Annotated in this window: 35 protein-coding genes (1 of these 35 running past the window's edge); 18 read left to right on the forward strand and 17 right to left on the reverse strand. The window is 73.9% G+C overall.

Going from position 1 to position 57,671, the window contains the following annotated elements:
- Positions 1-3 precede the first annotated feature (3 nt).
- Positions 4-1,371: a phosphatase PAP2 family protein gene (locus tag AB0K17_RS15310; RefSeq protein ID WP_365983249.1), complete on the forward strand. Its 1,368-nt coding sequence runs from the start codon at positions 4-6 to the stop codon at positions 1,369-1,371.
- Positions 1,372-1,387: 16 nt separating this feature from the next.
- Here AB0K17_RS15310 and AB0K17_RS15315 read toward each other — a convergent pair whose 3' ends face one another.
- Positions 1,388-2,077: an HAD family hydrolase gene (locus tag AB0K17_RS15315; protein ID WP_365983250.1), complete on the reverse strand. Its 690-nt coding sequence runs from the start codon at positions 2,075-2,077 to the stop codon at positions 1,388-1,390.
- 28 nt (positions 2,078-2,105) lie between these two features.
- Positions 2,106-3,290, reverse strand: coding sequence for an alcohol dehydrogenase catalytic domain-containing protein (locus AB0K17_RS15320; protein WP_365983192.1), 1,185 nt, complete (start codon positions 3,288-3,290; stop codon positions 2,106-2,108).
- A gap of 443 nt (positions 3,291-3,733) precedes the next feature.
- Here AB0K17_RS15320 and AB0K17_RS15325 point away from each other — a divergent pair, with 443 nt between their 5' ends.
- The 3 genes from AB0K17_RS15325 (at position 3,734) to AB0K17_RS15335 (ending at position 6,892) form a co-directional block, all read left to right on the forward strand.
- On the forward strand, positions 3,734-4,693 hold the full coding sequence (locus tag AB0K17_RS15325; RefSeq protein ID WP_365983193.1) for a TIGR03557 family F420-dependent LLM class oxidoreductase: 960 nt from the start codon (positions 3,734-3,736) through the stop codon (positions 4,691-4,693).
- 85 nt (positions 4,694-4,778) lie between these two features.
- Positions 4,779-6,506: a cytochrome c oxidase subunit I gene (ctaD, locus tag AB0K17_RS15330; protein WP_365983194.1), complete on the forward strand. Its 1,728-nt coding sequence runs from the start codon at positions 4,779-4,781 to the stop codon at positions 6,504-6,506.
- On the forward strand, positions 6,503-6,892 hold the full coding sequence (locus AB0K17_RS15335) for a cytochrome c oxidase subunit 4 (protein ID WP_365983195.1): 390 nt from the start codon (positions 6,503-6,505) through the stop codon (positions 6,890-6,892). Before ctaD ends, AB0K17_RS15335 begins: the two co-directional genes overlap by 4 nt.
- Before the next feature lie 41 nt (positions 6,893-6,933).
- Here the strand turns inward: AB0K17_RS15335 and AB0K17_RS15340 are convergent, their stop codons facing one another.
- From AB0K17_RS15340 to AB0K17_RS15350, 3 genes are all read right to left on the reverse strand, one after another.
- The gene (locus AB0K17_RS15340) at positions 6,934-8,106 is read right to left on the reverse strand and encodes a GDSL-type esterase/lipase family protein (protein ID WP_365983196.1); all 1,173 of its coding nucleotides are present in this window, start codon (positions 8,104-8,106) and stop codon (positions 6,934-6,936) included.
- A gap of 55 nt (positions 8,107-8,161) precedes the next feature.
- Complete coding sequence (locus AB0K17_RS15345) at positions 8,162-9,808, reverse strand: ubiquinol-cytochrome c reductase cytochrome b subunit (protein WP_365983197.1); 1,647 nt, start codon at positions 9,806-9,808, stop codon at positions 8,162-8,164.
- Between the two features lie 131 nt (positions 9,809-9,939).
- A complete protein-coding gene (locus tag AB0K17_RS15350) occupies positions 9,940-10,476 on the reverse strand; it encodes a DUF1360 domain-containing protein (RefSeq protein ID WP_365983198.1) in 537 nt (178 codons plus the stop codon).
- Positions 10,477-10,640: 164 nt separating this feature from the next.
- Here AB0K17_RS15350 and AB0K17_RS15355 point away from each other — a divergent pair, with 164 nt between their 5' ends.
- Complete coding sequence (locus tag AB0K17_RS15355) at positions 10,641-12,116, forward strand: aminotransferase class I/II-fold pyridoxal phosphate-dependent enzyme (protein WP_365983199.1); 1,476 nt, start codon at positions 10,641-10,643, stop codon at positions 12,114-12,116.
- A gap of 15 nt (positions 12,117-12,131) precedes the next feature.
- On the opposite strand, the gene AB0K17_RS15360 is transcribed toward AB0K17_RS15355, so the two are convergent.
- Together AB0K17_RS15360 and AB0K17_RS15365 are read right to left on the reverse strand one after the other, a co-directional pair.
- Entirely contained in the window at positions 12,132-12,836 is a 705-nt protein-coding gene (locus AB0K17_RS15360) for a hypothetical protein (RefSeq protein ID WP_365969086.1), read from the reverse strand.
- On the reverse strand, positions 12,833-13,351 hold the full coding sequence (locus AB0K17_RS15365) for a sigma-70 family RNA polymerase sigma factor (protein WP_365969085.1): 519 nt from the start codon (positions 13,349-13,351) through the stop codon (positions 12,833-12,835). Before AB0K17_RS15365 ends, AB0K17_RS15360 begins: the two co-directional genes overlap by 4 nt.
- Positions 13,352-13,752: 401 nt before the next feature.
- On the opposite strand from AB0K17_RS15365, the gene AB0K17_RS15370 reads away from it, so the two are divergent.
- Complete coding sequence (locus AB0K17_RS15370; RefSeq protein WP_365983200.1) at positions 13,753-15,324, forward strand: trypsin-like peptidase domain-containing protein; 1,572 nt, start codon at positions 13,753-13,755, stop codon at positions 15,322-15,324.
- A gap of 66 nt (positions 15,325-15,390) precedes the next feature.
- Here AB0K17_RS15370 and AB0K17_RS15375 read toward each other — a convergent pair whose 3' ends face one another.
- The 3 genes from AB0K17_RS15375 to AB0K17_RS15385 all read right to left on the reverse strand — a co-directional run bounded on the left by AB0K17_RS15375 (position 15,391) and on the right by AB0K17_RS15385 (position 18,771).
- Positions 15,391-16,242 carry an isocitrate lyase/PEP mutase family protein gene (locus AB0K17_RS15375; protein ID WP_365983201.1) on the reverse strand — a complete coding sequence of 284 codons (852 nt, stop codon included), beginning with the start codon at positions 16,240-16,242 and terminating at the stop codon, positions 15,391-15,393.
- A gap of 376 nt (positions 16,243-16,618) precedes the next feature.
- The gene (locus AB0K17_RS15380) at positions 16,619-17,092 is read right to left on the reverse strand and encodes a VOC family protein (RefSeq protein WP_365969081.1); all 474 of its coding nucleotides are present in this window, start codon (positions 17,090-17,092) and stop codon (positions 16,619-16,621) included.
- Positions 17,093-17,265: 173 nt separating this feature from the next.
- Entirely contained in the window at positions 17,266-18,771 is a 1,506-nt protein-coding gene (locus AB0K17_RS15385; protein WP_365969080.1) for a M28 family metallopeptidase, read from the reverse strand.
- A gap of 219 nt (positions 18,772-18,990) precedes the next feature.
- Between AB0K17_RS15385 and AB0K17_RS15390 the strand changes: the two genes are divergently transcribed.
- Together AB0K17_RS15390 and AB0K17_RS15395 are read left to right on the forward strand one after the other, a co-directional pair.
- A complete protein-coding gene (locus AB0K17_RS15390) occupies positions 18,991-19,656 on the forward strand; it encodes a CBS domain-containing protein (RefSeq protein WP_365969098.1) in 666 nt (221 codons plus the stop codon).
- A 240-nt stretch (positions 19,657-19,896) separates the two neighbouring features.
- Positions 19,897-20,463: a cupin domain-containing protein gene (locus AB0K17_RS15395; protein WP_365969079.1), complete on the forward strand. Its 567-nt coding sequence runs from the start codon at positions 19,897-19,899 to the stop codon at positions 20,461-20,463.
- On the opposite strand, the gene AB0K17_RS15400 is transcribed toward AB0K17_RS15395, so the two are convergent.
- On the reverse strand, positions 20,464-21,882 hold the full coding sequence (locus tag AB0K17_RS15400) for an FAD-dependent oxidoreductase (RefSeq protein WP_365983202.1): 1,419 nt from the start codon (positions 21,880-21,882) through the stop codon (positions 20,464-20,466).
- A gap of 187 nt (positions 21,883-22,069) precedes the next feature.
- Between AB0K17_RS15400 and AB0K17_RS15405 the strand changes: the two genes are divergently transcribed.
- Positions 22,070-22,552 carry a hypothetical protein gene (locus tag AB0K17_RS15405; protein WP_365983203.1) on the forward strand — a complete coding sequence of 161 codons (483 nt, stop codon included), beginning with the start codon at positions 22,070-22,072 and terminating at the stop codon, positions 22,550-22,552.
- An 18-nt stretch (positions 22,553-22,570) separates the two neighbouring features.
- Here AB0K17_RS15405 and AB0K17_RS15410 read toward each other — a convergent pair whose 3' ends face one another.
- The 4 genes from AB0K17_RS15410 to AB0K17_RS15425 form a co-directional block, all read right to left on the reverse strand.
- Entirely contained in the window at positions 22,571-23,146 is a 576-nt protein-coding gene (locus tag AB0K17_RS15410; protein WP_365969097.1) for a LuxR C-terminal-related transcriptional regulator, read from the reverse strand.
- A gap of 557 nt (positions 23,147-23,703) precedes the next feature.
- Entirely contained in the window at positions 23,704-26,502 is a 2,799-nt protein-coding gene (locus AB0K17_RS15415; RefSeq protein WP_365983204.1) for an AAA family ATPase, read from the reverse strand.
- Positions 26,499-29,291 carry a LuxR C-terminal-related transcriptional regulator gene (locus AB0K17_RS15420; RefSeq protein ID WP_365983205.1) on the reverse strand — a complete coding sequence of 931 codons (2,793 nt, stop codon included), beginning with the start codon at positions 29,289-29,291 and terminating at the stop codon, positions 26,499-26,501. The genes AB0K17_RS15415 and AB0K17_RS15420 overlap by 4 nt, the downstream gene beginning before the upstream one ends.
- Entirely contained in the window at positions 29,278-32,145 is a 2,868-nt protein-coding gene (locus tag AB0K17_RS15425) for an AAA family ATPase (RefSeq protein WP_365983206.1), read from the reverse strand. Before AB0K17_RS15425 ends, AB0K17_RS15420 begins: the two co-directional genes overlap by 14 nt.
- 354 nt (positions 32,146-32,499) lie before the next feature.
- Between AB0K17_RS15425 and AB0K17_RS15430 the strand changes: the two genes are divergently transcribed.
- The 8 genes from AB0K17_RS15430 to AB0K17_RS15465 all read left to right on the forward strand — a co-directional run bounded on the left by AB0K17_RS15430 (position 32,500) and on the right by AB0K17_RS15465 (position 45,209).
- Positions 32,500-33,876 carry a glycosyltransferase gene (locus AB0K17_RS15430; RefSeq protein ID WP_365969072.1) on the forward strand — a complete coding sequence of 459 codons (1,377 nt, stop codon included), beginning with the start codon at positions 32,500-32,502 and terminating at the stop codon, positions 33,874-33,876.
- A 17-nt stretch (positions 33,877-33,893) separates the two neighbouring features.
- Positions 33,894-34,982: a DegT/DnrJ/EryC1/StrS family aminotransferase gene (locus tag AB0K17_RS15435; RefSeq protein WP_365969071.1), complete on the forward strand. Its 1,089-nt coding sequence runs from the start codon at positions 33,894-33,896 to the stop codon at positions 34,980-34,982.
- Between the two features lie 8 nt (positions 34,983-34,990).
- Complete coding sequence (locus tag AB0K17_RS15440) at positions 34,991-36,169, forward strand: cytochrome P450 (RefSeq protein WP_365983207.1); 1,179 nt, start codon at positions 34,991-34,993, stop codon at positions 36,167-36,169.
- Between the two features lie 62 nt (positions 36,170-36,231).
- Positions 36,232-36,426, forward strand: a complete 195-nt coding sequence (locus AB0K17_RS15445; RefSeq protein ID WP_365969069.1) for a ferredoxin — start codon at positions 36,232-36,234, stop codon at positions 36,424-36,426.
- A gap of 36 nt (positions 36,427-36,462) precedes the next feature.
- Positions 36,463-37,221 (forward strand): alpha/beta fold hydrolase, encoded by a 759-nt coding sequence (locus AB0K17_RS15450; protein WP_365969068.1) that lies wholly within the window; start codon positions 36,463-36,465, stop codon positions 37,219-37,221.
- Positions 37,221-39,323 carry an aminodeoxychorismate synthase component I gene (gene pabB, locus AB0K17_RS15455; protein WP_365983208.1) on the forward strand — a complete coding sequence of 701 codons (2,103 nt, stop codon included), beginning with the start codon at positions 37,221-37,223 and terminating at the stop codon, positions 39,321-39,323. The genes AB0K17_RS15450 and pabB overlap by 1 nt, the downstream gene beginning before the upstream one ends.
- Positions 39,324-39,350: 27 nt before the next feature.
- Positions 39,351-44,552 carry a beta-ketoacyl synthase N-terminal-like domain-containing protein gene (locus AB0K17_RS15460; protein ID WP_365983209.1) on the forward strand — a complete coding sequence of 1,734 codons (5,202 nt, stop codon included), beginning with the start codon at positions 39,351-39,353 and terminating at the stop codon, positions 44,550-44,552.
- A 249-nt stretch (positions 44,553-44,801) separates the two neighbouring features.
- The gene (locus AB0K17_RS15465; protein WP_365983210.1) at positions 44,802-45,209 is read left to right on the forward strand and encodes a VOC family protein; all 408 of its coding nucleotides are present in this window, start codon (positions 44,802-44,804) and stop codon (positions 45,207-45,209) included.
- A gap of 13 nt (positions 45,210-45,222) precedes the next feature.
- On the opposite strand, the gene AB0K17_RS15470 is transcribed toward AB0K17_RS15465, so the two are convergent.
- Positions 45,223-45,816, reverse strand: coding sequence for a TetR/AcrR family transcriptional regulator (locus AB0K17_RS15470; protein ID WP_365969063.1), 594 nt, complete (start codon positions 45,814-45,816; stop codon positions 45,223-45,225).
- A gap of 92 nt (positions 45,817-45,908) precedes the next feature.
- Between AB0K17_RS15470 and AB0K17_RS15475 the strand changes: the two genes are divergently transcribed.
- The gene (locus tag AB0K17_RS15475) at positions 45,909-46,472 is read left to right on the forward strand and encodes a GNAT family protein (protein WP_365969062.1); all 564 of its coding nucleotides are present in this window, start codon (positions 45,909-45,911) and stop codon (positions 46,470-46,472) included.
- 63 nt (positions 46,473-46,535) lie between these two features.
- Here the strand turns inward: AB0K17_RS15475 and AB0K17_RS15480 are convergent, their stop codons facing one another.
- On the reverse strand, positions 46,536-57,671 hold the final stretch of the coding sequence (locus AB0K17_RS15480) for an SDR family NAD(P)-dependent oxidoreductase (RefSeq protein WP_365983211.1). 20,412 nt of this gene lie beyond the right edge of the window; 11,136 of the gene's 31,548 nt are visible here — the last part of the coding sequence; its start codon lies beyond the right edge, outside the window; the stop codon is at positions 46,536-46,538.

Here is a 57,671-nt window from a genome sequence, read left to right on the forward strand (position 1 = left end):
GCGCTGGCGCATCCGTGCGGCCACCGCGGCCTGCTCGTCGTCGAGGGTGCCGAGGAAGGCCACGAGCAGGCCCGCCCCGCCGCCCGTGCGCAGGGGCGGGGCGTGGCGTCGCTGGCGGTGGCCTCGGCGACGGTCAACACCCTCGGCAAGCGTTCGGTGCGGCGGGTGCGGCCGGGGCTGGACGCGGTGCCGGTGATACGGCAGCTGACGCGGCAGCCGTTCACCACGTCCTTCCCCTCGGGGCACTCGGCCTCGGCGGCGGCCTTCGTCACCGGGGTCGCCCTGGAGCGGCCGGTGTGGGGGCTGGCCCTGGCGCCGCTGGCCGCGTCCGTGTGCTTCTCCCGGGTGTACACGGGCGTGCACTATCCGGGCGACGTGGTGGCGGGGGCGCTGCTGGGTGCGGGTGCGGCGTTCGCGGTACGCGGGGTGGTACCCACGCGCGGGCAGCTGGCGCCGCCGGCCCGGCCGCGGGCCGAGGCGCCGGCGCTGCGGGGCGGGCGGGGGCTGGTGGTGGTCGCCAACAACGGTTCGGGGCAGCGGCTGCAGGGGCGGGCGGACCCGGTGCCGGAGATCCGCGCGGTGCTGCCGGACAGCGAGATCGTCGAGTGCGCTCCGGACGAGTCGCCGGAGAAGGTGCTGGAGGCGGCGGCCGTACGGGCCACCGAGCTGGGTGGGGCGCTGGGCGTCTTCGGCGGTGACGGCACCGTGAACGCGGCCGCCGCCGTCGCCGCGCGGCACGGCCTGGCCCTGGCGGTGCTGCCCGGCGGCACGTACAACCACTTCGCGCACGACCTGGGCATCGAGTCGTCCGCCGACACCGCGCTGGCGGTGGAGGCCGGCGAGGGTGTGGCGGTGGACATGGTGCGCTTCGACGGGCACCGCTTCCTCAACACCTTCAGCATCGGCGCCTATCCGGAGCTGGTGCGCGTGCGCGAGCGGTGGGCGCCGCGGGTGGGTGCCTGGCCGGCCGGGATCGCGGCCGCGGTGCATGTGCTGCGCACCAGTGAGCCGGTGGAGTTGCGGGTGGAGGGCCGGCGCCGCCGGGTGTGGCTGCTGTTCGCGGGCAACTGCACCTACCGCGGGGTGGGCGCGGCCCCGGTGCGCCGGTACGACCTGGCGGACGGGGTGCTGGACGTGCGCATGGTCCTCGGTGGCCGGCTGGCCCGCACCCGGCTGCTGCTGGCCGCGCTGTCGGGGGCTCTGCGGCATTCGCCGGTGCTGCGCTCGGACCGGGTGCGGCGCCTGACGGTGGAGGAGGTGCCGCCGGGCACTCCTTTGGCGTACGACGGTGAGGTGTGCCCGGCGCCGCGGTCGCTGACGCTGGAGAAGGAGAACGAGGCGCTGGTCGTCTACCGGTTGCCGGGGCGTTGACACGGCGCCGGGGTCCTCAGTCCATGCGACCGAAGGGGCTGTCGTCGAGGGCGGCCAGCAGGGCGGCGGGGTTGCGGTAGACGGCGATCGCGCCGGCGCGTTCGAGGTCGTCGCGGCCGATGCCGCCGGAGAGCAGGGCGATGCAGTCCACGCCGGCGGCGCGGGCCGCCTCGACGTCCCAGACGGTGTCGCCGACGAACAGGGCGCGCTGCGGCGGCACATCCGCCTCCTCCAACGCCACGCGCACCGGTTCGGCCGCGGGTTTGCTCTCCTCGACGTCGTCGGCGCTGGTGGCGGCGCGGATGGCATCGTCCGCGCCGAGGGCGCGGCGCAGTGCCGCGAGCTCCGCGCCCTTGGCGGAGGTGGCCAGGACGACCCGCCAGTCGCGGTCGGACAGGGCGCGCAACAGCTCGGGGGCGCCGTCGAGGACGGCCAGGCGCTCGAACCAGGTGGCGTACAGGGTGCTGTGCGCGGCGCTGATCGCGGCGTCGCCGTCGCGGTCGCGGTCCTCGCCGAGCAGGCGGTCCATCAGCCGGTCGGAGCCCATGCCGACGGTGTGGTGGATGTCGGTCATGGCCACCCGGTGGCCGGCCTGGCGGAACGCCTCGAACCAGGTGACGGCGTGCAGGTAGTTGGTGTCGACGAGCGTGCCGTCGACGTCGAAGACGGCCGCGCGGGGGTGGGCCTCGCTCGCGGCGGTGGTCATGTCGTCGTACGCGGTCACGGCGGCCGCCTCAGGGGGTGAGGAGTGTCTTGATCATGCCGTCCTCCTTGGCCTGGAAGGTCTTGTAGGCCCCGGGGCCCTCCTCCAGGGGCAGGACGTGGGTGGCGAAGTCCTCGACGCCGAGCGGGTCGGCGTCGCTCAGCAGCGGCAGGATGGCGTCGGTCCAGCGGCGCACGTTGGCCTGGCCCATGCGCAGCTGGATCTGTTTGTCGAACATCGTCATCATCGGCATGGGGTCGGTCATGCCGCCGTAGACGCCGACGACGGAGATGGTGCCGCCGCGGCGCACCACCTCGATCGCGGTGTGCAGGGCGGTGAGGCAGTCGACGCCGACGCGGTCCATCAGGCGCTGGGAGACGGCGTCCGGCAGCAGGCCGGTCAGCTGCTGGGCGGCCCTGCTCGCCGGGGCGCCGTGCGCCTCCATGCCGACGGCGTCGACGACCGCGTCGGTGCCCCGGCCGTCGGTGAGCTCGCGGACGGCCGGGGCGAGGTCCTTGCCGTGTTCGCGCAGGTCGAGGGTGGCCACGCCGCGCGAGCGGGCCCGCTCCAGGCGTTCGGGCACCAGGTCGACGCCGATGACCTGCCCGGCCCCGCGGTGCAGGGCGATGCGGGCGGTCATGTCGCCGATGGGGCCCAGGCCCAGCACGGTGAGGCTGCCGCCCGGGGGGAGCGCCGCGTACTCGACGGCCTGCCAGGCGGTGGGCAGGACGTCGGAGAGGTAGACGAAGCGCTGGTCGGGCGGGCCGTGGGGCACCTTGACCGGCAGGGTGTCGCCGAAGGGCACCCGCAGGAACTCGGCCTGCCCGCCGGGCACCTGCCCGTAGAGCTTGGTGTAGCCGAAGAGGGAGCCGCCCTTGCCGCGGTCGCGGACCTGGGTGGTCTCGCACTGCGACTGCAGGCCCCGCTCGCACATCCAGCAGGTGCCGCAGGAGAGGTTGAACGGCACGACGACGCGGTCGCCGACGGCGAGGGTGGCGACGTCGGGCCCGGCCTCCTCGATCACCCCCATCGGCTCGTGGCCGAGGATGTCGCCGGGCTCCAGGAAGGGGCCGAGGAGCTCGTAGAGGTGCAGGTCGGAGCCGCAGATGCCGGTGGAGGTGATGCGTACGATCACGTCGGTCGGCTCCTGCAGCACCGGGTCCGGGACCGTCTCGACGCGTACGTCCCGTTTGCCGTGCCAGGTCAGGGCCCGCATGTCGCTGCCTTCCGCTCGCCGTCGGATCGCCCTGCCGGGTTCCCTTCCGCGAGCGGCCGAAACGCCGTCGCTCAGGGGCTGGTGGCCGGCTCGGGCCGGGGGCCCGGTCCGGGCAGCGGGCCCGGGGGCGGCAGGGGGTCGGGCCCGGGTGGCGGGGGCGGCGGGGGCCGGTCGGGGCCGGGCTGCGGGGGCGCGGGCGGTACGGGGTCGGGGCCGCCGGGCCCGGGGCGGGGCCCCGGTGCCGGTCCCGGCCGGGGACCGCCGGGTCCGGGCGCCGGGGTGGGCTCGGGCGGTACGGGATCCGGTGGACGCGTCAGTTCGAACATTGCTGCCGGGTACCCGCCCGGCAGGCGGCGAACCCTCGCTGTTTGAGGTGGCGGGCCGCGGCTACCCGTAGCACCCGTGGTGCCGCGCACGGCCGTCGACGAGGGGTGTTCCCTGCCATGACCGACTACGGCTACTTCCTGTCCTGCGAGGAGCACACGCCGCAGGGCCTCGTCGAGCAGGCCCGGATGGCCGAGGATGCGGGCTTCACCTCGCTGTGGATCTCCGACCACTTCCATCCCTGGACCGGTGAGCAGGGCCAGAGCCCCTTCGTGTGGTCGGTGATCGGCGCCCTGTCGCAGGCGACCTCGCTGCCGGTGCAGACCGCGGTGACCTGTCCGACCGTGCGCATGCATCCGGTGGTCACGGCGCAGGCGGCGGCGACGAGCGCGGTGCTGCTGGGTCCCGGCCGCTTCCGGCTGGGCGTGGGCAGCGGCGAGGCGCTCAACGAGCACGTCCTGGGCGGCCGCTGGCCCGAGGCGCCGATCCGGCTGGAGATGCTCACCGAGGCGGTGGAGGTGATGCGCCGGCTGTTCACCGGCGAGGAGGTCAGCCACCGCGGCCGCCACTACACGGTGGAGAACGCCCGCCTGTACACCGTCCCCGACGAGCCCGTGCCCGTCGACGTCTCCGCCTTCGGCCCGGCGGCGCTGAAGGTGGCGGCGCAGATCGGGGACGGCCTGGTGACGATGGCGCCCGAGAAGCAGGCCGTGGAGCGCTTCCGCTCCCTCGCCGGCGCGGACAAGCCGGCGATCGGCGGGATCAAGGTGTGCTGGGGCACCGACCGGGACGCCGCGGTGGACACCGCCCACCGCCTGTGGGCGGTGGAGCAGCTGCCCGGCGAGCTGAACCAGGTGCTGCCCACGCCCGGCCACTTCGAGCAGGCGGCGACGATGGTGCCGCGCGGGAAGGTGGCCGAGTCCGTGGTGTGCGGTGACGACGCCGACGCGCACGTCGCCGCGCTGCGGGCGTACGCCGATGCGGGCTTCGCGCGCGTGCACGTCGGTCAGATGGGGCGCGAGCAGCGCGGCTTCTTCGACTTCTACGCGACGAAGGTGCTGCCCAGGCTGGCCGGCTGACGGTGCGCCGATCGGCGCAAGGACGGTTTGCCCCGCGGCGATCCCGGCTACAGACGAAGGCGCCCGCCTGAGGGATGGAGAGCCGATGCCGCAGCTGGACCACGACACGAGCGTCCAGGGCGCGGCCGCCGGCGAACCGGAGAGCCGGCCGGTGAGGCTGGGGGTGCGGATCCTGGGCTACCTCACCACCACGGACCACAAGGTCATCGGCAACATGTACCTGGTGACCGCCTTCGGCTTCTTCCTGCTGGGCGGGGTGCTGGCCATGCTGATGCGGGCCGAGCTGGCCCGGCCGGGGCTGCAGATCGTCACCGCCGAGCAGTACAACCAGCTGGTGACGATCCACGGCACCGTCATGATGCTGCTGTTCGCCACCCCCATGTTCGCCGGCTTCGCCAACGCCGTGATGCCGCTGCAGATCGGCGCCCCGGACGTGGCCTTCCCGCGGCTGAACGCGATGACGTACTGGCTGTTCCTCTTCGGCGGCCTGATCGTGGTCTCCGGTTTCCTCACCCCGCAGGGTGCCGCCTCCTTCGGCTGGTTCGCCTACGCCCCGCTCAACAGCGCGGTGCGCACGCCGGGGGCCGGCGGGGATCTGTGGGCGATGGGGCTGGTGGTCGCCGGGCTGAGCACCACGCTCGGGTCGGTGAACTTCATCGCCACCATCGTCACGCTGCGGGCGCCGGGCATGACGATGTTCCGGATGCCGATCTTCACCTGGAACATCCTGTTCACCTCCATCCTGGCGCTGCTGGCCTTCCCCGTGCTCACGGCGGCGCTGCTGGCGCTGGAGGCGGACCGCAAGTTCGGCGGGCACGTCTTCGACGCGGCCAACGGCGGGGCGCTTTTGTGGCAGCACCTGTTCTGGTTCTTCGGCCACCCGGAGGTCTACATCGTGGCCCTGCCGTTCTTCGGCGTCATCACGGAGATCGTCCCGGTCTTCAGTCGCAAGCCGCTGTTCGGCTACTTCGGCATGGTGGGGGCGACGATCGCCATCACCATGCTCTCGGCCACCGTCTGGGCGCACCACATGTTCGCCACCGGTGCGGTGCTGCTGCCGTTCTTCTCCCTGCTGTCCTTCCTGATCGCGGTGCCGACGGGGGTGAAGTTCTTCAACTGGATCGGCACGATGTGGCGCGGCAGCCTCTCCTTCGAGACCCCGATGCTGTGGGCGATCGGCTTCCTGGTGACCTTCCTGCTGGGCGGGCTGAGCGGGGTGCTCATCGCCTCCCCGCCGCTGGACTTCCACGTCACCGACAGCTACTTCATCGTCGCCCACCTGCACTACGTGCTCTTCGGCACGGTGGTCTTCGCGATGTTCGGCGGCTTCTACTTCTGGTGGCCGAAGTGGACGGGGCGCATGCTCGACGAACGGCTCGGCCGGATCCACTTCTTCACCCTCTTCGCCGGCTTCCAGATCACCTTCCTGGTGCAGCACTGGCTGGGCTCCGAGGGCATGCCGCGCCGCTACGCCGACTATCTGGCGGCCGACGGCTTCACCGTGCTGAACACGCTCTCGTCGATCGGCGCGTTTTTGCTGGGGCTGTCGACGCTGCCGTTCCTGTACAACGTCTGGAGGACCGCCGTGTACGGGCAGAAGGTCGTGGTCGACGACCCGTGGGGGTTCGGGCGCTCCCTGGAGTGGGCGACCTCCTGCCCGCCGCCGCGGCACAACTTCGTGGCGCTGCCCCAGGTGCGCTCGGACTCCCCCGCCTTCGACCTGCACCATCCGGAGGCCGGTGACCGGCCGGTGCCCGTGGGCGCCCCGGAGGCCCGGCCGAGTCTGGAGGGCGAGGAGGGGGAGCTCGAATGAAGGCGGAGGCCCTGCTGTTCGCCGGCGTGGCCGGCTTCTTCCTCGTCACCGACGCCTTCTACACCTCCTGGGCGCGGGAGCCGGCCGGCACGGCGGCGTTGACGGTGTCGTTCGCGATGGCCTCCGTCGTCTCCTTCTTCTGCCTGGTCAACTACCGGCGCCGGGGCGCCCGGCCGGAGGACCGCACCGACGGCAAGGTGGCCGACCGGGCCGGTCCGCTGGACTTCTTCCCGCCGCACAGCGCCTATCCGGTGCTCACCGCGGCCGGCGCCGGGCTCACGGCCCTGGGCATCGTCTTCGGCCTGTGGCTGTTCCTGCCGGCCGTCGGTGTGCTGCTGGCCGGCGTGCTGGGCATGACGTTCCAGTTCAACCGGCGGCCGGGCTGAGCCGGTGGGCCGCCGCCCGGCGCGGGCGGCGGCCCACCGGTTCAGGGGGCGAACACTCCGCCGTCGGCGAAGGCCAGGGCGGCGAAGTTCTCGCCGATGCGGCGGTGGCCGGCGGCGTCCGGGTGGAGCGCGTCGGGCAGCGGCAGTTCGGCGAAGTCCGCCTCGCCGTACAGCGAGCGGCCGTCGAGGTAGTGCAGGTGGGGGTCCTCGGCCGCGCGCCGCTCGACGACGTCGGCGAGCTGTTGCCGGATGAGCGTGAGGGTGAGCCGTCCGGGCTCCGCGGGGTCGCCCAGGGCCCGGAAGCCGACCTTCGGGCCGTCGATGTCGGCGGTGAGGGGGCCGGGGGTGTCCTCCTGGATGGGGCACAGCAGCGGCGAGACGACCAGCAGGGGCGTGGTGGGGTGGCCCTCGCGGATGGTGTCGAGGAAGCCGTGCACCGCCGGTGCGAACGCCCGCAGGCGCATCAGGTCCAGGTTGGTGATGTTGATGCCGATCTTGACGCTGAGCAGGTCCGCGGGGGTGTCCCGCATCGCCTGGGCGGTGAACGGGTCGAGCAGGGCGTTGCCGCTGAGCCCCAGGTTGATCAGCTCCACTCCGCCGAGGGCTGCGGCCACCGCCGGCCAGGTGCCCGTGGGGGCCAGCGCGCTGGATCCCTGGCTGATCGAGCTGCCGTGGTGCAGCCACACCCGGCGGCCGCGCCCGGACAGCGGCTCGACCGGGGCGTCGGTGCGCAGCGCGATCAGCTCGGTGATCTCCGTGTGCGGCAGCCAGATCTCGACGTCCTTCTCGGTGCCGGGCAGGCCGTCGAAGCGGGCGGTGCCGGGCGGGCCGGGCCGGGTGGTCACGGTCTGCGTGGCCCAGTCGAGGGTGTCGAGGTTGCCGCCGGGGACGGTGGTGCGCCCGGCGGGGCGGCCGTCCACCGTCAGTTCGTAGATCCCGTCCTCGGCGCCACGCAGGCCCGCGTAGGCGGTCTTCGTCGGCAGGACGTCGAGTTCGACCGCCGTGGCCCGGGTGCGGAAGGCCAGGCGCACGCCGGAGGGCCGGGCCGAGGCCCGGGCGAGGTGGTCGTCGGGAAAGAGCCTGCGGGCCCGGGCGGGCAGCCGGTGCGGCAGCACGCCGTGCTCGGTGCGCTCCAGGTCGAGGGCGCCGCGCACGATGCGGGCGTCGATGGGGGTGGTGGTCCAGCCGGGGGCGGGGTGGGACTGCGCGTTCATGCCCCCAGCCTGCCAAGGGCGGGGCGCGGGCGCACCCGCCTTTTCGAACGCCTGCTCAGCTCTTGTCGTGCTCCTGCCCCGGCTCCGTCTCCGGTTCGGCCAGCCGGCCCGCGATCTGTGCGCGCTGGGCCTCGGTGACGGGCATCTCGATGCGGTCGCGGTAGTACCAGGAGCTCAGCGCCGTGCGCAGCCGTACGCGGCGCGGGGCGGGCCCTTCCTGCACGGTCAGCGGCCTGGGCATCTCACGGACCATCAGGGGGTAGGCCTCGGCGGCGGGAAGCGGCTCGCTGCCCTCGTCGAGGGCGCCGAAGACGCTCTGGGCGACCTCGCCGTTCTCCTCGCCCTCCGTGAGGCGGCCGCGGTCGCGTTCCTGCAGGGCCAGGCACAGGCGCTTGGTGAGGGCGAAGGCCAGGACGGGGCCGGCGACGACGAGCACGCGCAGCACCCAGGTCAGGTCGTTGACCGAGATGCGGAAGGTGTAGGCGATGACGTCGTTGCCGCCGGCGATGAGCAGCAGGGCGTAGGCGACGGTGGCGGCGACGCCGAGGCCCGTGCGGGTGGGGCGGTCGCGGGGGCGGTCGCACAGGTGGTGCTCGCTCCGGTCGCCGGTGACCCACTTCTCGAACCAGGGATAGGCGTACAGCACGGCGAACAGGGCCGCCGGCAGCACGACCGCGGGCAGCAGGACGTTCCACATCAGCGTGTGGCCGGCCACGTTGTTCTCCCACGGCGGCATCAGCCGCAGGGCGCCTTCGAGGAAGCCGACGTACCAGTCGGGCTGGGCGTCGGTGGCGACCTGGTCGGCGCGGAAGGGGCCGTAGTTCCACACGGGGTTGATCTGGGCGAGGGCGCCGAGGACGAACAGGAACCCGCAGACCATGAGCATGAGCCCGGTGGACTTGGCCGTGAACTGCGGGAACATCGGCTGTCCGACGACGTTGCGGTTGGTCCTGCCCGGCCGGCTCCACTGCGTGTGCTTGAGGTACACCACGAGGAACAGGTGCAGGCCGACGAGCGCCAGCAGGACGCCGGGGACGAACATCACGTGCACGACGTACAGCCGCGGGATGAGCAACTCGCCCGGGAACGGGCCGCGCCAGATGAAGAAGGCGAGGTAGGTGCCGACGAGGGGGATGGAGGTGACGATGGTGTACGCGGTGCGCAGCCCGGTGCCCGACAGCAGGTCGTCGGGCAGGGAGTAGCCGCAGAAGCCCTCCAGGAGGGCGAGGACGAAGAGGGTGACCCCCACCGTCCAGTTCAGCTCCCGCGGCCGGCGGAAGGCGCCGGTGAAGAAGATCCGCAGCATGTGCACGCCGGCGGCGGCGATGAAGACCAGGGCCGCCCAGTGGTGCACCTGACGGATCAGCAGGCCGCCGCGCACGTCGAAGCTGAGGGCGATCGCCGAGGCGTACGCCTGGGTCATGCGCTGCCCCTGCAGGGGCGCGTAGGAGCCGTGGTAGACGGTCTCCGTCATGCTCGGGTCGAAGAACAGCACGAGGAACGAGCCGGTGACCACCAGCAGCAGGAGGCTGTAGAGCGCGAGCTCGCCCAGGAAGTAGGACCAGTGGTCGGGGAAGGCCTTGCGCAGCAGCAGCCGGCCGGTCTCGCTGGCGGGGAACCTGCGGTCCAGTGCCGTGAAGCCGGCCTGTGCGGCCATCCGGGCCCGTTCCTCGACGCGCTCCTTCCGCCGCCCGAACAGCATGGGCCCACGCTCCCGTCCGCATCCGCGCGGGCGGCCGCACCGCCGCACCGCGGCTGATGGGTAACCGGTGCGCCGGCGGGTCAATCCCCCGGGCGGGGCGGATTAGGCGGTTCAGGGGGCTGCGGCAGGGCTCATCCGGCGGCTTGCTGGAGTTTGGCGTAGGCCAGTTGCAGGACGTCCGCCGCGGAGACCACGGTCATGCCGCCGGCCAGCCAGCGGGTGGCGGTCGGTGCCACGAGCAGGCCGGCGACGCCGGCCGTGGCCACCCACTGCGTCAGGCAGAAGGGGCAGATGAGCAGTTCGCCGACGGCGTGGCGCACCGGGCCGGGCCGGGGTGCCTCGGTCACCTCGCCGGGCCCGGCCGGCTCCTGGTAGGTGGTGAAGGGGGCGCGCAGCGGGGAGGTGACCGCGTCCTTGGCGAGCAGGCGGCTGGTGCGGAAGGTGGCGACGGCCAGCAGGGCGAGGTCGGCGGGGGCGGGGCGCCGCGGCAGGGGCCGGCGGCGGGTGAGCGCCACGGCGCCCGCCGCGGTGGCGGCCAGGGCCGCGTAGCCGCCGAGCAGGGCGACGTAGCCCACCAAGGGGCGCTCGCCGCCGGCCTCGTCGGCGCCCTGCTCGTAGCTGCGCCGGATGCGGCCGAGGCGGCCGCCGTCGCGCCGTGTGTGTCCCACGCGTCCTCCCGCTGCTGGTGTGCCGGTGGTCCGGGCGTACGCGTACCCGCTGCCGTCGACGCTATGACCGGGCGGCGGCGCGCGCGAGCGAGGGCACCCCGGCCGGAGGTGCGCTGCGCGCCGGGGGGTGTTTCCCCGGCGGGGATCAGGGGAGCCGAGGGGGCATGGACCACTCACAGGCGCCTGTGCTGGAGGCCCTCGCCGCGTACGCGGAGACCGGCCGGACGCCGTTCACCCCGCCCGGCCACAAGCAGGGGCGCGGGGCGGATCCCCGGGTGCGCTCGGTGCTGGGCGAGGCGGTGTTCGCGCACGACGTGCTGGCCATCAGCGGCCTGGACGACCGGGCAGGGCGGCACGAGGTGCTGCAGCGCGCCGAGCGGCTGATGGCGGACGCGGTGGGGGCGGAGCACACCTTCTTCTCCACCTGCGGCAGTTCGTTGTCCGTCAAGGCGGCGATGCTCTCGGTGGCCGGGCCGCACGAGGAGCTGCTGATCGGACGGGACGCGCACAAGTCGGTGGTCTCGGGGCTCATCCTGTCCGGCGTGCGGCCGGTGTGGGTGGAGCCGAGCTGGGACGCGGACCGGCACCTGGCCCATCCGCCGTCGCCCGAGGCGTTCGAGCGGGCCTTCGAGCGGCACCCGGACGCCAAGGGCGCTCTGGTGACCAGCCCCACCCCGTACGGGACGTGCGCGGACCTGGCGGGCATCGCCGAGGTGTGCCACCGGCGGGACCGGCCGGTGGTGGTCGACGAGGCGTGGGGGGCGCACCTGCCGTTCCATCCGGACCTGCCGACCTGGGCCATGGACGCGGGGGCGGACGTGTGCGTCACGTCCGTGCACAAGATGGGCTCGGGCCTGGAGCAGAGCTCGGTCTTCCACCTGCAGGGCGAGCGCGTGGACCTGCACCATCTGGCCGCGTGCGCGGACCTGCTGGGCACCACCTCGCCGTCGGTGCTGGTGTACGCGGCGCTGGACGGGTGGCGCCGGCAGATGGTCGAGCAGGGGCGCGAGCTGTACGAGCGGGCCCTGGCCCTGGCCCGCTCGGTGCGCTCGCGCGTGGAGGGGATCGAGGGGATGCACGTCCACGACCGGGCCGACTTCTGCGGGCCGGGGCGCGCGGCCGACCTCGACCCGCTGCAGCTGATCGTCGACATCGCCGCGCTGGGCACCACCGGCTACCGGGCCGCCGACTGGCTGCGCGAGCACCACCACATCAACCTGCACGTGTCCGACCACCGCCGGATCAGCGCCCAGCTGACCCACGCCGACGACGAGGGGACGGCCGCGGTGCTGCTCGCGGCGCTGAGCGACCTGTCGCGGAACGCCGGGGAGCTGCGCACGTCCACCGTGGTGGAGGTGCCCTCCCCCGCGGACCTGCGCCTGGAGCAGGTGCTCCTGCCCCGGGACGCGTTCTTCGGCCGTACCGAAATGGTGCCCGGCAACAAGGCCGAGGGCCGCGTGGCCGCGGAGATGCTCACCCCCTATCCGCCCGGCATCCCCGTGGCCCTGCCCGGCGAGCGCCTGACGGCACCGGTCCTGCGCTACCTGGACAGCGGGGTACGGGCCGGCATGCTGGTCCCGGACGCCGCCGACCCGGAGCTGGGCAGCGTGAAGGTGGTCGTGGAGTCCGCCGCGTCGTGACCGGCGGGCCCTTGGTCAGGCCGTGGCCGTGAGCTCCTCGATGCGCTCGGGGAAGTCCGGCTGCGGCAGGGGCAGGTCGACCTCCTCGACGAAGCCGAGGGCGTCGGGCACGTAGGCGATGACGGCGGAGGCCGCCGGGGAGAAGCGTTTGCCGCCGCGCAGGCTGTCGAGCATCTGCAGGGCCGCGTTGAGGTCGCAGCGGTCGATGTCCTCGGGCGTCTGCGGGATGAGGGCCTCCAGGCCCGCCTGCCGCCGCCACAGCTCGGCCTCCCGGCGCTCGCCGAAGGCCATGTGGTGCAGGTACAGGCAGCAGGCGGCGCCGGCGGCGTCCGCGCCGGCGGCGAACTGCCACCAGAAGCGGGCGCTGTCCTCCCGGTCGGCCAGTTGCAGCACGCACCCCAGGACCAGGGCGCCGTCGGGCTCCAGGAGCCGGTGCGCGAGGAAGGCGCCGAGCTTGTGCAGGTCCTGGGCGACGACCGTCTCGCACAGGCTGCGCAGGCGCCTGCGGAAGGCGCGGTGCGGCAGGGAGTTGCGCTCGGCGGCTCGCACGGCGGCGGTGCGCGCGGGCTCCATCTCGTCGTCGAAGTACAGCGCGCCGTGCCACATGCGCTCGGCGAGGCGGGCCCGCAGGCGGGCCTCGGCCTGATCGGTGTCGGCGACCGTGTAGGGCCGTGGTTCGAGGCGGGCTTTGGCCAGGGCGTGGTCCAGGGAGCCGATCACCGGTGCTCCTCTTCTCTCTCCAGTCCGAGCGCGTCGTGGAGACGGTGTCTTGCGAATCGGGCGGTGGAGCGGACACCGCCTTGGGTGATGCCCATGATGTCGGCGGTCTCCCGGATGGTGTAGCCGAGGCAGTAGTGCAGGACGATGACATCGTGCTGGCGTTCGGGCAGGGCGCAGATGGCCTTGTAGATGGACAGGCTCTCCTCGAGCTCCCCGATCGGGTCGACGGCGTGGCGCAGGGCGGTGGTCTCGAAGGCGGCGGTGTCCATGACGGTGGGCCGCCGGCCCCGGGCGCGGGCGCAGTCGATGGTGCGGTGGCGGACGACGGACCAGGCGTAGGCGTTGGGGGACTCGGTGGCCAGCACGTCGCTCCAGCCGAAGCAGAGGTCCTCGAAGGCCTGGTCCACGGCCTCTTCGGCGTCGTGGCGGTTGCCGAGGTAGAGCTCGGCCCACTGCATGTATCGGGGGCGGTAGAGCTGATGGAAGGCGCGGTAGTCGGCAGGCAGTTCGGTCATGGGAAACGTACCCGCGTTGCGGGCGGGCATCACCGTTTGCCTCCCCGCCGCCGCTGCGGAGTCCGGTGATCGGCGCCGAGGACGCAACGGAACGGCGCCGCGCTCCGCACCTCGCCTGCATCGTGTGGGATCACGGAAGTACTGGTCCCTCCGGTCGTGGATGGTCGTGGGCCGGTCAGGGCGTGCCAGGCCCGCGTCACCGCACCCCGGAGGCGACGCCTTGCTCTCCCCTCCGCCTTTAATGGCGTTTCTGGAGGGGCGTTTGTGCATGAGCAGATCGTAAAGTCTTACGGAAGGTTGTCGTCCGGTTACGTTCGGACACATGTGCGGTCGCTGGAGGGGAACGGGGCCGCTCTGCCACAGTTCGCTCCGACGCATCGGAAACGATCAAGGAGCTTGCCGTGCGAATAGGCGCAGCATCGCGCTTCCGGACGACACTGCACTTACAGAGAACACTGCGCACGCTGGCCGTCGGGGCGGCCGCGGTGGTGACGGCCTCGGGGCTGCTCGGTGCCCCGGCCGCCCGGGCCGCCGACCGGCCCGAGGCACCGCTGATCGCGGCGGACTCGGCCGCCGGCGCGAAGTTCCGCTCCTCCGGCCGCCTCATCGGGGGCGGCGGCACCACCTGCACCGCGACGGTCGTGCACGCGACGGGCCGGCCGGACCCCGCACAGAAGGCGCTGGTCCTCAGCAACGGGCACTGCGCCGACGACGGTCTGCGCACCAACGAGGTCGTCGTCGACCGGCCCGCGCCGCAGGACTGGAGCTTCACCCCCGCCTACTTCCACGACAACACCGCCGAGCAGAAGACCTTCCGCGTCGAGCGCATCGTCTACGCCACGATGAAGGACATCGACGTCTCGGTGCTGCAACTCTCGGCCACTTACGGCAAACTGGCCCGGCTGCGGGTGACACCGCGTACGCCGGCCCCCGCGCTGCCGCCCACCGGCACCCGGCTGCAGGCCGCCCACGCCCCCAGCGACGGCGTCGAGGACGGCAAGCGGTTCCTGCGCCTGTCGACGTGCAAGGTCACCGGCTCGTCGGTGGCCCTGCACGAGCACACCTGGCTGTGGCGGGGCTCCGGGCGCACCGACTGCCTCGGCATCAGCGGCGGTTCCTCGGGCGGCCCGGTGACCACCGCCGACGGCGAGCGGATCGTGGGCATGCTCAACACGCTGGTCACGCCCGGCTACCTCGGCTGCGGGCTCGGCCGCCCGTGCGAGGGCTCGTCCTCGGGGCTCGTGGTGCCGAAGGACGACACCGTCTACGCCACGCCCGTCGGCGCCGTCGCCTCCTGCCTGGAGGAGCGCGGTCTGCGCCTGTCGCGGCCCGGCTGCCGGCTCGACCGCGGCGAGCAGGTGGGCGTCGAGTTCTCCGGCCGCCAGACGCGCTCGGTCACCGAGCAGGGCCCCGCCCGCTGGGACGCGCACGTGACCCCGGCCGACGCCGCACGCCACGCCTATGTCGCCTTCAAGAGCGGGCCGTTCGGCACGGTGGACTGCACCAGGCCGGAGGGGTACGCACGGCCCCGGGCACTGCCCGCCGCCGGCGTGGACCACACCGACGTCCTGCCCTCGCGCGACAACCTGTACGTGCTGTGCGTGGCCGGCGGGCCGGACGCCACCCTGCACGGCGCCGCCTGGTCCACCTCCCTCGCCCACGCCGCGTACGCCTACGTCCGCGTGGACAACACCCCGCCGACGGTGGCCCCTACGGTGGACGTGCAGCGCTTCGACGGCGAGGACGGCGCCTTCTTCTGGGTGCGTCCCGTCTACGCGCCCTGGGAGATCACCATGTACAAGGTGAAGTACGGGCCCCGGGCGAGCACCGACTGCGCCGATCCCGCGGGCTACCGGCCGTTCCTGGGCATCCCGGCGAGCCTGAAGGCCTCCGAGGGGCCGTGGCGGTACTGCGCGATCGGCTACGACAACGCCGAGAACCCCACTCCCCCGCTGGCGAAGGACGTCTCCTGACGCACCGGGCGGGTCCGGCTCCGGAACGTCCCCGGACCCGGACCCGCCCGGCGGGATGACGCCCGATCAGTCGGCGGCCGGGGCGTGGTGGCGGCTGATGTTGCGCTCCAGCAGCCCCAGGCACTCGGCCACGCCGACGGACCCGGGGACGACCTCGGGCAGCCGGCCGTCCTCGCCCTTGAGCCGGCGCAGGGCCTCGTCCATCGCCGTCTGGGCGGCGAAGAGGCAGGGGGTGCTGTAGATGGCCACGTCCACGCCGAGGTCGCCGAGTTCGGTCAGGCTCAGGCGTGGCGACTTGCCGCCGGCGATCTGGTTGAACAGCAGGGGCTTGTCGCCGATGACGCCGCGGATCTTGCGGATCCACTCGACGCTGCGCACGCCGTCGACGAGGACGACATCGGCCTCGGTGGCGGCCAGGGCCTCGGCACGGCGCAGGATCTCGTCCTCCTCGGTGGCGTCCGTGCGCGCCACGACGAGCAGGTCCCGCCGGCTGGCGAGGACGAGTTCGAGCTTTTCGAGGTACTCCTCCAGCGGCAGGATCTGCTTGCCGCTCACGTGCCCGCAGCGACGGGGCCGCTTCTGGTCCTCCAGGATCACGCCCGAGGCGCCGATGGCCTCCAGGTGCTGCACGGTGTGGCAGGCGGTCTCGGGGTCGACGTAGCCGTCGTCGATGTCGACGAGCAGGTGCTGGCGGGGGAAGGCCAGGCGCAGGCGCTGGACGAAGGCGACGATGTCGGGCCAGGCGATGAAGCCGATGTCCGGCAGCCCGTAGTGCGAGGCGGCGAAGCCGAATCCGGAGATGAACATGCCGTCGTAGTGCTGGGCTGCGACGGAGGCGGAGAACATGTCGAAGATGCCGATGAGCGGGGTGGTGCCGGGCGTGGCTATGGCATCGCGTAGCCGGTTCGGGTGATTCACGGTACCCTCCGGGAGAGGTTGCGCCGACGCGTGGTACCGACCGCTGCCCACTACAGCTCGCGGTCGGTCCGGCCGGCGTCGCGGACCGTTCGGGAAGCCCCGGGGCACGGCTGTCGCACCGTCACGTGCGATGCCGTCCCCGGGTCTTTGTCGTGCCTGCCGACGGGCAGGGTCCGGACATTAGTCAAGCTTTGGTCATGGAGCAATATTGGCGAGGTAAAACCGACCGTCAGGGGCACCACTTCCCGCCGCGCACTGCACTGGCATATGGCGCGCTCCCGACCCGGGAGCGCGAGGGCTCCTGCGGCGCGCCGGGGTGCACCATGGCCGAGAACGCCTCGTTCCGCAGGGGCCCGGCGCCCCTGGAACCGACCGCTCAGCCCCGCTGGGCGTCGAGCAGGCCCTGGATGTCGATCTTCTTCATGCCCATCATCGCCTGCATGACGCGCTGGGAGGTCACCGGGTCGGGGTCGGCCAGCAACTCCGGCAGCGCCCTGGGCACGATCTGCCAGGACACACCGAAGCGGTCCTTCAGCCAGCCGCAGGGGCCCTCCTCGCCGCCGCCCTCCGTCAGCCGCGCCCACAGCTCGTCCACCTCGGCCTGGTCCGCGCAGTCGACACTGAGCGAGAGGGCCTCGGTGAAGGTGAATTCGGGGCCGCCGTTGAGGGCCATGAACCGCTGCCCCGCCAGTTCGAAGTCGATGACCATGACCATGCCGGGCTCCCGCGGGCCCGCCTCGCCGTACCGCTTGACCTCGAGAATGCGGGAGCCGGGGAAGACGGAGAGGTAGAAGTCGACCGCCTCCTCGGCCTCGGTGTCGAACCACAGGCAGGGCGTGATCTTCTGCATGGCGGCATCCTCCTGACGGGTGGCGAGCCGTGCCGGCCGGTACCGAGTAGACCCGATGCCCGGCCGGAACGCACTCACCCGCGGCTGCGCGTCAGCCTTCGAGCGCCGCAATTCCCACTCCGGTGGCGTCCGGCCCGCCGCAGTGGTACACCGCGCGGACCGGGCGCCTGCGCCTACTTGGTGGCCGGCTCGTGCAGCGAGCTCAGGTCGTGGGCGTAGATGCCGACGGCGTGCGCGATGACGTCGATGTTGGTGTCGAAGGACTTCAGGTCGATGTTCGACAGGTTGTCACCGGCGCCGTGGTAGTTGCGGTCGTAGGCGACGCCGGCCGTGCCGCCGTAGCGGGCCGCCTGCTCGGGGGTCTTGATGCCCTCGGCACCGGTGAAGGTGCCGCCCGCCGGGATACCGACCTCGATGAACGGGCCGTAGTCGGAGCGGCCGTCGAAGTCCGTGCCCTCGTGCGGCGTACGGCCGCGGTCGAGGAAGCCGTTGATGAGGCGCTCGATCTGCGCGGAGCCCTCGGGACCGGGCCCCGAGCCCTTGTGGTCGGAGTCGTCGCCGTCGTAGACGAACTCGACCGGGTTCGGGGAGGCGATCATGTCGAAGTTGAGGTACAGCGCGATGTCCTTGCGCTGCTTCTCGTTCAGCTGGGCGACGTAGTGCTCGGAGCCGAGCAGGCCCAGCTCCTCACCCGACCACCAGGCGAAGCGCACCTTGTTGGCGGGCTTGTGGCCGGGCCTGCGGATCTCGTCGGCGAGGTTGAGCGCGACCTCGATCAGGCCGGCCGAGCCGGAGCCGTTGTCGTTGATGCCCGGGCCCGCGGGCACGGAGTCCAGGTGGCTGCCGAGCGTCACCACGTGCCCGGCATCGCCGCTCCTGGTCTCGGCGATCACGTTGCGGGTCTGCCGCTTGATCGCCTCGGTGGCCACGTTCAGGGTGACGCGCACCTCGCCCTTGGCGACGGCCGCGGCCAGCGCCTCGCCGTCGGCGAGCGAGATGCCGCCGGCGGGGATGTGGGCGTTGGCGGGGGCCTCGACGCCGCCGTGCACGGGGGCGGTGCCGGAGTGGTTGTACAGGATGAGGCCGGCGGCGCCCGCCTTGGCGGCCACCTCCTCCTTCTGCTTGAACGTGCAGGAGCCGCGCTTGACGAGGGCGATCTTCCCGACGAAGGAGCCGGAGGCGTAGTCGTCCAGGTCGCAGCCGGGGGTGTCGTCGACGCGCGCGGCGGCCAGCGGGGCGGTCAGGCCGCCCTCGGGCGAGGCCTTGCTGAAGTCGTAGGCCCTGACGGTGATCTCGCGCTGCTCGGGGGAGAGCACGGTGAGCTTCTCGCGCAGCGTCTTGGACTCGTAGAAGTCGAAGTTCTGGTACGAGACGTCGTAACCGGCCTTCTTCAGCAGGCGGTAGACGTACTCGGAGGAGGCCTGGTGGCCGGGGGTGCCGGCGGCGCGGTTGCCGCCGTTGGCGTCGGCGATCTGCTGAAACGCCTTCAGGTGGCGGTAGGCGCTCTTCGCGGTGGAGGCCTTGACCAGCTTCTTGGCGAGCCGTTCGGCCTGTCTGTTGTGCTGCGAGGAGGGCGCGGGGCTCGCTTGCGCGGGCGCCGCGGCGGCGAGCAGGAAGGGGGTGGCGACGACGGTCGCCGCCAGAGCCGATATCGCGCGCCGGCGTGAAGGTATGCGCACGGAAGGTCCTTTCGGGTCCGGCCGACCGGGTCGGATCGACCCGGCGCGGGGCCGGTCGGCGGTCGTGGGTCGACCGCGGCTGGAGGGACCCTAACCGAGCACGGCGGTGTGGCGGCAGGGTTTTCCCGGGCGGCGACACAAGATCGACACGGCGTGGCCATGTGGGCCGTTGTGCGAGGCTGGAGGGGTTTTGCGGGAGCGGAAAGGACTTCGAAGATGCTGCAGCACAGAACCGTCGGCGACCTGATGACCCACTCGGTCGTACGGGTCCAGCGCGGCACCCTCTTCACGGAGATCGTGCACGTGCTGCAGGAGCACGACATCACGGCCGTGCCGGTGGTCGACGAGGAGGACCGCCCGGTGGGCGTGGTCTCCGAGGCCGACCTGCTGACCAAGGCGTCCGGCCGCCCGGACCCCTCCGGACTGCTCGCGCCGGAGCACGCCGACGAGCAGGTGCGCGTCAAGTACGAGGCGACGACGGCCGAGGGGCTGATGACCAGCCCCGCCGTGTGCGCCCGGCCCGGCTGGAGCGTCGTGGAGGCTGCGCGCACCATGGAGGAGCAGCGCGTCAAGCGGCTGCCGGTGATCGACGATTCCGGCCGGCTGGTGGGGCTGGTCAGCCGGGGCGACCTGCTGCGCGTCTTCCTGCGCACCGACCGGGCGATCAGGGAGGAGATCATCGAGGACGTCCTGGTGCGCACCCTGGGCGAGCCGCCGTCGGCCGTGGGCGTCGAGGTCAACCACGGCCAGGTGCGCCTGAGCGGCTCGGTGCGGCGCAGCGGCCTGGTGCCGGTGCTCGTGCAGTTGTGCCGCAGTGTGGACGGCGTGGTGAGCGTCGAGCACCACCTGAGCGCGCAGGTCGAGGACGACGCGACCGCGCCCTGACCGCTCCCTACGCCCTTCGGGTGAACCCGGGGCGGCGGGACCGGGCCCGCGCCGGCCGGCCGTGGCGCAAAAGCCCCGGCCGGAAATGCTCTGGTGGCCGAATGCATACGGCGGCGATCCTTGCTCCGCGCCAGGCGTACTGGTCGGTCGGGTGCCCGCACTCGCCGGTGCCCGGCTTCCCGCCCCAACGCCTGGCTGCTGGTCCGCACGGCCTGAACCACCCCGAGGAGTACGTTTCCCGTGTCCTTCCTGTCCCCCGACTACCCCGAGATCCTCTACCCCGCCGACGAGGGGGAGATCTCCGCGTCCTTCCGGCCGGCCGACAGCGCGCCGGACTACACCGCGCCCAACGGCAACACCTACCACTACCTGTCCACCCGGCTGACCACGGACGGGCTCTTCGGTCTCTACCAGAACCGCATGGGTCCGGCCGTCGGCGGGACCAGCCCGCACTTCCACAAGACCATGTCCGAGGCCTTCTACGTGCTCTCGGGCGAGATCCATGTCTTCGACGGCGAGCGCTGGTTCGACGCCTCCAAGGGCGACTACCTCTACATCCCGCCGGGCGGGGTGCACTCGTTCGGCAACATCTCCGGCGAGCCGGCGGAGTTCTTGATGCTCTTCGCCCCCGGCGGCGCCCGGGAGGGCTACTTCGAGGGCCTGGAGCACGTGGCGGGGATGACGGACGCGGAGCGCGCCGACTTCTTCCTGCGGCACGACAGCTTCTTCGCCGACATGGCCAAGGGGCCGGGGGCCGACTCCTGGGAGGACCGGGCCGCGCTCCGCAAGTCTTTCAAGACGCGCTGATCAGCCGGCCTCCGGCAGCAGTTGGGGCGTCCTGGGGCCCGGAGTGGCCGGCCCCAGGACGGCGCGCAGGACCCGCGGCGCGAAGAGCGAGGTCGCCGGGGCCGTCAGGTGCAGCACCGCGCGGAAGGCGTCGCCCACCACCGGGTTGCCCGTGGCCCGCTCCTGCACCCGCTTGAGGTACCAGTCGGCGGGCCGGTCCGCCGGCCGCGGGCGCAGGGCGTTGCCGGTGGCGCCGGGTACGTTCTTGTCGGCGCCCGCCGAGATGTCCCACGCCTGCCGGGTGGCGGCGAGCAGCGCCTGCTGGACGCGCCGGGTGGTGGGAGTGCGCCGGGCGTCGGTCAGGGCCTCGCGCAGGGCGACGGCGCAGAGCGCGGCCACCGACATTCCCTGTCCGTAGACGGGGTTGAAGGCGCACAGGGCCTCGCCGGTGGCGAGGAAGCCGGCGGGACGGCGACCGGGCAGGTCGTAGCGGCGGCGCAGGTTCCCGGTGGCCCGGTAGCCGTGAACGGGCGAGACGGGCTCGGCCTCGAGCAGCCATTCGTGGGCGACGGGGTGCGGCAGCCGGGCCGCGTACTCGATGAACTCGGCGGCGTCGGTGGGCGGTTCGTAGCCCCGCAGACCCGAGAGGATGACCGACCAGCGGTCGTCCTCCAGCGGCAGGATCACGCAGCCGTACGGCTGGGCGGGGTTGGGGATGATGTAGACGCCCCGGTAGCCGGGCGACGGCTGCCCCGCAGCGGTGCGGAACTGGCGCGTCGCATAGGCCAGCCCGGTCTCCAGCCGTTCCTCGCGCGGCGGTTCGGCGCCGAGCGCGGTCAGCCATGAGGGGGCGCGCGAGGACCGGCCGGAGGCGTCGACGACGAGGTCGGCCGGCACGTCCCGCAGGGCCGTGGGCCGGCCGCGCTCGCGCAGACGGACGCCCCGCACGCGCGTCGCGTCGCCCAGCAGGCCGGTCACCTCGGCGCCCTCGACCACGGTGATGCGCGATCCGGCCAGGACGCGCCGCCGCACCACCCAGTCGGTCAGCGGGCGGGAGCCCGTGAGGATGTGACTGGTGGCGTCGGTGCGCCGGTACCAGTGTCCGGCCTGCCACTGCACGATCTCGGTCGGCATGGCCACGCGCGGGGAGCCGTGGGCGATGAGGTCGTCGACGACGCCGGGCAGCAGCGATTCCAGCGCCCTTTGGCCGCTGCCCAGCATGACGTGGGTGTGGCGGTCCTGCGGTACGCCGGGCCGGGAGGCGGGCTCGCCGGGGAAGCGGTCGCGCTCGACGAGGGTGACCTCGTCGGCGTGTGCGGCCAGGACGTGCGCGGCGAGGAGGCCGGCGAGGCCGCCGCCGATGACGACGGCGTGCCGGGCGGCGCCGCGCGGCTCGTCCCGTCCGTCCGCCGTGTCCTTGGTCTCTGCCGTGCTCACCATGTCCCACCCCATCCGGTCGTGCTCCGGGTCCGCCCGGTCGGCCCGGGCGGAGTGCGATCACCGTATCGGTGACTTGTGTTGGCGCCGGTCACCGGGCGGCGTGCGGCGTGCAGCCGAGGGTGACCCCGATGACTTTTGTTCGTTTTCGGGGTGAACACCAGCTTCGCCCCGAATCAGGAGGGTCCCCATGCGCATGCGCCACACCGTCGCCCCGCTGCTCGCCGCCCTGTCCCTCGCCGCGGTCGCGCCGGCCGAGGCGGCGGCCGCCCCGCCGGTGGCGCCCCCGCCGCCGGCGGGCGGCCTGCCGCGGACCGTGTCCTTCCAGGCGGCGGCCGACCTGCCGGGCCCGGCGGCGCTGGCCCCCGGCCCGGACGGGTACGGGGAGGACGGTGTCGAGGGGCCGACCATGCTGCTGGGTCAGGCCGTCGACACCGTCGGCCGCCCCGTGCGTTCCCTGGTCTCGCCGGTGCTGCGGCCCACGGGGCTCGACCGGCAGCTGAGCAGAGTGCCGGTGCTGGGCGGGCTCTTCGGCGACCACGGCGAGGGACAGGGCGCCGAGAGTCAGGGCAGTGAGGGAGGGGGCGGCGAGCAGCAGGGGGACGGTGCGGCGCAGGGCCCGGCGGCCGGGACGCCGGCCGGCCGCCCGGCCATGGGCCGGGACCATGGGTGAGGCCCGGCCCGGCGGCACCTACTTGACGAAGTCCTGCACCACCTTGGGCGGCCAGGTGCCGACCTTGAGCACCCCCATCGAGTAGGCCCGTGAGACCAGTGCGGCGCGGTTGGGCACCTTGAGCTTCCGCAGCAGGCAGGTCACGTGGTACTCGACGCCCTGCCGGCTGAGGTACAGGCGCGAGGCGAGCGGGATGGTCGAGATGCCGGCGGCTATGCCCTCCAGGATGCGCGCGTCCATCTCGGAGAGGATCTTCTTGCGGTTGGTGACGACCCGCGCGTCCTCGCTCTCCTCGGTGGAGGGCATCATCACCAGGATCGCGGTGGTGTCGGGCAGTCCGCCGCGCACGGAGACGGCGGTGAGCGGGACGGTGAAGGCCGCCTCACCGGGGCCGACGGCGATGACGGGGGTGACGAACCGCTGCCGGCGGCCTTCGAGGAGCTGCGAGAACTGACGCATCAGCGGCTGCTGGACGCTGGGGTGGACCACGTCGTTGAAGCTGCGGCCGCACAGCGCTCCGGAGGAGTCCTCGAACTGCCGGTAGAACTCCTGGTTCGCCTGCCGGATGGTCAGCGAGGTGTCGAGGCTCGCCATGCACAGCCCCGCACGGTCAGGCTGCGGGGCGGCGGCCCGGAGGTCACCGGGGCGGGTGTCGTGGGGGGTTGCGACCCCTGCCGGATCGACAAGAGCCGGGGCGGAATTCATCAAGAGATGGGACCCTTTCATGGCACTTCACATGTGCGGAATCGCTGGGAAATCGCGCTGCAACCGCGAATCCTGATCTTCGTCCCGTGGCCGAACGGCCGAACTGAGTGAAAGCCTAGATAGGCCCGACTCGCCGGGTCAACGACCGCCCTGACCCTTGTCCTAATCCTGCGGTCCGCCGGTACGGAGGTACGGTCCCCCCTTCGGTGCTTCGGTGGTCCACCCCCCTCGACGGCGGGGAAGCACACCGAATCCCCTTGCCTGACCTGCACTTTCGCTCCCGGGACGACCGCAGGCCAACCCCTGCGGCAGGGTGGGGTCCGTACCACGGCGGCGTACCCGTGGTACGGCACCGAAGAAAGAACGGGGGTGTCCGCCGGTTACCCCTGCGGACACCCCATGGAAAGGTTGAGAGCGGTACTTGATGCCGCGTATAGCAGCCGCGTTCAGCCCACCCGGCCCAATTGCGATCCGGAATACCTGGCGATCATCTCGGTCCGCCCCCGGACACCGAGTTTTCGATAGGAATTCGTGAGGTGTTTCTCGACTGCACGGGCGCTCACGCCCAGTTCACGGGCGATGGACTGGTTGGTCAGCCCCCGCCCGGCGAGGTCGGCAACCCGGCGCTCGGCCGGGGTGAGCACCGAGGCGGGGGCCGGGCCGCCCGCCGTGTCGAGTTCCTCGTGCCCGCTGCGTCTGGCCAGGCGGGGCACCCCGCACGCCACCGCCAGCTCCCCGGCCTCGTGCAGGGCGGCGTCGGCCTCCGCCCCGCCGCCCAGCGCCCGGCCCAGGGCCTGCAGGCCGCGGGCGAGTTCGAGCTGGTGGGCGGAGGAGCGCAGGACGGCGACGGCCTCGCGCAGCAGTGCCGCGCCCCGGGGGCCCTCGTACAGCCGGCCCTTCAGGCGCAGGGCGCGGCCGAGCACGGCTGGCGCCCCCCAGCGTGCGGCCCGCTCGTGCTCCTCGTCGGCGAGGGCGCGCGCGGCGGGCAGGTCGCCGAGCCGGTGGTGCAGGCTGATGGCCCAGGGACGCCAGGGGAAGAGGGCGGAGTTGTGCCAGCCGGCGGCCGCCAGCTGCCGGCCCGAGGACAGGACGGTCTCCAGGGCCGCGTCCCACGCGCCGCGCGCGGCCTCCGCCGCCGCTTCCAGAAGCTGCAGCATCGACGTGGTGGCCAGGCCGGGGGCGGGTCCCGCGCCCAGGCTCAGGACGCGGGCGCCGAAGTCCGGGTCGCGCACCTCCAGGGCGACGGCGGCGAGCACCACGGCGAAGGAGGCGCCCGCCGGGCCCCGCCGGGCCTGGGCGAGGTCGACCACGCGTTCGGCGTGCTCACGGGCGTGGGTCAGGCGGCCGCGGGCGAGCAGGACCAGGGCCTGTTCCATGTGGTCGACCGCGTCCGCCGGCACGTTCTCGGCGGCGCGTACGCGCTGCCCGGCGGCGAGCCAGGAGACGGCCGGTTCGACCGTGTCGGCGGCGCACAGGGCGAGCACCACCAGCGGCAGCGCGGAGTGCTCGCGCCGGGGTGCGGCCGGTTCCCGCTCCAGGACGTAGCGGCCCAGCCGGGCCACCTCGCCCGCCGGCAGGGCGCCGGCCACGGCGGCGGAGTTGAGCAGGACGGCGGTCAGTTCGCGGCCGGCCGGGGAGTCCGGCAGCAGCGGACCCGGCACCGGAGCGCGCAGCCGTTCGACGGCGGCTGCGAGTGCCGCGGGGTCCTCGCGGCGGGCGTGCCGCAGCCGGGCCTCCAGGCGCAGGGCGGCCTCGCGCGGTACGCCCTTGAGCAGGGCGGCCGGGCCGAGTTCGGCCGCGATGCGCTGCAGCGTCGCGGCCGCGTCCTGCGGCAGGGTGCCCAGGAACGCCGGCGGGATCTGCAGCACGGCCAGGGCCCGGTCGGCGGGGGTGACCGGCAGCAGGGCCGCCTGGGCGGCGTGCCGGGCACCGGCCGGTGCGTCGGTGTCGCGTACGGCGGCGGCGAGTTCGGTCAGCAGGCCGGCGCGCCGCCGCCCCGCCTCGGGGTGGTCCTGCAGGGCGCGGCGCAGGTAGCCGGCGGCCTGCTGCGGTGCGCCGGCGGTGCGGGCGGCACGGGCGGCGGCGCGCAGCACGGCCGTCGACCAGGGGCGGTGGCCGCCGCCGGCGGCCATGATCTGGTCGGCGACGTGCGTGTCGGGCGCCCCCTGCTCGTACAGCAGGTCCGCCGCGCTCTCGTGCAGTCGGCGGCACGCGTCCGGGGAGGTGCCGGCGGCGGCCGCCTCGCGCACGGCGTCGTGGACGAAGCGCGGCGGCCCGGCGGGGGTCAGCAGGCCGAGCTCGCGCAGGGACCGCAGGGCGCGGGTGCCGGCGTGCTCGTCGAGGTGGGCGAGCCGGGCGGCGAGGGGGAGGCCGGTGTGCTCGCCGAGGACGCACAGGGCCGCGGCCAGGTCGCGTTCGGCGGTGGGCAGGCCGCGCAGGCACGCCCGTACGCGCTCGGTGAGCCGCGGCGGGTGCGGGGCCGCGGGCCCCGCGGGACCGCCCCCCGCCGCATGCTGCAGCAGGCAGGTCAGCACCAGCGGGTTGCCGGCCGACGCGGCGTGGAAGGCGTGGGTGGACTCCTCGGTGCCCGCGGCCCCGAGGTGCTCGCGCACCAGCATGGCGGTGGCCGCCGGGGTCAGGGCGGCGGGGCGCAGGACGCGGCAGGGCGCGGCCGTCAGCTCGCGCAGCGCGGCGCGGCGGGTGCCGGGTTCGCCGGAGCGCACGGTGCCGACGACGACGGCGCGCAGGCGCCCGGGGCGGACGGCCAGGCGGGCGAGCCAGCGCAGCGAGGGGGTGTCGGCCCAGTGGAGGTCGTCCAGGAGCAGCAGCAGGGGCGGTCCGCCGTCGTCGCCGGTGCGGGCCAGGAGCGCGTCGATCTCCTGCAGAACGGCGTGCTCGTCGGGCTCGCCGTGTGCGTCGTGTGCGACGTGCTCGCCGCCGGCGGCGTCGAGCGCGTCCAGCCCGTCCAGCGCGTCGAGCACGGGGTCGGCGCCGGGCAGGCCGTCGAGGAGCTGGCGCACGACCCCGAAGGGGAAGTCCTGCTCCATCGGGGCGGCGGCGGCCCGCAGCACGCGGGTCGCACCGGCCCCGGCCAGCTCGGGCAGCCGGTCGAGCAGGGCGGTTCTGCCGATGCCCAACGGGCCCGTCAGCAGCAGGCACGACCCCGTTCCGCCGGCCGCGGCGCGCAGCGCGGCCTCCACCGCGGCCTGCTCGGCCCCTCGTTCGAGCAGCATGCGTTCCGTCACTCTCCCATCCCTCGGACAAGAGCGCACAGCTCCGTGCGGCCGGTGATGCCGAGTTTTCGGTAGACGCTGCTCAGGCGCAGCTCCACGGTGCGCCGGGAGACCGCGAGCAGTTCGGCGATGTGCCGGTTGCCGTGGCCGCGGCCGGCGAGGGTGGCCGTGTGCAGTTCGGCCTGGGTGAGGGAGGTCCATTCGCGCAGCCGTGCGGTGGCCCGCGGGGCCGGGGTGCGCTGGGCCTCGGTGAGTTCGCGCACGGTGGCGGCCAGCCGGCTGCAGGGGTGGGCGGTGATGAGCGCGGAGAGCTCGCTCGCCCAGGGGGCGGTGGTGTGCCAGTCCTCGCCGGGCCCACGCAGTTCGAGGGCAGCCAGGTCGGCCAGGGCCCAGGCGTGGGCCAGCCCGGCGGGGCTCTCGCGCAGGGCGGCGACGGCCTGCCGCATGCGGGCGGTGCGGTCGGTCTTGGCCAGCCGGCCGGTGTGCAGTTCCGCCCAGGCCACGGCGGTCGGCGCGCCCCACTTCCGGGCCAGCTGCAGCTCCTCGGTGACCAGGGCGCGGGCCCGGGCCGGGTCGCCGAGGGTCTGGTGGGCGCGGGCGGCCAGCGAACGCCAGGGCAGCAGCGCGGGGTTGCCGGCCCGCCGGCGTACGAGGTGCCGGCCGGTCTCCTCGAACAGTTCGGCGGCCTCGGGGATACGGGCGTCGGCGGCCGCCTCCAGGGCCCGGGCGAAGAGCAGGTACGCCCACGGGGTGCCGGTGCGCGGGCCCGGCGGGGCCGGGGCGGCGGCCAGGGCTCGGGCCCGGGAGCGGTGTCCGTTCTCCAGGTCGACGAGGATGCGCAGGGCCATGGGATGGGCGGCCGCGCCGGCGTGCCGGCTGCCGGGCGGCAGGGCGCGTTCGCACTCGGCGATGTCACCCTCGGCGTCGGCCAACCGGCCGCGGCGCAGGTGCAGTTCGGCGCGGGCGGCGAGGACGCGGGCGGTGCCGGCGGGCAGGTGATGGCGCCGGGTGCGGGCGAGCAGCGCGTCCAGCGCGCTCTCGGCCTCGTCGAGTTCGTCGGCCAGGACCAGGGCCCGGCAGGCGGCGAGGCGGGGCAGCAGGAGCGCTCCGGTGTCGTCGGCGGGGGCCGGTCGCGTGCGGGCCAGGCGCAGGGCGGTGGCCCGGTCGGTGCCGTCGGCGGCCAGGTGCCAGGCGCGGACGGCTGCCTGGGCGGCGCCGCGGGGCTGCGGGGGCAGTGGCTCGCCGCCCGCCGCGTCGTCGCCGTCGCCGGCCGCCTCGGCCCACAGCAGGGCGAGCAGGCCGTCGCGGCGGGCGCCGCGGGCGGTGGCCCGGGCGTCGGCCACGGCTTCGCGGACGAGGTCGGTGCCGCCACGGGCGAGGGCGAGGTCGGCGGCACGCAGCGGAAGGGGGGCACCCGTTTCCTCTGCGCTCGTTTCTTCTGTGCCCGTGCCCTGCGTGCCCGCGTCCTGCGTGTCCGCGTCCTGCGTGCCCGTCTCGTGCGTGCCCGTGCCGTGCGTGCCCGCGTCCTGCGTACCCGTGCCCTGGGTGCCCGTGCCGTGCGTGTCCGTGTCGTGCAGGAGGCGGGCCAGGCGGCGGTCGCCGGCGGTGGGGGCGGTGACGGCTTCGACGGCGGCCAGGTGCAGGGTGACTTCGCCGTGCTCGGCGGGCGGCAGGGGCTCGGCCAGCATGCGGGCGAGGAGGGCGGCGGTGCGCGGGTGGTCGCCGGCGCGCCGGGCGGCGGCGAGTCCGCCGCGCAGGGCGGGCAGCACCCAGGGGTGGGCCAGGGGCGGGGTGTCGAGCAGCAGGGCGGCGACGGTCTCGGCGCCCGCGCCGGTGGTGTGGGCGAGTTCGGCGGCGCGGACGTGCAGGGCGGTGCGTTCGGCGGCGGGGGTGCAGGCGAGGACGTGGGTGCGCACGGCGGCGTCGAGGCCGGGCGGTTGCAGGGCGGGTGTGGTCAGACCGGTGCCCTCCAGCACGGCGCGTACGGCCGTCTCGTCGTCGGCCGGCAGGCCGGCGAGCCGGCAGACGGCGGGCAGGCCGAGGGCGCCGGCGGCGGCCAGGGCGCGCAGGGCGGCGGCGTGGCCCGCAGGCAGCCGGTCCAGGACGCGGGCGACGTGGTCGGCCAGGGCGGCCTCGGCGGCGGCGGTGAACTCGGGCAGGGCGGTGGCGTGCGGGGCCCGGCCCCCTTGGACGAGGCGGCGCAGGGCCTCCTCCAGGACGGCTGGGTTGCCGCGGGTGAGGCGGGTGGCGGCGGTGACGAACGGCTCGTCGCCGGGCGTGCCGCAGACCTGTTCGACGAGGGCGGCGGCCGCGGGTGCGTCCAGCGGGGGCAGGACGACGTCGGTGCGCAGGGGGGCGGCCGGGCCGGCGAGGGCGGTGGCGAGGACCGGTGGCAGGGCCGCCGGGGATCCGTCGAAGCTCATCATCAAGGCGACGGGCAGGGCGTGGACTTCCTCGGCGAGCTCGGCGAGCCGCCGGGCCGTGTCCTGGTCGGTGGCCCGGACGTTCTCGGCGACGTACAGCACCGGGCCGTCCTGGGTGGCCGTCGGCATGCGTCCGGGCTCGGCGGTGTCGTCCGGCGGCATCGTTGTCGACGCCGCGCCGGGGCCGAGGGTGCGCACCGGGATGCCGCGGTGCAGGGCGCTCGCGGCCGCCCACCGCAGCAGGGCGTGCTGTCCGGATCCGGGCGGTCCGCCGACGGTGACGACGGCCGGGCGGCCGCTCGCGAGGCAGGTCAGGATGGCCGAGAGCCGGGCGCGGGCCCGGGCCGGCCGGGGCGGCAGCGGGTCAGCGAGCCGCACGGAGCGCGTCTCTCGCCGGGGACGGGGTGGCTCCGCCCGGGAGGGCGGGCCACAGGACGGCGGCGAGCCCGGCCCGGTCGCCGACGGCCAGCTTGCGGTAGGCGCTGGTCAGGTGCATCTCCACGGTGCGGACGGTCACGAAGAGGGCCTCGGCTATCTCCCGGTTGCTCGCGCCCAGTCCGGCAAGGCCTGCGACCTTGCGCTCGGTGCGGGTGAGCATGTCGGTGCGGGATCCGGTGATCTTGCCCATGCGACCGCCGGCGGCAAGCAGCCGGCTGCGGGCGGCCCGGGCCAGGGCGAGGGCCCCGCACTGCCGGGCGAGGGCGACGGCGGTGCGCAGGTGTTCGCGGGCGCCGCGCTGGTCGCCGGCGGCCAGCAGGGCCTTGCCGAGCAGATGGGTGGCCCGGGCGTGGTCGGCGCGGGCGGGTGAGCCGGCGAGCGTGGTGACCGCCTCGGTGAGCAGGGCCAGGCCCTCCTCGCCGGGGGTGGTGGCGCCGCGGGCGAGGCCGGCCAGGCCGAGGGCGCGGGCGGTGCCCCAGGCCCGGGCGGGTTCCTGGGCGGCCTCGGCGATGCGGCGGGCCTCGTCGGTGCGGTCCATGCCGGACAGCAGGCAGACGGCGTGCAGCCACCAGGGGTGGAGCACGGGGTTGCCGACGCCGCTGCCGGCCAGGAAGTCGCCGCAGGCCAGCAGCAGGTCCAGGGCGCCTTCGTGGTCGCCGAGGCCGCGCCGGGCCTGGGCGCGGGCCATGAGGTGCAGGGGGTGTTCCATGACCGAGCGCTTCAGGCTCCGTGCGTCGAGGCCGGCGAGCAGCTGCTCGGCCCGGTCGGCCTCGCCGCGGTCGGCGAGCACGGTGGCGAGCGCGATCACCGGTTCGCTCATGCGGGCGCAGCGCGGTTCCTCGGCCACGAGGCCGGTCGCGGTGCGGGCGTCGGTCATGGCGTCGGGCAGGGCGCCGGTGCGGTGCAGGATCAGCGCGCGGGCGGTCAGCACCTGGGCGTACACGCGGGGTTCGCCGCATTCCTGCGCGTAGGAGAGCACCTTCTCCAGGGCGTCGAGGGCGTCGTCGGTCTCGTCGGCGAGGGCGAGGGGCAGGGCGGCGGCCAGGGGTGCCCAGCCGCCGGGCGCGCCGCCGGGGGTGCGCAGGGCGCGGCGGGCCTGGTCGACGGCGCGGTCGGCGTGCCGGCCGTCGAGGGCGGTCAGGGTGGCGAGCATGGCGAGCTGCTGGCGCTGGGCGGGGGTGTCGCCGTGGGGGGCGGGTGTGGTGGCGGCGTGCCGGCGGGCGGTGGCGAGGGTGGTGCGTTCGGCGGTGGCGGCCAGCAGCAGGACGGATTCGAGGTGTGCGGTCAGTTCGCGGTCGGCGGGGCCGGCCTGGGGGCCGAGGTGCTCGCGCAGCGCGTGGAGGGTGCCGGTGAGCACGGTGGTGGCGGCGGGGCCGCGGCGGACGGCCAGGCAGGTCAGCCCGTACTGGGCGGCGATGACCGCGCGGGTGCGCACGCAGGTGGCCTGAGTGAGGGCCTCCTCGAGGAGGGGGAGGGCCTCGGTGGGGCTGAAGCCGGCGCGGAGGCGGGCGAGTTCGGCGCGGACGGACACGTCGTCGGGCTCGGCGTCCAGCAGGCGGTGCAGGTAGCCGGCGGCGGCCTTGTGGGCGCCGTCGCCGGCGGCCCGGTCCGCGGCCTCGCGCAGGGTGGCGGCCATCCAGGGGGCGAGCGGGCCGGGCAGGAGCAGCACCTGGTCGGCGACCTCGCGGGCGGGGCGGCCGGCGTCGTCGAGCAGCAGGGCGGCCTTGGTGCGCAGCCGGGTCAGCGCGGGTGGTTCGAGGGTGGCGAGCACGGCGGCGCGGGTGGCCTCGGTGGTGAAGTGCAGGGCGCCGGGGGTCAGCAGGCCGGCGTCGCACAGTTCGGCCAGGGCGGTGGCGGCGAGGGCGGGGGCGACGCCGGCGAGGGCGGCGACGTGGTCGGGGGCGGCGTCGCCGAGGACGGCGGCGGCGGTGGCGACGTCGCGGGTCCAGGCGGGGCGGCCGGCGAGCACGCGGCGTACGTAGGGGGCCGTCAGGGCCGTGCAGATCTCCTCGGCGCGGTGTGCTCCGGCCGCGTCGGGGGCGGTGCCCTCGGCGTGCAGGGTGCGCAGGACGCGGGTGAGGATACGGGGGTTGCCGCCTGCGGCCGCGGCGAGCAGCGGGGCGAAGGAGGGGTCGGCGGGGGCGGTGAAGGCGTGGCGTACGAGGGCGGCGGTGTCGTCGTCGGTGAGCGGACCGAGGCGGACGGTGGCCGCGGCGTGGCGCGTGGTGAGTTCGGTCAGGGCGGTACGGGTGGCGGGCGCGCTGCCGGTGCCGTGGGCGAGGACGACGAGCAGCGGCAGCCGCCGGGCCCGGCGCAGCAGGTACTCCAGCCCTCTCAGGGAGGCCTCGTCGCAGTGGCCGGCGTCGTCCAGGACGAGGGCGAGCGGACGGTCCGTCATCAGGTGTGCGACGAGCCGGTGGAGGGCGTGCAGCACCTGGTGGGCGGGGGCCCCGCTGCCGGGTGCGAGGGCGGCGCGGGCGGGGTGCGCGGCGGGCTGCGGGGGTGCCTCGCCGTCGTGGGCCGGGTCCAGGGTGGCGAGCAGGGTGCGCAGGGCGCCGTAGGGGGTGGTGTCCCGGGTGCAGGTGGCGTGCAGGACGGTGGTGCGGCGGGCGGTCTCCTCGGCGCGGAACTCCTCCAGGAAGCGGGTCTTGCCGCTTCCGGAGGGCCCGGATATCAGCACGGCGGTGCCGCGGCCGGCGCGGGCGGCGGCGGCGTGGGCGCCGAGTGCGGCGCGCTCGCTCCGGCGGCCGGTCAGGGGAAACGTTAATGCCTGGGCGCGAAGGCGGTGCAGCACGCTCACTCTCCTCACGCCCCGTGGGGGACACGGCGCTCAGACGTCACGATCCGCAATGAGTACCGACAAAGCGCCTGTTGGGGTACCTCGTCAGGTGTCCTGTCACTCTAGAGGCTTTTGCGGCTGATGAGGTTCCACTTCCTTGAACTTTATGACATCTGAGCGTGCCCGGAGCGTAACGACCCTCCGTGGCGGGGCGGCCCGGAGGCCGGGTCGGGGGCCGCAGGGGCGGAGTCTAAGGATTTCCCGGCACCGGGCGTGAGATCAAAGTGCGGTGCGGCTCATCGACCCGGCCGTGGCGGGGCCTCGCCGGCACCGCCGGGCCACCGCCGAACCACCAACGAGAGGGAATCCATGGACTCCGCGCGACGGCCGATCCTCTTCGTCAGCCTTCCGGAGAGCGGTCTGCTCAATCCGCTGCTCGTGCTCGCCGGGGAGCTCTCCCGCCAGGGGGTGGAGGACCTCTGGTTCGCCACCGACGAGCCCCGGCGCGAGGACGTGGCGCGCATCGCGGAGCGCTCACCGGTGGAGTTCGCCTCGCTGGGCGAGGTGGCCTCCGAGCTGTCCGCGGTGACCTGGCCCGACGACGTCTACCGCGAGGTGACCCAGAGCTCGCGTTTCAGGGCCCACCGGGCCGTCATCAAGCAGTCCTACAAGCCGGCGGTGCAGGCGGCGAAGTTCCGCCGGCTGAAGGAAGTGGTCGACAAGGTGCAGCCGGCGCTGATGGTCGTCGACTGCATGAGCGGCTTCGCCGTCGACCTGGCCGTCTCCCGGGGCATCCCCTTCGTGCTCAGCGTGCCCTTCCTGCCGAGCAACGTGCTCACCTCGCTCAACCCCTTCGCCAAGGGCTACACCCCGCGCGACTTCCCCGTCCCGCACTCGGGCCTGCCGCGCCGGATGAACCTGGCGCAGCGGGTGTCCAACGAGCTGTTCAAGTTCCGCACGCTGGCGATGTTCTTCCATCCCGAGATGGCCAAGGTGCTCGGCGAGGACGGGAAGATGCGCAAGGAGCTCGAACTGCCGCCGCCGGGGCCGATGACGCGCATCGACAAGGCCGAGATGGTCCTGTGCAACTCGATCGCCGAGCTGGACTACCCCTTCGCGATACCGGAGAAGATGCGCCTGGTCGGCGCGATGATGCCGCCGCTGCCGGAGGCCGATGCGGACAACGACGTCGCCCGCTGGCTGGACGAGCAGTCCTCCGTGGTCTACATGGGGTTCGGCACCATCACCCGGCTGACCCGGCAGGAGGTCGGGGCACTGGTGGAGGTGGCCCGCCGGCTCCAGGGCCGCCACCAGGTGCTGTGGAAGCTGCCGAAGGAGCAGCAGCACCTGCTGCCGGAGGCGGGCGAGCTGCCGGCGAACCTGCGCATCGAGAGCTGGGTGCCCTCGCAGCTGGACGTCCTCGCCCACCCGAGCGTCAAGGTGTTCTTCACCCACGGCGGCGGCAACGGCTTCCACGAGGGCGTGTACTTCGGCAAGCCGCTCGTGGTGCGCCCGCTGTGGGTGGACTGCTACGACCAGGCCGTGCGCGGCCGGGACTTCGGCATCAGCCTGACCCTGGACCAGCCGCAGACCATCGCCGTCGACGACGTCGTCGACAAGCTCACCCGGGTGCTGACCGAGCCGTCGTTCCGCGAGAACGCCGAGCGGCTGGGCGCCCTGCAGCGCGCGGCGGGCGGCCGTGCCGCCGCCGCCGACCTCGTCCTCGGCCTGCCGGCCCTGGCGTGACGAAGGAAGGATCCGCAGTGTCGTTCACCCACCCCGTCTCCCGCCCCTTCCTGACCGGCAAGGAGCAGGAGTACGTCGCCGCCACCCTCGCCGACGGCTGGATCTCCTCGCAGAGCCCGGTCATCGCCCGCTTCGAGCGGGCCTTCGCCGACCACAACGGCATCGCCCACGGCGTGGCCTGTTCGTCGGGCACGGCCGCGCTGACCCTGGCCCTGCGGGCGCTGGGCATCGGCCCGGGGGACGAGGTCATCGTCCCGGAGTTCACCATGGTCGCCTCGGCCTGGGCGGTGACCTACACCGGCGCCACCCCGGTCTTCGTCGACTGCGGCGACGACCTGAACATCGACGTCGCCCGTATCGAGGAGAAGATCACCCCGCGCACGAAGGCCCTGATGCCCGTGCACGTCTACGGGCGGCGCTGCGACATGGACGCGATCATGGACATCGCGTTCCAGTACAACCTGCGCGTGGTGGAGGACTCCGCCGAGGCCCACGGCATCCGGCCCGTCGGCGACATCGCCTGCTTCTCGCTGTTCGCCAACAAGATCATCACGGCGGGCGAGGGCGGCATCTGCCTCACCGACGACCCCCGCCTGGCCGGGCAGCTGGCCCACCTGCGCGGCATGGCCTTCACCCGCGAGCACAGCTTCGTCCACAAGAAGCTCGCCTACAACTTCCGCATGACCGGCATGCAGGCCGCCGTCGCCCTCGCCCAGGTCGAGCGGCTGGACGAGATCCTCGCCACCCGCAAGGAGATCGAGCGCCGCTACGACGAGGGCCTGGCCGGCATCGACGGCATCACCCTGATGCCCGCGCGGGACGTGCTGTGGATGTACGACATCCGCGCCGAGCGGCGCGAGGAGCTGCGGGAGTTCCTGGCCGCGGCCTCCATCGAGACGCGGCTGTTCTTCCAGCCCATGAGCCGCCAGCCCGGTTACTTCGACGCGAACTGGGCCGCCCTGAACGCCGCCCGCTTCGCCGCCGACGGGCTGTACCTGCCCACGCACACCGGGCTGTCCGCGGCCGACCAGGAGTACATCACCGGCAAGGTCCGCGAGTTCTACCGCACGACCGGCCCGGGTCGCCCGGGCGCCGAGAAGGAGTGAGGAATTCGATGCCGGAAACCGAACCTCTGGTCGTGGACTTCCCGCTGCGCAGGCCCGGTGAGGCCTTCCCGCCGCCGCGCTACGCCGACTACCGCTCCCGCGACGGGCTGGTGGTGTCCTACCTGCCCAACGGCAACAAGTGCTGGCTGGTGACGCGGCACGAGGACGTACGGGCCGTGCTGACCGACCCGCGGATCAGCTCCAACCCCCAGCACGCGGGCTTCCCCAACATCTCCGAGACCATGGGCGTGCCCAAGCAGGAGCAGATCCCCGGCTGGTTCGTGGGCCTGGACTCCCCCGAGCACGACCGCTTCCGCAAGGCGCTGATCCCCGAGTTCACCGTCCGGCGGGTACGGGCGATGCGCCCGGCCATCGAGCGCACCGTCGACGGGCTCATCGACGAGCTGCTGGCCGCCGGCAACAGCGCCGACCTCGTCGCCGACTTCGCCCTGCCCGTGCCGTCACTGGTGATCTCCGCCCTGCTGGGCGTGCCCGCCGCCGACCGGGACTTCTTCGAGTCGCGCACCCGCACCCTGGTCGCCATCCGCTCCTCGACCGACCAGCAGCGCGACACCGCGACCAAGGAACTGCTGCGCTACATCAACCGCCTGGTCGACATCAAGTCCAAGTGGCCCGGCGACGACCTCGTCAGCCGGCTGCTGGCCACCGGCTCCATCGCCCCGCACGAGATGTCGGGCGTGCTGCTCCTGCTGCTGATCGCCGGCCACGAGACGACGGCCAACAACATCGCGCTCGGCGTGATGACGCTGCTGCTGAACCCGCAGTGGATCGGCGACGACCGGGTGGTGGAGGAGACCCTGCGCTTCCACTCGGTCGCCGACCTGGTCTCGCTGCGGGTGGCGGTGCAGGACGTGGAGATCGCCGGCCAGCTGATCCGGGCCGGCGAGGGCATCGTGCCCCTGGTCGCCGCCGCCAACCACGACGCGTCGGCCTTCGAGTGCCCGCACCGGTTCGACCCGGCCCGCAGCAGCCGCCACCACGTGGCCTTCGGCTACGGCGTGCACCAGTGCCTCGGGCAGAACCTGGTGCGCGTGGAGATGGAGATCGCCTACCGCAGGCTCTTCGAGCGCATCCCGACGCTCGAACTCGCCGTCCCCACCCAGGAACTGGCGTTCAAGCACGACGTGGTCCTGTTCGGTCTGCACGAGATGCCCGTGCGCTGGTAGGCACCCGTTCCACCCCCAGGTCCACCCCCAGGTCCACCCCCAGGCAAGGAGATGCCGCTCGCATGCGTATCACCGTCGACTCCGACCGCTGCGTGGGCGCGGGCCAGTGCGTGCTGTCCGCCCCCGACGTCTTCGACCAGGACGAGGACGGCCTGGTCACCCTCCTGACCCCCGCCCCCGGAGCGGCCGTGCGCGACGCCGTACGGCTGGCCGGCGGGCTGTGCCCGTCCAGGGCGATCACCCTGGCCGAGGACTGAGCGTCCCCGCTCCCCACCGAGAAAGGACCCACTGCCTTGAACAGCGTGGACAACTCCGCGGCCCTGTGGATCCGGCGCTACCACCCCGCCCCGGACAGCCGGGTCCGCCTGGTGTGCTTCCCCCACGCCGGCGGATCGGCCAGCTTCTTCCACCCCGCCTCGGCCGCCTTCTCCCCCGGCGCCGACGTCATAGCCCTGCAGTACCCGGGCCGGCAGGACCGGCGGCAGGAGCCCTGCATCACCGACATCGCCTCCCTCGCCGACGAGATCACCGCCCGGCTGCTGGAGCTCCAGGAGAAGCCCACCGTCTTCTTCGGCCACAGCATGGGCGCGGTCCTGGCGTTCGAGACGGCCTGGCGCCTGGAGGCCAAGGGTTCGGCCGCGGCGCCGCGCGCCGTCATCGCCTCCGGGCGCCGCGCGCCGTCCACGCACCGCCCCGAGACCGTGCACCAGCGCGACGACGACGGCATCATCGCCGAGCTCAAGCTGCTCAACGGCACGGACGCGGGGGTCCTCGGCGACGAGGAGATCCTGCGCATGGCCCTGCCCGCGCTGCGCGGCGACTACCGGGCCATCGAGACCTACACCTGCGAGGCCTCCCGCCGGGTGCGCTGCCCGCTGACCGTGCTGACCGGCGACGCCGACCCGCGCACCTCCCTGGAGGAGGCCGCCGCCTGGCAGCGGCACACCGAGGGCGACTTCCGGCTGGAGGTCTTCCCCGGCGGCCACTTCTTCCTCACCGGCAACCAGGCGGCCGTCAACGCCGAGATCGCCCGCGAACTCGGGAAGCTGTGATGCGGACGCTGCTGGTCGACAACTACGACTCCTTCACCTACAACCTCTTCCACTACATAGCCGAGGTCAACGGCACCGAGCCGGAGGTCGTCCGCAACGACGACCCCGCCTGGCGGCCGGAAGCACTGGACGCCTTCGACAACGTGGTCCTCTCCCCCGGCCCCGGCACCCCCCACCGGCCGGCCGACTTCGGCTTCTGCACCGACATCGCGCGCCAGGGCGGACTGCCCGTCCTCGGCGTGTGCCTGGGCCACCAGGGCATGGCCCTGGTGCACGGCGCCTCGGTCGGCCGGGCACCCGAGCCCCGCCACGGCCGTATCTCCCCCGTCCGGCACGACGGCACCGGCCTGTTCGCCGGCCTGCCCTCCCCGCTGGACGTCGTGCGCTACCACTCGCTGGCCGTCACCGAGCCGTCCGACGAGCTGGAGGTCACCGCGTGGTCCGCGGACGGCGTCGTGATGGCCCTGCGCCACCGCACGCTGCCACTGTGGGGCGTGCAGTTCCACCCCGAGTCCATCAGCACCCAGGGCGGCCACCGGCTGCTGGCCAACTTCCGCGACCTGACCCGCGCCCACGCCGCCCGTACCGGCCGTCGCACCACGCCCGCGCCCGCTGCCCGTACGCGGCCGGGCGCCCCCGCCCCCGCAACGGCCCCGGTGCGGCAGCTGACCGTACTGGCCGAGGCGCTGCCCACCCGCTGGGACGCGGAAGTCGCCTTCGACCACCTCTTCCGCACCGGCGAGCACCCCTTCTGGCTCGACAGCAGCCGCACCGGCGGGGCCCTGGGCGAGGTGTCCGTCATGGGCGACGCCTCCGGCCCGCTCGCCCGCATCGCCGCCGCCGACGTCCCCGCCGGCACCGTCACCGTCACCTCCGCCGAGGGCACCCGCACCCTCACCACCGGCTTCCTCGACTGGCTCGAGGAGGACCTGCGCACCACCCGCACCCGCACGCCCGACCTGCCCTTCGAATTCGCCCTGGGCTGGGTGGGCTACCTCGGCTACGAGCTCAAGGCCGAGTGCGACGGGGACGCCGCCCACCGCTCGGCCGAACCGGACGCCCAGATGGTCTTCGCCGACCGTGCCCTGGTCCTGGACCACCGCACCGGCACCACCCACCTGCTGGCCCTCGCGGAGGACGGTGCCGAGGAGGCCGCCCGCGCCTGGCTGCGCAGCGCGGCCGAGGAGCTGACGGCCATCGCCGGCCGGGGGCCCGAGCCGCAGGCCGCGCCCGTCGACCCGGACACCACCGGGATAGAGCTGCGGCACGACCGCGACACCTACCTCAAGCTCATCGACGCCTGCCAGGAGGAGATCCGGGCCGGCGAGACGTACGAGGTGTGCCTGACCAACATGATCGAGGCCGAGACCGGCCTCGACCCCTGGCAGGCGTACCGCTTCCTGCGCCGCACCAGCCCCGCCCCCTTCGCCGCCTACCTCGGCTTCGGCGGCCTGTCGGTGCTCAGCACCTCGCCCGAGCGGTTCCTGCGCATCGACCGCGACGGGGTGATGGAGTCCAAGCCCATCAAGGGCACCCGGCCGCGCGGCGCCTCGCCCGAGGAGGACGCCCGCCTGGCCGCGGACCTGGCGGCCTGCGAGAAGGACCGCGCCGAGAACCTGATGATCGTCGACCTCGTCCGGCACGACCTGGGCCGCTGCGCCGAGGTCGGCTCGGTGGTCGCCGACCCCGTCTTCCAGGTGGAGACCTACGCCACCGTGCACCAGCTGGTGAGCACCGTACGCGCGAAGCTGCGCGCGGACGCGAGCCCGGTGGCCGGCGTGCGGGCGGCCTTCCCCGGCGGCTCGATGACCGGCGCCCCCAAGATCCGGACGATGCAGATCGTCGACCGGCTGGAGGACGGCCCGCGCGGCGTGTACTCCGGTGCCATCGGCTACTTCTCGCTCACCGGCGCCGTCGACCTGAGCATCGTCATCCGCACCCTCGTGCTCAACGGCACCAGCCTGCGCTACGGGGTGGGGGGTGCCGTCATCGCCCTGTCCGACGCGGAGGCGGAGTACGAGGAGACGGCCGTGAAGGCGACGCCGCTGCTGAGACTGCTGGGCGCCGCATTCCCCGACCGCCGCCCCGGCGGCGGCGCCTGAGAAATCCACGAGACCGCGGGAGAGACGGTGTCCGTCCGAACAGATGACTACGCGATCGACCCGGCCGCCGGCAGCGGCGGCGGTGCCCTGGGCGGCCACACCCTCCCCGGCGTCTTCGCCGCCGCCGTCGCCAAGGCCCCCGACGCGGCGGCCGTGGTCGACGGCGAGCGCTCCTTCACCTGGCGCCAGTGGGCCGGCCACGTCGACGCCCTGACCCGCGGCCTGCAGGAGTCGGGCGTCGGCCCCGGCGACGTGGTCGCCGTCCAGCTGCCCAACTGCTGGGAGCTGCAGACCGTGCACCTGGCCGTCGCCGCCGCCGGTGCCGTACTGCTGCCGGTGCACCAGGGCAACGGGCCCGCCGACGTCCACGCCCTGCTCACCCGCGTCGAGCCGGCGGCCGTCGTACTCACCGCGAGCAGCCAGCAGGACGCGGCAGGGCCCCTCGCGGCCGCCGCCCTGCGGCAAACGCTGCCCTCGCTGCGTACGGTGCTGGTGACCGGCCACGTGCCGGGTGGGGACACCGTGAAGCTGGAGGAGCTGCTCACCTCCTGGGCCGGCAGCGCGCCCCTGCCGGTGGACGTCACGCCCGAGATGCCGTTCGTGCTCGTCCCCTCCTCCGGTACGACCTCGGCGCGGCCGAAGATCGCTCTGCACAGCCACGACGGCCTGCTGTCCAACACCGCGGCCGTCACCGCCGAGGCCGCACCGGCCTTCGCCGACACCGTCCTGACCGCCTGCCCGCTCACCCACCTCTTCGGCCTGCAGTCCCTGCACTCGGCGCTCTTCGCCGCCTGCCGCCAGGTGCTGCTGGCCGGCTGGGACACCGACCGGTTCCTCGACCTGGCCCGCCGCAGCGCCCCCAGTGTCGTCTTCGCCGTGCCCGCCCAGCTGCACGACGTCGTCACGCGCCTGGCCGAACTCGGCGAGCCGGCCGGGTTCCGTCCGCAGGAGATCCGGACCGCGGGCGCGGCCGTGCCGGCCGCGCTGGTCGCCTCCGTGCGCAGCGCCCTGGGCTGCCCGGTCGTCGTGGTGTGGGGCATGTCCGAACTCGGCACCGGCACCCGTACGCTCGCCGCCGACCCCGCCGACGTGGCCGCCCGCAGCGTGGGCCGGCCCACGGCCGGGGCCGAGGTCCGCGTCGTCGCCGAGGACGGCTCGCCGTGCCCGGTGGGCGAGGGCGGCGAACTGCAGTACCGCAGCGCCGGCATGTTCCGCGGCTACTACGGCGACCCGGAGCTGACACGCGCCGCCGTCACCGCCGACGGCTGGCTGCGCACCGGCGACACCGCCGCCCTCGACGCCGACGGGCGGGTGGTCTTCCAGGGCCGCTCCGCCGAGCTGATCAACGTGGGCGGGCGCAAGTTCAACGCCGTGGAGGTGCAGGGCGTCCTCGCGGACCTGCCCGGGCTGGGCCCGCTCGCGGTGCTCGGCCGGCCCGACCCCCGTCTGGGCGAGTACCCCTGCCTGGTCGTCACCGCCAAGGCCGACCCGTCCCTCACCCTCACCCGGGTGACCGCGTTCCTGCAGGAACGCGGCGTGGCCGACTACAAGATCCCGCTGGAGATGGTCGCCGTCGACGACCTCCCGCGCACCCCCGCCGGCAAACTCCACCGGCGCGCCCTGGAGGAACACCTCGCCACGGGCGCCGTACCGGCACGGCCCGCCGCGAACGCCGGTGCGCGGCGGCCGCGTACGCCCGAGGAGGCGCTGCGGCTGATCCGCGGATGCGTGGCCCGACTCGTGGGCGGCGACGCGCCTTCCGGGGAGGCGGCCCGGAACATCGAGGACATCCCGCAGGACGTCACCTTCCGCGGCCTCGGCCTGGATTCCGTGCGCACCATCCGGCTGCGCAACCTGCTGCAGGAGGCCACGGGGCTCGCCCTGACGGCCACCGTCGCCTTCGACTTCCCCACACCGCTGGCCCTCGCCCGCGCCCTGACCGGGCAGCAGGCCGCGCAGCCGGCGGACGGAGCACCGGCCGCGGCGGCCGGGCCCGGCGAGCCGATCGCCGTCATCGGCATGGCCTGCCGGCTGCCGGGCGGCGCGGCCACCCCGCAGGCGCTGTGGTCCCTGGTCGCGAGCGGCACCGACGCCGTCTCCGGCTTCCCCGCGGACCGCGGCTGGGACCTCGCGGGGCTCTTCCACCCCGACCCCGACCACCCGGGCACCTCCTACGCCCGCGAGGGCGGCTTCCTGCACGAGGCGAGCCACTTCGACGCGGGCTTCTTCGGCCTGTCCGACCGGGAGGCGCTGGCCACCGACCCCCAGCAGCGGCTGCTGCTGGAGACGTCCTGGGAGGCGTTCGAGCAGGCCGGCATCGACCCCACCACCCTGGAGGGCACCCGAACCGGCGTCTTCACCGGGGCGATGTACCACGACTACGCCGCGCACCGGGCGGGATCGGCCGGCGAGCTGGAGGGGCTGCTCGGCATCGGCACGGCCGGCAGCGCCCTGTCGGGCCGCATCGCCTACACCTACGGCCTCGCCGGTCCCGCCCTGACCGTCGACACCGCCTGCTCCTCCTCACTGGTGGCCCTGCACCTGGCCTGCCGCTCCCTGCGGTCGGGCGAGTCCTCGCTCGCGCTGGCCGGCGGGGTCGCGGTGATGGCGACGCCGGCGTCGTTCGTCGAGTTCTCCCGGCTGCGCGCCCTGTCCCCGGACGGCCGCTGCAAGTCCTTCGCGGACGCCGCGGACGGCGCCGCCTGGTCGGAGGGCGCGGGCCTGCTCCTGCTGGAGCGGCTGAGCGACGCCCGCCGCAACGGGCACCGCGTCCTGGCCGTCGTACGGGGCACGGCCGTGGGCCAGGACGGCGCCTCCAACGGCCTGACCGCCCCCAACGGCCCGGCCCAGCAGCGCGTCATCCGCGACGCCCTGGCCGACGCCGGGCTGGCGCCGCAGGACGTGGACGCGGTCGAGGGCCACGGCACCGGCACCACCCTGGGCGACCCCATCGAGGCCCAGGCCCTGATCGCCGCCTACGGCCGGCAGCGGGAGAAGGAACGGCCGCTGTGGCTGGGGTCGGTGAAGTCCGTCATCGGCCACGCGCAGGCGGCCGCCGGCGTCGCCGGGGTCATCAAGATGGTGCAGGCCCTGCACCACGACCTGCTGCCGGCGACCCTGCACGTGGACGCCCCCTCGTCGCACGTCGACTGGTCGGCCGGGACGGTGCGGCTGCTCACCGAGGCCCGGCCGTGGCCCCGGCAGGCCGGGCGGCCGCGGCGGGCAGGCGTGTCCTCGTTCGGGATCAGCGGCACGAACGCGCACGTGATCCTGGAGGAGCCGCCCGTCGCACCGGAAGAGGCGGACCGGGCCGGGACGCCCTCGGCGGTGCCGGCCTGGGTGCTCTCCGCCCGCAGCGAGCCGGCCCTGCGGGCCCAGGCGCTGCGCCTGGCCGAGCACGTGGCGTCCCACCCGGACCTCCCCGCGCGGGACGTCGCCCACTCCCTGGCCACCACCCGTACCCTGCACCGGTACCGGGCGGTCGTCGATGGTGCGTCGCGCACCGAACTGCTCGCCGCCGCCGAGGCCTTCGGCCGCGGCGAGCGGCCCGCGGGCGTCGTGCGCCAGGAGGCGGCGCCGGGCACGCTCGCGTTCGTCCTCACCGGGCAGGGCAGCCAGCGCCCCGGCATGGGGCGCGGGGCCGCCGAGGCGTTCCCCGCCTTCGACGCGGCGCTGCGCGAGGTGTGCGCCGGCCTGGACCCGCTGCTGGAGCACCCGCTGCTGTCGGTGATGTGGGCCGCCGAGGGCAGTGCGCAGGCCGCCCTCCTCGACGACACGGCGTACGCCCAGCCCGCCCTGTTCGCCGTCGAGGTCGCCCTCCACCGGCTGTTGGAGTCCTGGGGCGTGGTGCCCGACCACCTGGTGGGCCACTCGGTCGGCGAGATCGCCGCGGCGCACGTGGCGGGGATGCTGGCCCTCGAGGACGCGTGCCGGCTGGTGGCGGCCCGGGGCCGGCTCATGGGCGCCCTGCCGCCCGGCGGTGCGATGGTGGCGGCGCGTATCACCGAGCAGGAGGCGGTGGAGCGGCTGGCCGCCCTGCCCGCGGACGCGGACGTCTCCCTCGCCGCCGTCAACGGCCCCCGGTCGGTGGTCCTCTCCGGCGCCGAGGGCCCGCTCGCCGCCCTCGCGGACGAACTGACCGCCGCCGGCCACAAGACGCGGCGCCTCGTCGTCAGCCACGCCTTCCACTCGCCACTGATGCGCCCGATGCTCGACGCCTTCCGCGCGGCGGTCGGCGACATCCACTGCGCCGCGCCGGCGATTCCCGTGGTCTCCACCCTCACCGGCCGGCCGCTGACGGAGGCGGTCGACGCCGAGCACTGGGTACGGCACGTGCAGGAGCCCGTCCGCTTCCAGGACGCCGTAGCGCACCTGGCCACGTCCACCGTGCGCCCGGCCACCTACGTGGAACTGGGCCCCGAACCGGCCCTCGTCCCGATGGTCGACGAGTGCCTGGCCGCCGACGAACGGCGGCCGGCGGCCGTGCTCCTGCCCACCCTGCGCGGCGGCGCCGACGAGGCGCGCTCCCTGCTGACCGCGGCCGCCCGGCTGCACGCCCAGGGCGCGGCGCCGCACTGGCCGTCCGTCCTGCCCGGCGCCCGGACCGTCGCCCTGCCCACGTACGCCTTCCAGCGCCGGGAGTACTGGCTGGCGCAGGGCACCGCGGCCCCGCTGGTGGCCGAGGCGCCCGGACGGGGCGGGCCGGACCCGGTACCGGTGCCGGCGGACCGCTGGGCGGGGCTGCCCCCGGCCGAGCGGGAGGAGGCCCTGCTCCGGCTGGTGCTGGCCGAGGTCACCGCCGTCCTGGGCGGACAGGAGCCGACCGGCGAGGACGTCGCCACGCGGGCGTTCACCGACATGGGCGTCAACTCGGTGAACGCGCTGGAACTGCGCAACCGCGTCATCGCCGCCACGGGCGTCCGCCTCCCGGCGACGCTGGTCTTCGACCACCCGACACCGGACGCGGTGGTACGGCTGGTGGTGAAGGAACTCGCCGAGCACCCCGGGGCGGGGGCGACCACGGCCCCCCGGGACGCGGCCGGCCTCGTGGCCGAACTGGAGGCGCTGCTGTCGTCCGGTGCGTCACTGGACGAGGAGACGGCGGATCGTCTGAGGTCCCTTGCGGTGCGCGACGTTGCGGCCACGGCACCGGAACAGGCCGGCGGGCTGGATCTCGCCGGGGCCTCCGACGAGGACCTCTTCCGTCTGCTGGACGGCGGGGCTTCCTAGGCCGTGTCCGGCGGATCGTCGTCAGGCGCCACCACGGCGCCCCGTAAGGGGCGCGGGGAACTGCGCGATCAGCCGGCGACGGCCCGCAGTCGACGCGCCGGGGCAAGGCGCGGCAGCCTCTCTGCGGGCGCGTCGTGGCTTGTCGCGCAGTTCCCCGCGCCCCTTACGGGGCACTGCATGATCCGCCGGCACGGGCCAGGGCTCGCGTCGGGCCTCCCCTGCCACCGTGAATGCGTACATGATGCCGATGTGGACAAGGCTGCTGCAGCGCGCTTGAAGGACCTGGTCCTCGACGCCGCGGACCACCAGGCTCTCGCCGACTGGTGGTGCGCGGCGCTCGGCTATGTGCGCCGGCCCGAGCCCGACGGCACCGAGAGGCCGCGGGAGTGGCCGGTGCTCCTCGTCGATCCGGCGGGGGCGGGTCTGCCGATATGGATCAACCGCGTCCCCGAGCCCAAGACCGTCAAGAACCGGCTGCACTTCGACGTGTGGGGCGACCCCGAGCGGCTCGTCGCGCTGGGTGCCACGGTCCTGCGCGAGCGGGACGAGGAGATCCGCTGGCACGTGATGGCGGACCCGGAGGGCAACGAGTTCTGCGTCTTCGTGCCGGACGTCCCGGATATTCCGGACACCCCGGACGTCCTGGAAGAGGAGTAGGACCGACCGGCCCTCATCTGCCGCGGAGCCCCTCGACGAACGCGTCGACCATCGCGGTCTGCGTGGCGGCGGGGAACCGCGGCGGGTCGAAGAGGGCCTGGAGCACCAGGCCGTGGACGAAGGCGACGGCGGTCGCCGCGAGCTGCTCGACGTCGGCGTCCTGCGGGAGCTCGCCGAGCGCGCGCGCCGCCTCCAGGTGCGGGCGGAGGGCGGCGCGCATGCGTACGTACCGCTCGCCCTGGTCGGCGCGCAGGCCCTCGTCGGCGAGCGCCTGGTCCCAGGAACTCACCCAGATGCGGTTGCGCGCGGTGTTCTCGCCACCGATCGGCAGGACGTCCAGCAGCACGGCCCCGAGCGCGGCGAGCCCCTCCCGGGGCCGGGCCCGGCGGGGGCGTTCCGCGCTGCTCTTCTCCAGTAGCTCCAGGGCGCGGACGACCAGGGCCCGTTTGGTGGGGAAGTAGTGCATGAGCAGGCCGGTGGAGACGCCCATCTCGGCGGCCACGGCACGCAGCGTCAGACCGCCGAACCCCTTGGCGGCCAGCACGCGCCACACGGCTTGCGAGACGTCCTCGCGTCGGGCTTCGTGATCGACAGGAGCAGGAGGCATGTGGATATCGTACGTACCGAACGCTTGTTACGCACCTGCCGCACCTGTACTCGTCCCTGTACCCGTACGCTTACCCGCACACGGAGGACCACGTGTTCGCCCTGCCCCTCGACGACCGCGCCGGCGCCCTGCTGCAGCCCCTGGAGCCCTGGCGGGCCCAGGAGTTCCTCGACCACATCGACCGCGCCCGGGCCACGGTGGACCCCTGGATCCCGTGGGCGACGCGCAGCACCGACCTGGAATCCGCGACCGCGGTCCTGCAGCGCTACGCCGACAGCCAGGCCAAGGACGCCGGACGCATCTACGGCATCTGGCTGGAGGGCGTGCTGGTCGGCGGCGTCATGTTCACCCAGTTCGACGCCGCCACGGGCGTCTGCGAGATCGGCTGCTGGCTGGAACCGGCCGGCGAGGGCCGCGGCCTGGTGCACCATGCGAGCCGGATCCTGATCGACTGGGCCTTCCGGGAGCGCGGCATGAGCCGCGTGGAGTGGCGGACCACCCCCGCCAACCGGCGCAGCATCGAGGCGGCGCGGCGCCTGGGGATGACCCGCGAGGGTGTGCTGCGCCGCAACTACCCGTACCGGGGAGAGCGGCACGACACCGAGATCTGGTCCCTCCTCGCCGAGGAGTGGCCCGGCCGGGACGCCAGGGCGTGATATGCACCGCTGCCCGCACCGGGGAATCCGGTACGGGCAGCGGCGGGCGGTGCCGGGGCCGCGTCAGACGTCGTCTGACAGGCCCAGCTCGTTGTCCAGGAGGTCGAAGACCTCCTCGTCGGAGGCCGACTCGAAGTCGAACTCGGCCTCGTCGCCGGCGCCCGTCCCGGCCGTGGCGGCCGGGCCGGAGGCCCGCAGGGCGCCCCACTTCGAGCGCAGCACCTCCAGGCGGCCCGCGATCTGCTCGTGGACCTCCTCGGTGACCTCCAGCTCGCCGAACGCCCGCTCCAGTTTCTCCAGTTCGCCCAGCACCGCGTCCGCCCCCGAGCGCGCCGCCTCGGGCGCCACCAGCGCGTACAGGTGGTCCACCAGCTCGGCCGCGTTCGGGTAGTCGAACAGCAGCGTCGCCGGCAGCCGCACGCCGGTCAGGGCGCTCAGGCGGTTGCGCAGTTCGACGGCCGTCAGGGAGTCGAAGCCGAGATCCTGGAAGGCACGCCCCGGTTCCACCTCCCCGGCACCCTCGTGGCCCAGGACCACCGCGATCTGACCGCGGACCGCCTCCAGCAGCACCTCGCGCCCCTCGGCCCCGGACAGCGCCGCCAGCTGCTGCGCCAGCCCGGCCGCCGCAGCACCCGCCGTGGCGGCACCACCGGCCGCGGCGCGCCGCGCCGGCGTACGGACCAGGCCGCGCAGCAGCGGCGGCACCTCGCCCCGGGCCCTGAGGGCCGCGAGGTCCAGGCGCACCGGCACGGTGACCGGCTCCGTCGCCGCCGTCGACACCGCGGTGTCGAACAGCGCCACGCCCTCCTCCGCCGACAGTTCGGGCATGCCCGTGCGGGCGATGCGCCGGTTGTCGGCCTCGGACAGGGTGCTCGTCATGCCGCTGTTCTCCTGTGCCCAGGGGCCCCAGGCGAGGGAAGCGGCGGGCAGGCCGGCGGTACGCCGGTGGACGGCGAGAGCGTCGAGGAACGCGTTGCCCGCCGCGTAGTTGCCCTGACCGGGGGTGCCGAAGGTGCCGGCAGCGGAGGAGAAAACGACGAAGGCGTCGAGGTCGAGGCTCTCCGTGGCACGGTGGAGGTGCCAGGCGGCGTCGACCTTCGGCCGCAACACCCGAGCCATCCGCTCCGGCGTCAGCGACTCCACCACACCGTCGTCCAGAACGCCCGCCGTATGGACGACGGCCGTGATGCGATGCCGGGCGAACAGCCCCGTCACAGCAGCCTCATCCGTGACGTCGGCAGCTTCGACGGCGGCGGTGACGCCATACTCCGCCTTGAGCTCAGCCAACAACTCCCGCACGCCCTCGGCGTCCGGACCGCTACGGGACACCAACAGCAGGTTGCGCACATCGGCACGGGCCGCCAAATGCCGGGCCACAATCCGACCCAGACCACCGGTACCACCCGTGATCAGGACCGTACCCTCCGGATCCCACGCCTCCGGCTCCGGCTGCGTCGCCGTCACCGGCACCCGGCCGAGCCGCGCGGCGAGGACGTCGCCGTCGGCCCGCACGACCAGTTGCGGCTCGTCCAGCGCGAGGGCCCGGGGGAGGAAGGACGGCAGCTCGGCGCCGTCGTCCTCCTGATCCATCAAGTCCACCAGGTCCACGAGGACGAAGCGCTCGGGGTTCTCCGACTGCGCCGAGCGGACCAGACCCCACACGGCGGCGGCCGCCACGTCGCCGCCGTCGGTGGCGCCTCGGGTGACGAAGACCAGACGGGAGTCGGCAAACCGGTCGTCGGACAGCCACGACTGAACGATCCCGAGCACGCGAGCCGTCAGCTCATGAACGGATTCGACCACTTCCGCCGAACCCTTGAGCTGCATCACGACGTGAGCGGGGACCTCGACCGCCGGGTCGAGGTCTTCCAGTGCACCGACCTCCACCAGCGGACCGACGACCGCCTCGGCCGGCACCTGGACGGAGGACCAGGACAGCTTGAAGAGGGCGTCATGGTCGGCCGTACGCAGCTGGTCGGCGGCGAGGGGGCGAACCACCAGGGACTCCACGGACGCAACCGGCGCCCCGGCGGTGTCGGCGACGGCTATCGCCACTCCCCCGTTGACGGGCCGGATGCGGACGCGTACGGCAGCGGCACCGGTGGCGTGCAGAGCAACCCCGGTCCAGGAGAACGGCACCCCTCCCTCACCGTCACCACCGACGGCGGCGACAGCGTGGAGGACGGCGTCGAAGAGGGCGGGATGCATACCGTAGGCGCCCGCTTCGACGCCGTCGGGGAGTGCCACGTCGGCGTAGACGTCCTCGCCCAGGCGCCAAGCTGCCTGCAGGCCCTGGAACGCCGCACCGTACGCGAAGCCGGCGTCGGCGAACTGCTCGTAGCAATCGGAGACATCGACCGGCTCGGCACCCTGCGGAGGCCACACCGAAGCATCGAACGAAGAAGTAGAGGTCTCACCGGCCAGCGTGCCGCTGGCGTGGAGTGTCCAGGGCTCCTCGCCCGTACGGGAGTGGATCGTCACGGCCCGGCGACCGGTCTCGTCCGCCTCACCGACCCACACCTGCACCTGCACACCCGCACCCTGCTCGGGCAGAACCAGCGGCGCGGCAAGCGTCAACTCCTCCACCACGCTGCAACCCGCCTCGTCACCGGCGCGCAGGGCCAGTTCCACCAGAGCCGTGCCGGGCACCAGCGCCGAACCCATGACGACGTGATCCGCCAGCCACGGGTGGGACTGGAGGGACAGCCGACCCGTGAACAGGAAGCCCTCCGTGTTCACCAGCTCCACCGCCGCACCCAACAACGGATGCTCGGCCGACGACAGACCCGCGAACCGCACATCACCCGCACGCGCCACCACACCCGCCGGCCAGAACCGCCGGTGTTCGAACGCATACGTCGGCAGGTCCACGGGCCGGGCACCGGTGCCTGCGAAGAACGCGGCCCAGTCGACCGTGGCCCCATGCGCGTGCATCCGCGCCAGGGCGCTCACCGCGGCGGATTCCTCGTCCTTGTTCCTGCGCAGTACCGGGACCAGGACGGCGTCCTCGGTCAGGGATTCCTGGGCCATGGCGGACAGCACCCCGTCGGGGCCGAGCTCGAGGAACCGCCTCACCCCTTCCGCCTGCAGCGTGCCGACGCCCTCGGAGAAGCGCACGGCCTCGCGAACGTGGGTGACCCAGTAGTCGGGCGATCCCAGCTCCTCGGCGGAGGCCAGGGTGCCGGTGACGTTCGACACCACGGGGATCCGGGGGACGGCGAAGGCGAGGCCCTCGACGACCTGGCGGAAGTCCTCCAGCATCGGTTCCATCAGCGGCGAGTGGAATGCGTGGGAGACGCGCAGACGACTCGTCTTCCGTCCGTCGGCCTCGAAGCGGGCGGCAAGCTCCAGGACGGATTCCTCCGTACCCGAGACGACGACGGACGACGGGCCGTTGATGGCCGCGATGGACACCTCGTCGGTCAGGTGGGGCAGCACCTCGGCCTCCGTCGCCTGCACCGCGACCATCGCACCACCTGCAGGCAGCGCCTGCATCAGGCGGCCGCGCGCAGCCACGAGGGCACTGGCGTCGGCCAGTGAGAAGACGCCGGCCACGTGTGCGGCCGCCACCTCGCCGATCGAGTGACCGGCGACGAAGTCGGCACGGACGCCCCACGACTCCACCAGCCTGAACAGCGCCACTTCCAGCGCGAACAAGCCCGCCTGGGCATACACCGTGCGGTTCAGCAGCTCCTTGTCCTCACCCCAGACGACCTCGCGCAGGGGACGGTCGAGGTGCCCGTCCAGCACCGCACACACCGCATCGAACGCCCCGGCAAACACCGGGAAGCGCGCATACAACTCACGCCCCATCCCCAACCGCTGCGCACCCTGACCCGTGAACAGGAACGCCGTCCTGCCGTTGCCTGCCAGCGCTTCGAGCGTCTCCGGTGCGGCCTCGCCCGCTGCCAGTGCGGACAGCGCGCGTACGGCAGCCGGGCGGTCCTGCGCGGTGAGGACCACGGCACGGTGCTGGAAGGCCGCTCGCATGGTGGCCAGCGAGAATCCGACGTCCGTCAGGTCCCGGTCGGGGTGTTCCGCAAGGAACGCGGCCAGGCGCTGCGCCTGTGCGCGCAGTGCGGTCTCGCTCTTGCCGGACAGCACCAGGGGCACCACGCCCGTCGTCACCTCCGCCGCCGCGGCCGGCGTCTCCACCGGCTCGGGCTGCTCCAGGATGACGTGGGCGTTCGTCCCGCTGATGCCGAACGAGGACACGCCCGCCCGGCGCGGCCGGCCCGTGTCCGTCCAAGGCCGCTCGTCCGTCAGCAGTTCCACCGCTCCGGCTGTCCAGTCGACGTGGGTGGACGGTGCATCGACGTGCAGCGTGCGCGGCAGGACACCCTCCTGCATCGCCATCACCATCTTGATGATGCCCGCGACGCCTGCCGCGGCCTGCGTGTGGCCGAGGTTCGACTTCACCGAGCCGAGCAGGAGCGGCCGGTCCGCCGGCCGGTCCTGACCGTACGTGGCGATCAGGGCCTGGGCTTCGATCGGGTCACCGAGGGTCGTGCCGGTGCCGTGCGCCTCGACGGCATCGACGTCGGCGGTCGACAGGCCGGCGGCGGCCAGCGCCTGGCGGATCACCCGCTGCTGGGACGGGCCATTGGGCGCCGTCAGACCGTTCGACGCACCGTCCTGGTTGACCGCCGAGCCCCGCACGACCGCCAGCACCCGGTGACCGTTCCGCCGGGCATCCGACAACCGCTCCAGCACCAGCATGCCCACACCCTCCGACCAGCCGACACCGTCCGCGGCATCGGCAAAGGCCTTGGAACGCCCGTCCGGCGAAAGCCCCCGCTGACGCGAGAACTCCACGAACGTCGTCGGCGTCGACATCACCGTCACACCACCGGCCACCGCCAGCGAACACTCCCCCGACCGCAGCGCCTGCGCGGCCAGGTGCAGCGCCACCAGCGACGACGAACACGCCGTGTCCACCGTCACCGCAGGACCCTCGAAGCCGAAGGTGTACGAGACACGGCCCGAGGCGACGCTGCCCGCACTCCCGCTGCCCTGGTAGCCCTCGAACTCGGCGCCGGAGAGGAGGTTGGCGTAGTCGTTGTACATGACGCCCGCGAAGACGCCGGTCCGGCTGCCGCGCAGGGCGGTCGGGTCGATGCCCGCCCGCTCGACGGCCTCCCACGTCGCCTCCAGCAGCAGGCGCTGCTGGGCGTCGGTGGCCAGCGCCTCGCGCGGGCTCATGCCGAAGAACGCCGGGTCGAACTCGGCGGCGTCCCGCAGGAATCCGCCCTCGCGGGTGTAGACCGTGCCGGTGTGGGCGGGGTCGGGGTGGTAGAGCTCCTCCAGGTCCCAGCCGCGATCGGTCGGGAAGCCCGACACCGCATCCACCCCCTCCGACACCAGCCGCCACAGGTCCTCGGGCGAGGCGACCCCGCCCGGGTAGCGGCAGCTCATGCCGACGATCACGATCGGGTCGTCCGCCACCGCCGGCAGCACCGCCGACGGCGTCACCGCCTCCGGCGCCGTCTCGGCCCCGAAGAGTTCGTCCAGCAGGAAGGACACCAGCGCGTCAGCCGTCGGATAGTCGAAGACCAGCGTGGCAGGCAGCCGCAGACCCGTCACCGAGCCGAGGCGATTGCGCAGCTCGACGGCAGTCAGGGAGTCGAAGCCGAGATCCTGGAAGGCCCGGCTCGGGTCGACGTCCATGGCGCTCGCGTGACCGAGTACGGCGGCTATCTGCCCCCGCACGGCGTCGAGCAGCGCTTCGCGGCGCTCGACGGCGCCCAGCGCGGCCAGGCGCCGGCCCAGTCCGGACGTGGCGGCCGCGGTGCCCGCACGGCGCAGGGCGCGCGTACGGACCAGGCCGCGCAGCAGCGGCGGTACGTCCGTGGCCTGTGCCCGCACGGCTGCGAGGTCCAGGCGCACCGGCAGCACCGACGGTTCGGTGACGGTCGTGACCGCGGCGTCGAACAGCCCGAGCCCCTCTTCGACGGACAGCGGCGGCATGCCGGCTCGCGTCATCCGCTCGATCTCGGCCTCGCTCAGCGCCTCCGTCATCCCGCTGCCCCGGGCCCAGGGGCCCCAGGCGAGGGAGACGGCGGGCAGGCCGGCGGTACGCCGGTGGACGGCCAGGGCGTCGAGGAAGGCGTTGCCCGCCGCGTAGTTGCCCTGACCGGGGCTGCCCAGCGTGCCGGCGACGGAGGAGAAGACGACGAAGGCATCGAGGTCGAGGCTCTCCGTGGCCCGGTGGAGGTGCCAGGCGGCGTCGGCCTTCGGCCGCAGCACCCGGGCCATCCGCTCCGGCGTCAGCGACTCCACCACACCGTCGTCCAGAACGCCCGCCGTATGGACGACAGCGGTGATGCGATGCCGGGCGAACAGCCCCGCCACAGCAGCCTCGTCCGTGACATCGGCAGCCTCCGCCGCGGCGGTGACGCCGTACTCCGCCGTGAGCTCAGCCAACAACTCCTGCACGCCCTCGGCGTCCGGACCGCTACGGGACACCAGCAGAAGGTTGCGCACATCGGCGCGAGCCGCCAAGTGCCGGGCCACGATCCGCCCCAGACCACCGGTACCACCCGTGATCAGGACCGTACCCTCCGGATCCCAGGTCCTGTCGGCCGCGGATGCGGCGGACGGGACGCAGGCCAGCCGGGCCGCGCGGAGGTCGCCGTCAGTGCCGATGAGCAGCTGGGGCTCGTCGGTGGCCAGCGCCCGGGCCAGCGTCCGCTCGTCGGGAAGAGCAGCACCGTCGACGTCGATCAGGCCGAAGCGGCCGGGGTGCTCGGACTGCGCCGAACGGACCAGGCCCCATGCGGCGGCAGCGGCGAGGTCGGTGCCGGTCGTGGCGCCCTGCGTCAGGAAGACGAGGCGCGATGCGGCGAACCGTTCGTCCGCAAGCCACGCCTGGATCGTCCCGAGGACACGGGTCGTCGCCTCGTGGACGGCGGTGGCCACCTCCGCGTCCGCGTCCGAGGACGCGGGCATCCGGGCCACGACGACGTCCGGGACGTCGGTCGCGTCGGTGAGGGAAGCGGCGTCGTCGAGTTCCAGCACATTCAGCGATTCGACGGATTCCTCACCCGAGGGAACCGCGGTCCACTCGACCGTGAAGAGGGAATCGCGTCCGGCGGTCCGCAGCCGGTCCGCCGAGACGGGACGGACGACGAGCGACTCCACGGACGCGACGGGCGCGCCGGTGGTGTCGGCGATCGCCACCTCGACGCCGTTGGCGGCGGGCCGGATGCGGACCCGTACGGCAGCGGCACCGGTGGCGTGCAGAGCAACGCCCGTCCAGGAGAACGGCACTCCCCCGTCATCGTCGCCGCCGACGGCGGCGGCGTGGAGGGCGGCGTCGAAGAGAGCCGGGTGCAGACCGTACGCACCCGCCTCGACGCCCTCCGGCAGCGCCACCTCGGCGTAGACGTCCTCGCCCAGGCGCCAGGCGGCCCGCAGGCCCTGGAACGCCGGGCCGTAGGCGAACCCGGCTTCTGCGAACCGCTCGTAGCAGTCGGAGACGTCCATGGCCTCCGCGCCCGTGGGCGGCCACACCTCGGCCTCGAACGCCTGGGCGGTCGAGCCTTCGGCCACCACACCGTTCGCGTGGAGCGTCCAGGGCTCCTCGCCCGTGCGGGAGTGGATCGTCACGGCCCGGCGACCGGTCTCGTCCGCTTCACCGACCCACACCTGCACCTGCACACCCGCACCCTGCTCGGGCAGAACCAGCGGCGCGGCAAGCGTCAACTCCTCCACCACACCGCAACCCGCCTCGTCACCGGCGTGCAAGGCCAGTTCCACCAGTGCCGTGCCCGGCACCAGCACCGAACCCATCACCACGTGATCCGCCAGCCAGGCGTGCGAGCGAGCCGACAGGCGTCCCGTGAGCAGGAAGCCGTCGGAACCTGCCAGGGTGACCATGCCGTTGAGCAGAGGGTGCTCGACGGAGTTGGCGTTGCCGTCCGGCGTCATGACGGCCGGCCAGAAGCGCTGGTGCTGGAACGGGTACGTCGGCAGGTCCACGCGGCGTGCACCGGTGCCGGTGAAGAACGCGGCCCAGTCGACGCGCCCGCCGGTGACGTGCAGGCGTGCCAGGGCGTCCACGATCGCCGATTCCTCCGCGCCGCGCTTGCGCAGTGCGGGGATCAGGACGGTCTCGGCTCCGGTCAGGGATTCCTGGGCCATCGCCGACAGCACCCCGTCGGGGCCGAGCTCGAGGAACCGCCTCACCCCTTCCGCCTGAAGCGTGCCGACGCCCTCGGAGAAGCGGACCGCCTCTCGGACATGGGTGACCCAGTAGTCGGCCGACCCCAGCTCCTCGGCGGAGGCCAGGCGGCCCGTCACGTTGGACACCACGGGCAGCTGCGGAGTACCGAACGCGAGGCGCTCCACCACCCGGCGGAAGTCCTCCAGCATCGGTTCCATCAACGGTGAATGGAAGGCGTGCGAGACGCGCAGCCGGCTCGTCCTGCGCCCCTCGGCCTCGAAGCGGGCGGCAAGCTCCAGCACGGCCGCCTCGGCGCCCGACACCACGACGGCCGACGGGCCGTTGATCGCCGCGATCGACACCTCGTCGGTCAGGTACGGCAGCACCTCGGCCTCCGTAGCCTCGACGGCCACCATCGCGCCACCCGCAGGCAGCGCCTGCATCAAGCGACCCCGCGCAGCCACCAACGCACACGCATCCGCCAGCGAGAAGACCCCGGCCACATACGCCGCCGCCACCTCACCGATCGAATGACCAGCAACGTAATCCGGGCGCACACCCCACGACTCCACCAGCCTGAAGAGCGCCACTTCCAGCGCGAACAAGCCCGCCTGCGCGTACACCGTGCGGTTCAGGAGCTCCTCGTCCTCACCCCACACCACCTCACGCACCGGCAGCTCAAGGTGCTCGTCCAGACCCGCGCACACCGCATCGAACGCCTCGGCGAAAACGGGGAAGCGCTCGTACAACTCACGCCCCATCCCCAACCGCTGCGCACCCTGACCCGTGAACAGGAACGCCTGGAGGCCGTCCGTCTGCATACGGTCGACGGGGGTCTCGCCGCGGGTGACGGCGGCCAGGGCGGCCAGGAGGTCGTCCCTGGTCGTGCCCACGACGGCCACGCGCTGTTCCAGTGCGGCCCGTGACGTGGCCAGCGAGTAGGCCACGTCCAGCGGGTCCAGCTCGCGGCCGGGGCCGTCCAGGAGGCGCTGTGCCTGCGCGAGGAGGGCGGTCCGGTCGTGGGCCGAGAGGATCCAGGGCAGGACGCCCGGAGTCACCGTGGGCTCCTCGGTGCTGTCGGCACCGGCCTCCGGCGCCTGTTCGACCAGGACGTGGGCGTTGGTGCCGCTGATGCCGAACGACGACACGCCTGCCCGGCGGGGCCGGCCGGGGGCGGCCGGGGTCCACTCGCGGGTCTCGGTCAGCAGCTCGACGGCGCCGGCCGTCCAGTCGACCTTCTCGGAGGGGGCGTCGACGTGCAGCGTGGGCGGCAGGACGCCGTGGCGCATGGCCATCACCATCTTGATGACACCGGCGACGCCGGCCGCGGCCTGCGTGTGGCCGATGTTGGACTTCACCGAGCCCAGCCACAGCGGCCGGTCCGTCTCGCGGTCCTGGCCGTAGGTGGCGAGCAGCGCCTGCGCCTCGATGGGGTCGCCCAGCGTCGTCCCCGTACCGTGCGCCTCGACGGCGTCGATCTGGTCGGCGGAGAGACGGGCGTTGGCCAGGGCCTGGCGGATGACGCGGCGCTGTGCGGGCCCGTTGGGGGCGGTCAGACCGTTGGAGGCGCCGTCCTGGTTGACGGCGGTGCCGCGGACGACGGCCAGGACCGGGTGCCCGTTGCGCACGGCGTCGGACAGCCGCTCGACCACCAGGAAGCCCGCGCCCTCGGAGAAGCCGGTGCCGTCGGCCGCCGAGGCGAAGGACTTGCACCTGCCGTCGGCCGAGAGGGCGCCCTGGCGTCCGAACTCGGCGAAGACGCCGGGCGTGGACAGCACCGTCACACCGCCCGTGACCGCCAGCGAGCAGTCGCCCTGGCGCAGGGCCTGGACGGCGAGGTGCAGGGCCACCAGGGACGACGAGCAGGCGGTGTCGACCGAGACGGCGGGGCCCTCCAGGCCGAGCTTGTACGAGACGCGGCCGGAGACCACGCTGCCGTTGCCGTCGCTGCCGGGGTAGTCGTGGTACATCACACCGGCGAAGACGCCGGTGCGGGTGCCGCGCAGCGAGGTGGGGTCGATGCCGGCCCGCTCCAGGGCCTCCCACGACAGTTCGAGGGTGAGGCGCTGCTGCGGGTCCATGGCGAGGGCCTCGCGCGGGGAGATCCCGAAGAAGCCGGGGTCGAAGTCGGCGGCCCGGTCGAGGAATCCGCCGAGGTGGGGGTACTGCCCGGTGTCCGGGAAGCCCTCCCAGCCGCGGTCGTCCGGGAAGCCGGAGACGGCGTCACTGCCGGTCGTCACCAGGTGCCACAGGTCCTCGGGGCTGGTGACGCCGCCGGGGTAGCGGCAGGCCATGCCGACGATGGCGATCGGCTCGTACTGGGCGGCGGACAACTTGCGGTTCTCGGCGCGCAGCCGGACGGTCTCGCGGCGGGCGGCGAGCAGTGCGTCGCCGCCGTCCGTGGAGTCGTCACCGTCCGGGACGAGGAGTTCCTCGTCCTCCGGCTCGTCGACCGTCCCGCGGACCGTCGCGTCGGCCAGCTCCAGGAGGCTCTCCATCAGGCCGGCGTCGCGCAGGCGGCGGGTGGGGATGGTCTGCAGGGCCTGCCGGACCTCGTCCTCGGCGGACCGCGCGGGCGCGGCTTCGCCGGCGACCGGCAGCGGGGCGAGCTGCTCCTCGATGTGGCCGGTCACCGCCTCCGAGTTGGGGTGGTCGAAGACGAGGGTGGCGGGCAGGCGCAGGCCGGTGGCGCGGTTGAGCTGGTTGCGCAGCTCGGTGGCGGCCAGGGAGTCGAAACCGAGCTCCTGGAACGCCTTGTCCGGTCCGATGGCCTCCGCCGACGCGTGCCCGAGGACGGCCGCAACCTGCGTGCGGACGATCTGCAGGATCGCCCGGCGCCGCTCGGCGGGCGTCAGGCCCGCCAGACGCTGCGCGAGGCCGGCGGCCCCGGGGGCCGCGTCGGCAGCGGTCGCGGTGCGGCGCGCGGCGGGTACGAGCCCGCGCAGGAGGGCGGGGATCTCGTCGGTGCGGGTGCGCAGGGCGGTGGTGTCGACCCGGATGGGTACGACGGTGGCGCGCTCGGACCGCAGGCCTTC

The organism is Streptomyces sp. NPDC049585 (genome assembly GCF_040675615.1).
Lineage (GTDB): Bacteria > Actinomycetota > Actinomycetes > Streptomycetales > Streptomycetaceae > Streptomyces > Streptomyces luteosporeus.

Coding starts and splice junctions, on each gene's coding strand:
- AB0K17_RS15315 (WP_365983250.1), bottom strand. CDS start 2,077: ATGACCACCGCCGCGAGCGAGGCCCACCCCCGCGCGGCCGTCTTCGAC.
- AB0K17_RS15320 (WP_365983192.1), bottom strand. CDS start 3,290: ATGCGGGCCCTGACCTGGCACGGCAAACGGGACGTACGCGTCGAGACG.
- AB0K17_RS15325 (WP_365983193.1), top strand. CDS start 3,734: ATGACCGACTACGGCTACTTCCTGTCCTGCGAGGAGCACACGCCGCAG.
- ctaD (WP_365983194.1), top strand. CDS start 4,779: ATGCCGCAGCTGGACCACGACACGAGCGTCCAGGGCGCGGCCGCCGGC.
- AB0K17_RS15335 (WP_365983195.1), top strand. CDS start 6,503: ATGAAGGCGGAGGCCCTGCTGTTCGCCGGCGTGGCCGGCTTCTTCCTC.
- AB0K17_RS15340 (WP_365983196.1), bottom strand. CDS start 8,106: ATGAACGCGCAGTCCCACCCCGCCCCCGGCTGGACCACCACCCCCATC.
- AB0K17_RS15345 (WP_365983197.1), bottom strand. CDS start 9,808: ATGCTGTTCGGGCGGCGGAAGGAGCGCGTCGAGGAACGGGCCCGGATG.
- AB0K17_RS15355 (WP_365983199.1), top strand. CDS start 10,641: ATGGACCACTCACAGGCGCCTGTGCTGGAGGCCCTCGCCGCGTACGCG.
- AB0K17_RS15365 (WP_365969085.1), bottom strand. CDS start 13,351: ATGACCGAACTGCCTGCCGACTACCGCGCCTTCCATCAGCTCTACCGC.
- AB0K17_RS15380 (WP_365969081.1), bottom strand. CDS start 17,092: ATGCAGAAGATCACGCCCTGCCTGTGGTTCGACACCGAGGCCGAGGAG.
- AB0K17_RS15400 (WP_365983202.1), bottom strand. CDS start 21,882: ATGGTGAGCACGGCAGAGACCAAGGACACGGCGGACGGACGGGACGAG.
- AB0K17_RS15405 (WP_365983203.1), top strand. CDS start 22,070: ATGCGCATGCGCCACACCGTCGCCCCGCTGCTCGCCGCCCTGTCCCTC.
- AB0K17_RS15410 (WP_365969097.1), bottom strand. CDS start 23,146: ATGGCGAGCCTCGACACCTCGCTGACCATCCGGCAGGCGAACCAGGAG.
- AB0K17_RS15430 (WP_365969072.1), top strand. CDS start 32,500: ATGGACTCCGCGCGACGGCCGATCCTCTTCGTCAGCCTTCCGGAGAGC.
- AB0K17_RS15440 (WP_365983207.1), top strand. CDS start 34,991: ATGCCGGAAACCGAACCTCTGGTCGTGGACTTCCCGCTGCGCAGGCCC.
- AB0K17_RS15445 (WP_365969069.1), top strand. CDS start 36,232: ATGCGTATCACCGTCGACTCCGACCGCTGCGTGGGCGCGGGCCAGTGC.
- pabB (WP_365983208.1), top strand. CDS start 37,221: ATGCGGACGCTGCTGGTCGACAACTACGACTCCTTCACCTACAACCTC.
- AB0K17_RS15470 (WP_365969063.1), bottom strand. CDS start 45,816: ATGCCTCCTGCTCCTGTCGATCACGAAGCCCGACGCGAGGACGTCTCG.